Here is a 57,671-nt window from a genome sequence, read left to right on the forward strand (position 1 = left end):
CAGAAGAGTCCTTTTTTATATGGGAAAATCGTAGTAGATAAAATACTCGGAAATAACAAGACCAGCGAAGCATCTCTTAGTTAATAAAGGTATCTAATCAATGAATAAGATAGCTTTCTAGCAAGTTTTTTAATAAAAAATCCATTTTTTCTTCTGGAAATTTCACGCTGATATATATGATAAATGGAAACTATATGTTATAAATGTTAAGTAGGCATGATTTTTGCTTGTTTTATGGAATCTAAAATATATGAAATTATCTGTTGGGTTGAAAGTTGCGAATTCTTTATCGTTAACACCTCAATTGCAGCAGGCGATTCGTTTGTTACAGCTTTCTAGTTTAGAGCTTGAACAAGAAATTCAGATTCAACTAGATAGTAATCCTTTACTTGAAAAAATAGAAGAAGAGTCATTAACAGAAAGTCTGTCTACATTAGAAAGTAAAGAGTCAGATGATTTAACAACTGAATTAAATGCAAATCATTTGCCTGATGATTTACCAGTCGATACTGAATGGGATGATATTTATACTCATCAATCGACAGCTTTGGCGACCCCAGAATTTGAAGAGCGAGAGGATAATCGCCAAGTTCAATTATCATTAAAAGAACATATTTTAGAACAAGTTAATCTTCTGCATTTTTCTAAAATAGATCAATTAATTGCTTACTGTATTGTTGATGCATTAGATGACAAGGGATTCTTGGATGCTGAATTAGAGGAAATTATTTTAGCCTCACAGCAATTTTTGAATGAAATGGATATTGAAGAAGAGATAGAGGAAGATGAAGTTTTGGTTGTGTTAAAGCATATTCAAAGACTTGATCCCTTGGGAATTGGTTCGCGTAATTTAGCGGAATGTTTAAAAATACAGCTCGAATTTCTACCAAAAGATGTTGAATATTTAAATGAGGCAAAAAGCTTATTGCAATATTATGAGCTTTTGATAGCAAATGATTTAAATAAATTACTCAAACAAACGGGTTTAACGAAAGAGCAATTAAAGCTTGCAATCAATCTTTTAAAAACATTAAAACCTTATCCAGGTATGGACTTTGATAAGCAAGAATCAGACTATCAAATTCCAGATGTAGTGGTTTCTAAAAAAGATTTACATTGGCAGGTTCAACTAAATCCAGATGTGTTACCTAAATTAAGAATTAACTCTTTTTACTCTAGCATGATTCGTAGAGCAGATCAGAGTGAAGATAATTTATATTTGCGTAATCAAATGCTTGAGGCGAAAAACTTTATCAAAAGCATTGATGAACGGCATAAAACACTATTAAAAGTGGCATCTTGTATTGTGGAGCATCAGAAAGCTTTTTTGGAGATCGGTGCAGAAGCAATGAAACCATTGGTTCTTCGAGATGTTGCTGAAGAAGTAGAATTACATGAATCTACAGTTTCTCGTGTAACAACAAATAAGTATATGCTTACTCCACGTGGCCTTTTTGAGTTGAAATATTTTTTCTCTAGCCATGTAGGCACAACGGCTGGAGGTGAGGCTTCTTCTACTGCAATTCGTGCAATGATTAAAAAACTTGTAGCCAGTGAAAATCCCCGTAAACCTTTGTCAGATAATGTAATTGCTACATTATTGAAAGATGAGGGGATTGAAGTAGCAAGAAGGACTGTCGCAAAATATCGAGAATCGTTACATATTCCTTCATCGTCTGAAAGAAAAGTCTTGATCTGAATTTTGAAGTATGGCTATTCTAGAGATTCATTATGACGAAATAATGAAATTTTAATTTCACCAAGAGGAGGCGCTAAAATGGTTTAATTGCCCTAAATTTCTTTTTGATAGCATTAAATCTTTTTGGTTCTTCTTTAAATAACCTAAAAAAGGTGAGGGATAGAATTATGCAAATAACGATTCGTGGTCATCATTTGGCAATTACACCAGCTATAGAAGAAAATATTAAATCAAAGTTTAATCAATTAACGAAACACCTAGATCAGGTGAATAGTATGCAGATTAAATTAACGAAAGATCATCAAATTGATAAGCGCTCTCATAAGGGCAGTTCAAATCATGTTGCAGAGGCGATTGTAAGATTGCCGGGGATTGAGTTGTTTGCTCAGGCAACCGCTGATGATATGTATACTTCAATTAAAAAATTGACTGAAAAATTAAAAAGACAATTATTAAGATATCGAAAAATGCAATGTACTTATTCCCAAGTTACTGTTTCTGTTCAATAAGTTTTATTAATTTAAGAGAGGCTTGAAAGATAGCCTCTTTTTTATTGATAAAATATAAACACGTACTGAATTCTTGGAAAAAGTTATAGTAAAATACTCCGTTTTACCCCTTAGGTTGTGTCAGAGGTCTTTGCAATGAATAGTGAACAGCTCACTCAAATTTTAAAAGAAGCTTTCCCTGTAGCGGAAGTAGCGGTGAGCGGACAGGCTGGAAAATTTGACCTCCGTATTGTGGATGATCAATTTGAAGGTAAGCGTACAGTGGCTCGTCAACAATTAGTTTATGCACCATTAAATACTTATATTGCAAGTGGGGAAGTTCACGCGGTAACAATTCGTGCAATGACCAAAGATGAATGGCGTAAAGCAAGCCTTTTCGGAGCTTAAATATTAATGGATAAATTTTTAATCACGGGTGGTGTTAAGCTCGAAGGCGAAGTGCGCATTTCTGGTGCTAAAAATGCGGCTTTGCCCTTACTTGCTGCAACTATTCTTGCAGACTCTCCAATTACAATAACCAATGTTCCAAATCTTAAAGATGTGAATACTTTGGTAAAACTAATTGGTGGATTAGGGGTAACAATTGGCTATGAAAATGACACAGTAAAAGCAGATACCTCTACTTTAGATAATCAGTTTGCACCTTATGAGCTAGTGAAAACAATGCGTGCCTCAATTTTGGTTTTAGGACCATTATTAGCACGTTATGGTAATGCTAAAGTCTCTTTACCAGGTGGTTGTGCGATTGGTTCAAGACCTGTGGACCAGCATTTAAAAGCTCTAGAAGCTTTAGGTGCACATATTGAAGTTGAAAATGGTTATGTCCATGCTTCAGTTGATGGTCGCTTAAAAGGTGGTGAAGTTGTTTTTGATATGGTTACTGTTGGCGGTACCGAAAACATCTTAATGGCAGCAGCATTAGCAGATGGTGTTACGACTATTCGTAATGCAGCTCGTGAACCTGAGATCACGGACCTTGCGCAGATGTTAATTAAAATGGGCGCTAAGATCGAAGGTCTTGATACAGATACTCTGGTTGTAACCGGCGTAGAAAGTTTGCATGGCTGTGAATATGCTGTTGTTGCTGATCGCATTGAAACAGGTTCGTATTTAGCAGCTGCTGCAATTACGGGTGGACGCATAAAAACAACTCACACAGATCCAGCATTGCTTGAGTCTGTTTTGGATAAGTTTGAGGAAATGGGTGCTGAAGTCACTCGTGGTGATGACTGGATTGAACTTGATATGTTGGGCAAACGTCCTAAAGCTGTAAGTTTTAGAACTTTGCCACATCCAGAATTTCCAACTGATATGCAAGCACAACTGATGGCAGTAAATGTTATTGGCCGTGGATTCGCGACAATCTCTGAAACGATCTTTGAAAATCGTTTTATGCATGTTCCTGAATTGTCACGAATGGGCGCTAATATTCAAGTAGAAGGTCACGATGCTGTCGTAACCGGAGTTGAAACCTTACAGGCAGCGCCTGTTATGGCAACAGATTTACGTGCTTCATTCTCTTTGGTTCTGGCTGCTTTAGTTGCAGAGGGAGATACTTTAATTGATCGTATCTACCATATTGACCGTGGTTATGAACATGTCGAAGAGAAGCTTCAAGGTTTAGGTGCCAAAATTAAGCGAGTAATTTAATGAATGATGTAAGAAACGATGATCCTAATTTTGATGTGATGGGTAATTTTGATCATGGTTTGACCTTGGCATTAAGTAAAGGGCGTATTTTAAAAGAGACGTTACCTTTATTGGCTACAGCGGGTATTAATTTACTCGAAGATCCGGAAAAGTCTCGTAAACTAATTTTTCCTACTACGCATAAGCAAGTACGTATTTTAATTTTACGTGCATCTGATGTACCGACCTATGTAGAAAATGGCGCAGCAGATATAGGTGTAGCAGGTAAAGATGTGTTGATGGAACATGGTGCTCAGCATGTCTATGAGTTGCTTGACTTGCAAATTGCTAAATGTAAGTTAATGACAGCTGGTAAGGTAGGTATGGAGCATCCAAAGGGTCGTTTAAAAATTGCCACGAAATATGTCAATCTTACACGTCAATATTATGCAAGCTTAGGTGAACAGGTTGATGTTATTAAGCTCTATGGTTCTATGGAGTTAGCACCTTTAGTTGGTTTAGGTGATTACATTGTAGATGTGGTCGATACTGGTAATACTTTAAGAGCAAATGGTCTTGAGCCATTAGAAGAGATTTGCAAAGTGTCTTCTCGATTAATTGTAAATAAAGCCAGTTTTAAACGTAAACAAACTTTGTTAAATCCAATCATTTCACAGCTTGAGCAAGCTGTTCAATCGCGTTAAAAGCAATTTCCCATCATGCTTTTGCGATAGTTAAGCTAGATGATGCCCACAAGCGCGCAGAAAAAGAGTAAACTTACTTTTTCTTTTTCGCCTTGTGGGTAAATTGATGCGACGTTTATCGACTCAAGATCAGAACTTCAAACAGGTTTTTGCTGAGCTCTTAGCATTCGAAACCGTGAATGATCTTAATTTAGTGCAAACAGTAGATCAAATTATTGCTGATGTTCGTCAGCATGGTGATGATCATGTTTTAAAGCTTACTCAACAGTTCGATCGACATCCTGCGCATCAATTTTCAGATTTAGAATTATCTCAAGAACAACTAAAAACTGCTTTTGATAATTTAAGCCCAGAAATTCGTGATGCTCTAGAGTTGGCAGCAAAGCGTATTCGTACATTTCATGAAGCTCAGAAACAAGATAGCTGGACTTATATAGATGATTTGGGCAATACATTAGGGCAAAAAGTTACGCCTTTAGACCGTGTAGGTATTTATGTGCCAGGTGGTTTAGCTTCTTATCCATCTTCAGTTCTAATGAATGCTGTACCCGCTCATGTTGCGGGTGTACCTGAAATTATTATGGTTGTTCCAGCACCGAATGGTGAATTAAATCCGTTGGTTCTTGCCGCAGCTTATCTTGCAGGAGTCAGCCGAGTGTTTACCATTGGTGGGGCGCAGGCTGTAGCAGCTTTGGCTTATGGTACTCAGACAATTCCACCTGTAGATAAAATTACTGGTCCGGGGAATCGTTTTGTAGCAGCTGCTAAACGTGCTGTATTTGGCCAAGTCGGCATCGATATGATTGCTGGACCTTCTGAAATTTTAGTATATGCAGAAGGTGAGAATAATGCAGATTGGTTGGCTATGGATGTTTTATCACAAGCTGAACATGACACAGTTGCTCAAGCTATTTTTATAACGCCAGATGAAGCTTTGCTTAATGCAGTCGAGTTGGCAATTGAAAAGCATTTAAATGAATTGCCAAAGGCAGATATTGCGCGAACTTCAATTGAAAACCGTGGTGCTTTAGTGTTAGTCAAAGACTGTGCAGAAGCAATTGAGTTGATTAATCAAGTTGCACCAGAGCATTTGGAGCTGTGTCTAGATGATGCCGAAGCCATGAGCGAAGAGATTCGTCATGCTGGCGCTATTTTCATGGGACGTTATACACCCGAAGCAATCGGTGACTATTGCGCGGGTCCAAACCATGTATTGCCAACATCTGGAACTGCTCGTTTTTCTTCTCCGTTAGGCGTTTATGATTTCCAAAAACGTTCGAGCCTGATTATGTGTTCGAAAGATGGAGTTAAAACGTTAGCTAAAACAGCCGACATATTAGCTGTCCAAGAGAACTTAGATGCTCATGCACGCTCAGCTCGCTATCGTTATCAATAAGCTTATAAACCTTGTAGTTTTTTAATTATTACTCAGGGCTGATTTTCAGCCCTTTTTGAGATAAGACCATGACTTTATCTACAGCACAAATGCGCTTTTGGAGTCCAGAAGTTCGTGAATTAGAGCCGTATGTTCCGGGTGAACAGCCTAAAATTCAGAATTTATTGAAACTTAATACGAATGAAAATCCATATCCGCCATCGCCAAAAGTAGTTGCAGCAGTTCAAGCTGTTTTAACTCAGCAAGCTGATGCATTGCGTTTATATCCTGATCCAGATGCAACAGCTTTGAAGCAAGCAATTGCTAAACAACAGAATATTGAGGTATCTCAAGTTTTTGTTGGTAATGGTTCAGATGAAGTACTTGCTCATATTTTTAAAGCATTTTTTCTTCAAGACGAACCAATTCTTTATCCAGATATCACCTATAGTTTTTATCCAGTTTATAGTCAGTTCTTTGGAACAAAAACTAAAGAAATTCCACTCAATGAGAATTTCGAGATAAAAGTTAAGGACTATATACAACCAAATGGCGGGATTGTTATTACAAACCCTAATGCACCAACCAGTGTTGCAATGGGTTTGCCAGATATCGAGCAAATCTTAAAAGCAAATCCAGATCGGGTGGTGGTGATTGATGAGGCTTATGTAGATTTTGGAGCAGAATCCGCAGTAGGTCTTGTAAATCGCTATGAAAATCTTGTTGTTTGTCAAACAACCTCGAAATCTCGTTCATTAGCTGGTTTACGTGTTGGTTTTGCAATCGCTCAGCCACATTTAATCGCAGCGCTTGAAGCTGTCAAAAATAGTTTTAACTCATATCCTATTGACCGTTTTGCAATTGCAGCCGCGGTAGCTTCTTTTGAAGATCAGGCTTATTTTGAAGAACACTGTCAGAAAGTTATTTCTAGTCGTGAAAAGCTAGTAGATGACTTAACTGCTTTGGGCTTTAAAGTTTTACCTTCTAAAGCTAACTTTATTTTTGCTTCACACTCAGTCCATGATGCAGGCAAACTCGCACAGCAATTACGTGAACAAGGTATCATTGTGCGCTATTTCAATAAGCCTCGTATTAATCAGTTTTTGCGTATTACAGTGGGTACTGATGAGCAAAATATGCGTTTAGTACAAACATTAAAGCAAGATATTCTTTAAGTTTTAGTCTGCTGTGCTGTTCATCAAGTTCAGCATGGCAGAGATTTTATCAAGACTTTCTTGATATTCTGCTTCTGCATTTGAGGCAATGGTAATACCACCGCCAGCCCATAAAGAGAGCTGATTTTGATATTGTTGAAAGCTGCGGATAAGAATATTCCAGCGACCCGTTCCATCAAAATTGAAGTAACCTAATGTCCCGCAATAGGCACCTCTTGCTTCTTCTTCTAACTCTTCAATAATTTGCATTGCCCGAATTTTTGGGGCTCCTGTAATCGATCCCCCCGGTAAAGCAGAGAGCAACATTTGCATTGGATTAATATCATCTTTAAGCGTGGCAACAATCTCACTGACCATATGATGAACTTGATTAAAACTTTCAATCTCGAATAATTGAGTTGTTTTTACGGACCCTGTATTGGCATAAATGCTCAAATCATTACGTAATAAATCAACAATCATGACATTCTCTGCCTGATCTTTTTGCGAGTTTTTTAAAGTTTGTTTAGAAATAAAATCTTTTTCGGTATCCTCATATCGAGGCATGGTTCCCTTAATAGGTCGGGTCTTAATTTGTTTATTTTGATTGAATTCAATGAAAAGCTCAGGGGAGCAACTTAATAACTCAAATTGATCTAATTTTAAATAACCTGCATATGGGGCGTTGGTAAGATTCCATAAATCTTCAGCTTTATTTAATAAAGACCCTTTGAAATCAGCTTTAAATTCTTGGGTTAAATTAATTTGATAACAATCTCCAGCTTTAATATATTCCTGTATTTTATTAAAAGCCGAAAAATATTGTTCTTTAGACCATCTTGGCTGAATAGCAGTTTTTAGTTTAAATATATTTTGAGATTTATTTATATTAAAAGCCTCTAATTTTTTTTCAATATATTTGAATAGGTCTAAGGCATCTGCTTCATCACTAAAAAAATACCAATCATTATCTATATATTTTAAAAAAGAACGATATTGGCCTAAGAATAAAGATGGCTGTATATGAGTTTGAGCATTAATAAATTGATGTGCAGAAAAATCATAACTAATAAAACCGATATAGCCGCCGTTAAAACTTGTTATCGTTTTAATATTTTTATTTTCTTTTAAGTCTTTTTCTTTTAGCTGGATAAAATCTAATAATTGATTTGATATTGATATATTTTTATATTTATTAAAATTTTGACGCTGGAATAATAAGTTGTTTTTATTCTGAATAAGAAAGTATTGCTGAGGAAGAAAGCCAATAATAGGGTTGTAGTTGTCATTTAAATAAATGAGCCCAGTTAATCCTTGTAAATTTTTTAAAATCTCGGCAGCATTTTTACCATGTAATGAGATTTTTTTCTTTAACTGAGACATTTTTAAATAACAGAATAGTTAATGAGGGAAATATTAGTTTACTACAACTTGTGGATCATCAGGGAGAAGACTTAAAGGAGAGGTACTTTTTGCTGATAAAATAGTCGAATTTTAGTGTGGGATTAGAGTTATATTTGGAAGCTAAAAGCGAAATAAATCGAGTGTACCGTTTGTCGGGTAGTTGGCAAAAAATGCACAACACTAGTTGAACAAAAAGTAACGTAGATGTAATTTAGTAATTGCTAAGCAAAACTACTCAAGGATTGGAAGTTTCGGTTGCTATAAAAGAAAAATGCAACTTGAGACAATGAGAGTGGTTGAAGTCAAAAAATAAATGCTCTTGGGAGAGTGCTCAATGAAAATGTTCACTAAACTTGCTTTAGTTTCTTCTTTAGCTATCAGTGCAAATGCAATGGCAATGCAGTCAATGGACGATGCTGCACTAAGCGCTGCTACAGGTCAAGATGGTATTAACATCGGTATCGCTTTAGGTTCTGGCGGTGTTTCTATCGATAAATTATATCTACACGATAATGATGGTTTAGCATCATCAACTGGTATTACTGGTGCTTCAGGTACTGGTGGTGCAATCGCAATCAGCGGCGTTACTCTTACCCAAACAGGTACAGGTAATCTTTTAGATTTAGCAATTGATACAAATGGTGCTTCGGGCTCAAACGGTGCTTTTTTAAACGTTGCTGCGACAGTAGGTGCGGTTGATATTCATGTAGGTTCAATTGGTGTAGGTACTTCTGGTACTTTAAACCAAACAACTGCTGTACGTGGTATTACAGAAACAGCTCCAACTGAAATTATCTCTGGTTTAGATTTATCTTTAGGTCAGATTTCAGCGAATGTTCAGTTAGGTGCTACACCACAAGGTGCAATGATCAAAGTAAATTCGAGTTTAAAAGGTGGTTTAACACTATCTAACTTTGGTATTAATGACGCTGCTGGCGGCGGTAAAATTGTCCTAGATAAAGTAATGGTACGTGGTGCTGGTAATACAACTGGTGATTTAGACGTTAATGCGAATATTTCAGTTGTACCAACTGGCTTAAAAATCCAAAATAATAGTACTCAAGGCATGAATGTATATGCGCAAGGGATTCACCTAGGTGCTGCTGCTAATGCTTCAATTGGTGATTTAGAAATTCAAGGTTTAAATGTAGGTACTTCTACAATTACAATTTCTGGTCACTAATTTAAAAAGTTCAAAATAAAAAAAGCGCGTTTAATACGCGCTTTTTTTATTGAATGAAAATTTAAAATAATTTTATATATTTAATTTATATAATATTTTTATATGTGTAATAAGTATATTAAAAATACTGATGTTTAAGAATGAGAGTTAATTAACACTTTAATTAAAGTAGAACTATGCATTCATCAAAAAGATTAAAAAAAAGCTGTTTTTTACAAAAAAAAAAGGTATCTTCAACACACAGGGATGTAGAGCTATTGCTCTAAGAATAAAATGAATAAGGCCGGTTAGGCCACAATTTAGACCAAGTGCTTATGTTAGAGATAGTTTTAGGCTCAGCATTGATGTATTACTTTGCGACAGAAGCCTTCGAAATAGAAAAAAAGCCACCAGGAACTGTTTATTACACAGAGACTGCCGACTCACGTAATTTATCATTTCATCGAAATCACATTGAACCAGTCAAAATCAAACCTGCTGTAGAAGATCAATTTCGCGGAATTGTTCGGCAAGCATATGACTATAGCTGTGGTTCGGCTGCGCTTACCACTTTGTTAAATGGCTATGTCGGAACCAGTTTGACTGAGCAACAGACCATGAGCGGTTTGCTACAGTATGGCGAATATCAACGCATTATTGAGCGTCGAAGTTTCTCATTACTCGATATGAAACGCTTTGTCACAGCAATCGGTTTAGATAGTGGTGGTTATCGCGGTGAGTTCTCTGATTTAGTAAAACTTGGGCAACCTGCAATTGTTCCAATTTCTTATGCTGGTTTTAAACATTTTGTTGTATATAAAGCTTATAAAGATGGGCGAGTCTATGTGGCTGATCCTGCATTAGGCAATATCAGCTTTGATGAAAATCGCTTTAAAGAAATTTGGGATAATAATACTTTATTTGTTATTTCAGTCCCCGAATCTCAGCGTAAAGATCTATTGGCTTTAAAAGATGCAGATATGCGTCATGTAGAGGATGCAACCGTCAACAGATATGCTTTTGTTGACGTGCAATATCCGACATTTAATTATGATCGTTTAGCAAATAAAGCCTCAACCATGAGACGCGTATTAGATAACGATAATCACTCTGCAACCTATGGACTACCAATAGAAACCTATATGCGTCTTTATTACAAACGTAAATAGTCAAATTTTAATTTAGTAAAATAAATAAATTGGGTGGGAAAAAATATGAATAATCGATGGATAAAGATGAGTGTATTGGCCTTAAGTATGAGTGCCATTACAGGGACAATTTATGCTGAGGATCAAGTACAACAAGGACAAGTAGGCGGATCGAGCCAAGATGTAAATGCAGGTAGCACAGGAAGTTCTACACCTGTAGATACAACAAGCTCGAATACAGCCATAGCAGGAAGCACAGTACAGTCATCTGATACACCTGCAACGGACAATAGCACTGTACCCGCCAATGAGGGGGGGGCACATCAAGCTGCAACTGCATTACAGAAAAAAGAAGGTGATGCAAGTCAAGAGACGAATTTACAAGAAGTATTTACTTCAAATGAGCGGCAATATTCGTTAATTAAAAAAGGGGGCATTTCATCTTATTATGACCTCGATTACACATATTATCGTGATACACGAATTGATTTAGCTTTATCAGATAATTCATCTCAACTTAACCGTTTACGCGTCGAAGAAGATGCGAACCATACTTTAACAAATAGTTTTACGGTCCAATATGGAGTTTTGGACAACTTAACTTTATCGGCAACTCTTCCTTTTGTTGCAAAGTCTGAAATTATTCGTGATACGACTACTGCTGGGTTAGGGGATATTTCTCTTGGCGCTCGCTGGGAGCCCTTCCCCTTAAAACAAGGCCGATTACCATTGGTACTTTTTGGTAGTTTATCGTCTAAGACAGGTGATAGCCCATATGAAATTGGTTTAGATGAGCTATCAACAGGTAAAGGTTACTACTCAGCTGGCGTAGGTGCGAGTACTCGTAAATATATTGATCCAGTTGTTTTATTTGCTTCTGCTTCTGCCAATTATGGTTTTAAAGAAACAGGTTTGAATCAGGCGCGTGGTAGCGGGGCTAAGGGGCCAAGGATTTTAACTTCTTTTGATCCAGGCATTAGTGGCGGCTTCTCATTCGGTTTTGCTTACTCATTTAACTACGATGTTTCATTAACCATGTCGTATCAACAAAGCTTTAACATGAACGCTGAGTTTGAATTTAATAATGGAGATGAATCATATAAATCGCCAGACCAAAGTAGTGCAATGTTGTCTTTTGCTCTTGGTGTCCGTGTTTCACCTGAAACAATTGTTAATGGTACGGTAGGTATTGGTTTAACCGAAGATGCGCCAGATATTTCACTTGGCTTGTCATTCCCGTTAGATATTTTAGGTTTTACTAAAAAACAAAAATAAGGAGATATGCAGGTGAAATATCCTAAATTATGTCCTCTAACGGCGGCAATTGTTATCTCCGGTTTTTCTAGCTTTGCCAATGCTCAATTAGGACAAAACTTAGCTGTTGATATTCGTTCACTATCGATGGGGAATGCTGTAACGGCAGATCCGCCAGGGATTAGTGCAGTTCATTTTAACCCAGCAGCACTAGCGAAAATTGATGGGTTACAAACAGATGTACAAGGTATTCTTGCAAACTTTGATATCCAGCGTGAATTCTCAGCTCCTCCTGGGTACAACATTTTTGGCTATTCAGACGATCCTCTGGTTTGTAATGATGGACCAGAAATTTCTGCCAATATTTGTACAGATTTTAAAGATTCTGTACATGGTGATGTCGAGTATGCAAGCTTATATGTACCCATTCTTAAAAAAATGGTTGACTTGGGAGCGGGGTATCCACTCGTTGCGCCTACAGCAGGTATAGCCTATAAACCACCAGGCTCAAAAGTAACTTTTGCAACGGCAATGTATGCGCCTTTAGTAGCCGGTTTTGGAGCAGAAAATGGCAATCCTGGTAACTATATGGGACAACAGGTTGCTGTAGAGCGTATTACATATCTATCCCCATCTTTTGGTTATCAAGTAAATGATCATTTATCAATTGGTGCTTCGATTGGTATGTCGTATAACGCGATTGCTTTAAATACCGATTTACGTTTTCCTAATGAAATGATTGGTGTACTGCGTATGGTTGATGATGTGGTGTGTGCACCCTTCAAAGACAATAACGATATGATTACTGATCTGCTCTTATTGGGAATTTGTAATACGAAAGAAGGAATGAATCCATTTAATAAAATGGGTTCATTACAAGTTTCATTAGAACAATCATTAAGCCCTAGTTATAACTTGGGATTGCTTTGGGAGCCGACAGATGATTTTGGCTTTGGTATGGTATATCAAAGTGCTGCCAAGATGCGTCTCAAAGGCAAATACATGATTAATAATGCCAAAGCTCCTCAACAGTTGGTTCAGGGATTAAACTCATCGGCAACTGGGCAAATTTTAGCTGCGATTCTTGGACTACCAGGATATGTTCCTGATACTGAGTCTGGTTTAGTCGCGATGGATTTAGAATATCCTGCACATTTCCAGGCCGGTATTAAATACAAAATATTTCCAGATTTACAATTAAACTTTGATGTTGGATGGACTGATTATTCTGCCTGGGATAAGTTTAAATTTGAATTTGATAGACAGATTACATTATTAAAGATTGCTAAACTTCTATCGAATGATGTGACTGATAACTCTTTAGCATTGCCATTAAAGTTTACTTCACCATGGAGTTGGGGTATTGGTTTAGAGTATTCAGCAACTGATCGTTTGAAGTTACGAGCAGGTTATGAGCCGCGTGCTAGTTCTATTCCTAATGATAAACGTAATACTATGGTTCCGATCAATAATGCGCAATTATTCGGTTTGGGCGTAGGTTATCGTTTTGATACGGATACAGACTTAGATCTTTCTGTCGGTTTCTTACGTAGTCGTGACAATATTCCAGCTTGTAGTAGTACTCTATCGAATAAGTGTGGTGTCGATAATATCTTATTAAACCCTTATTCAGGTTTAGATGTAAAAACGAATACAAAAGTCACAGTACTTGGTTTGAGTTATAGAACAAAATGGTAAAACAGTATAAATGGATGTTTAGCCCTAGTTTCGCTATTTTAACCTTATGTGTTGCGATAGCGAATGTTTCTGTTTCTTATGCAGACGGATTTTATACGATTATAGGTCCCGATGGTCGTCCTATGATTGTGCCTAGTAGAAGAGTTGATCAGGAAAAACAGTCTCTCCCTAGCATAGACGTACAGTCCAAAAATCTGCCAGAGAAGACTGTAGCTTTGCCTGTTCAAAAACTTTCAAGGGAAAAAGAACAAACTACAGATTCCTCGAAAAAAGTAGAACAACAAACAGAAAAGAAACTAAATACTGCACCGACTGCACCGACTGCACCGACTGCACCGACTGCACCGACTGCACCGACTGCACCGACTGCACCGACTGCACCGACTGCACCGACTGCACCGACTGCACCGACTGCACCAAAAAAAACTCAAACTGCTACTGTTGCTGATAAAGAATTAAAAACATCTACGGAGAAAACTAAATCTTTCGAAGGTGAAAAGGTTCAACCAGTCGCTAATAATGAGTGGAAGAAAAAGCTTATTTTAGTACCGCCGCCAATAAAAAGCACATCACAGGCAGCTCCATCAGCCGTCTCTTCACAGGATAAATCTAAATTTACAACGATTGATAATATTGAATATGTAAATAATGAGTATCTCGAAGATCAAGAATTTAATCTTGAAGGTAAAAAGCGTTTTTATCTTATGCCTGACGGCTTAGGAAGAACTGAATCAATAGAACGTAAAAAAGGTGTGAGTCGATCAACTTTAGATCAGCTTTTTAATCGGCAGGTTAAAGATGAAGAGTCTACTGTGGTATTGGCTCCAACATATATGCGTTTATCTTCGCAAGAGTTAGAAGCAGCTTTTGAACAAGACAAATGTTTTATTAAAGGTTATAACAAACAAATTAAGACACTTAGTATAAATAAAGAAGTAAGTGTATGGCCTCGTAAGCCATTGAAAGAAAAATTTGAATATGAGGTTGTACAGTTAAACCCTTCTGTTCAGCATTTAAAACTTATGTCATTTGCTGCTAGTAATGAGAAGCCTCTTTATTACTGGCCTTTAGTCATCTTTTTAGATAATAAGGGTTGCATTTTAGAAGGAGTTAGTGGGTTTAAGAGTAAATCTTATCCTTCTACGATGTTACAACATTCATCAATTCAAGGTGTTTTAAAAGTACCACCTTCGGCACATTACATGATGATGACACCTTTATCTTCTGCAGTGGATGTTGCAGAAAAAGAGTTAACAAATCAGGGACAAATTCAAATTTCCGTATTACGTTAAAAATAAGTAGGGTATCTAATGAATAAAAAAGTTTTATGGCCTTTTGCACTAACCACATTAGCGATTATGCTAAATGGTTGTGGTGGCGGTAGTTCCAATATTAGTGAAGATCCGAATTCTGGTACTAATAACGGAAATTTATCTTCAGGTAGTTGTACGCCAACAACGAGCGACACTGGTGCAGAAGATACAACTTGTTTGCAATTCGCTTTAGATTATCCGATAGCTGGTATTAATTTCGATTGTAGTTCGGCAACAAATTTTCATTATGCGACTAAACTTTCAGGAAATGCGGTAATTGGATCGTGCAAAGTAGGAGATACAGCACGTTTTTATATTCAAAGTAAAGATAATAAAAAGGTTTTCTTAGGAAACGTTAATCTGGATACGATTGGGAAGTTTACTGCCGTGAATGGTAGGACTAAAGTGATCAATCCGATATATCTAAGAGTGGTGGATTTAGCAAGTGGTATTACAGGTAAAATTCCAGCAACATTAGATAAAAATGATGAAACAATTAAAGTAGCGATTGCTTTAATAAAAATCTTTCAAAGTATTGGTGTGGAAAATGATGATAACCTGATTGGGGATATACAACCCACCCAACTTACAGATACAAAGAAAGATCAGCTTACTAAAATTTCTCAGAGCATAACAGCTACAGAATTAAAAAATGGTGCGTATGCAAGTATTTTAAAACCTTGGTTAGATGTAGGACAAATCTCTGATGATGAAGCTTATAAGTTAGTGGTACAAACGACTAACTTAAGTAATGCTGGCATTTTTGAGTCATTCAATTTATTTACTAGTTCAAGTCCCATATTTCAAAACTATCAAGTTTTTTATGGGTGTAATAGAACTACACAGGAAGAATGTTTTAATAACACAATTAACTTAAGACATTCAGCAGATGAGTTTTATTTATTATCAGACCGACAAGGTTATACATTAGGATATGGGTTGCAGTGGAAGGGGAATGCTATTGCAATAAACAATCAAGTACAAAACCCTTATTTGTTAACCTCAAAAATTAAACCAGCTAGATTAAATGCAAATGCACAGAATGCCTGGTTAAATCCTATTAGCCGTGAGATTCAGCCAACTACTCCGCTTCGTTTTAGCGCCTCTGATAATCCGAATGAAGATTTACAGATTTATCAAGGTAAATTCTTTAATGATTATGGAGTGGCAGGGACAGAACCATTCTATAAATACTTAACAAAACTCAGTACAGGTAATCCGCAACATTATGGCTTCTGGCGTCAAAATGTTGATGGTGATAGCTACAATGGGATATTGAGTATTGTTAAAAGCAGTCCTATTAGTTATCTAGAGAGAAGGGTTTTCAAAACTTCTGGTAACGTAAAGGTGGGAGAGAATTATATTTTTCCTCTTTATGCGACTCTGACATTTAATTTTTCAGATAAGACGATTCAACCTGTAAATTTAGGTATTGTTATTGATGAACATGGGGATATTCGTACTGATATCAAACCTAATTCAATAACAAATGATATGTCAGGCCAATGTGCGACTGTGTCTGACACTAGTTTAGTGGATAGTAATGGCGTACAACAATATCGAATTGGTACTACAGCGGCGACAGTTGATGATCCTTCAAATAGCCAACAGTCTGTTTACGTTCGTATGATTTTATCTAATCCAAAATTTGAGAATATTGATGGTGCAATGGTTGGGGTAACTTTTGTAGGCGTTTCTCCGGGGCCTGCGAAATTGAATCTATTTAATTTATTGGCAAATAAGGTAGATAGTACGAGCATTGATTTCGATACTAATACTGTTTGGTTTAATCAACATGCGGCAGCTCAAGAAAGCTATAATACGCTTAAGGATGTGCCTGCTCCAACCGCTGCGGATAAAGCTTTGGCTCAACGTAAATTTGGTACAGTAACAATCAAACTAGCGGATCAATCTATTCCAGCTTGTAAAGCAATTAAAACTAAGTCTTAAAATATTAAACAAATAAAAAAGACCGCTAGGCGGTCTTTTTTATTATCTAATTGATTAACCCGTATGATCTAAACGCGTACCCAAAGTTTCAAGATGGGTTGGGAAAACTTGTTTTTTACGGTCTTCAAAATAATGTCTTAGTGTATGTTCAACACTAGGGAAGGCTAGCTCTCCCCATGGAATTTCATGCTCTTCAAACAGACGACTCTCAATGCTTTCTTCACCTGCACCAAAAATCCCATCTTTCAGCTGTGCTTTGAAAAGTACATAAATTTGACCAATACGTGGAATATTGTACATACAATAAAGTTGTTCTATTTCTATCTCGGCTTCTGCTTCTTCACGAGTTTCACGTGCTGCCCCTTGTTCCATGGTTTCGAACAATTCCATATAGCCAGCAGGCAAAGTCCATAAACCATAACGAGGTTCAATCGCACGACGACAGAGTAGTACTTTGTCTTCCCATAACGCTAAGGCACCGCATATTACTTTGGGGTTTTCATAATGAATATTTCCACAATGAGTACAAACACGGCGTACTTTATGATCACCTAAAGGAATTTTTTGTTCGGTTTTATGCCCACACGCTACACAGAAACTCATAATTATCATCGAGTATAGAGATGACTCAGCATAACTGAATTTTTAGACTTACGCATCAACTCTATTCCCTAAGTTTGATTTTCAGATATGATGCAAAGAGAGATAGAATAATAGGTGAATGGTATGGAAGAGCACTTGCTAACAAAAAAGTTACAGCAAAGATTGCGCTTTTCCACCCGCATACAAGAAGCACAAGCTGCAGTACTCATTGCCATTACTAATGAGAATAATCCAAAGGTACTGCTTACACGCCGTTCAATACATATGAACAACCATGCGGGGGAGGTTTCTTTTCCTGGTGGAAAGCGTGATCCTAGTGATACCAGCAATATTGTTGTAGCGTTAAGAGAAGCTCAGGAAGAGACAGCTTTAAATCCGTTTGATGTACAGTTGCTCGGCGATTTGCCAATGCAACGTGCAAGAAGTGGTTTGTCTGTAAAACCGATCGTTGGGCTTATTCCTCCAGAGGTGACTTTAATACCTCAGCCTACTGAAATTGATCGAATTTTTTTTGTGCCTTTGCAAGAATTAATCGATACAAGACCAATGCCTTATGAAGTGCGTTATGCTCATCAATCTTTATATTTTCCGAGTTTACAGATTGATAATGAAATTATTTGGGGTTTAACTGCTCGTATGTTGGTTGCTCTGTTTAAATATGGATTGGGTTATCAGAAAGATTGGCCATTTTTACTCAATTCACCAACATTTGGCATGCCAAAATTTTCTCATAAGAATAAATGATCAGGATTGATAAATTATGATGTATAGCTATCAAGGACAGCACCCAAAAGCCTTACATGAACCATGGGATGGTTGGGTTGCTCCAACAGCAACGCTGATTGGGCAAGTGGAATTAGGCCGTCAGGTCAGCATTTGGTTTGGAGCTGTAGTACGTGCCGATAACTGTGTAGTTCGAATTGGTGATTTCTCTAATATTCAAGAAAATTCTGTACTACATACCGATGCGGGCCTTGAATTGAACATTGGTGAATATGTCACGGTCGGACATAAAGTCATGCTGCATGGTTGTACGATTGGTGATAACAGCCTGATTGGTATGAACGCCGTAATTTTAAATCGGGCTGTGATTGGTAAAAACTGTATTATTGGTGCGAATGCCTTAATTCCTGAAGGAAAGGTGATTCCAGATAATTCAGTAGTGATGGGTTCACCTGGCAAAATTGTTAAAACTTTAGATGAAGATGGCACTGCAAAAATACGTTTGAGTGCATTGCATTATGCTGAGCACTTTAAGAACTATGCAGATTTAAAAGAATTCCACTTTTAACTCTTTTTTAGCAAAATATTTTTATGCCAAGCACAAGCTTGGCATTTTTATTTAGAAAGAGAACAACTCGCCTATCAGAGCCGAGTGGGGTATCATAACCCTCGTTTTTAATCTGATTTAATACTAAGGTTGTGCATGAAATTGCTGGCGTTGGAAACTGCAAATGAGCAGTGTTCTATCTCATTAGTCGATGAAACCCAAGAACTGTTTTTTCAACTCGATACGCGGGCGAAAGCACAAACCCAGACCATTTTGCCCATGATTGAGCAGGGGCTACAACAAACAGGTCTTGAGGTTGCTGGTCTGGATGCAATTGCCTTTAGCCGTGGGCCGGGTTCTTTTAGTGGCGTCCGAATTAATGCAGCTGTGACTCAGGCTTTGGCATGGTCACAAGATTTACCCGTTATTCCCGTTTCGAGTTTGCAAGCTTTAGCACAAGCAGCATACCGACTTGAAGGTTTGGAACAAGTGACTGCGGTTCTCGATGCGCGTATGAATGAAGTTTATATTGCAAGTTTTGTTCTCGATGAGCATGGAATCATGCAGTGTATTGATGAAGAAAAATTAATGGGCTATGAGCAAGCGGCTGCTTATGCAAAACATTGCTTAATTGGCTCGGGTGCGAAGCTCCTTCAAGCTGATGCAGAACATCAAACAATCACTGCAACTGCTCAAGACATTGCTTCTATTGCACGTGTTTATGCAGCGCAAAAGCAGTGGGTTGATGCTGAACATGCTTTACCAGTTTATTTACGTGATGATGCATGGAAAAAAATAGCAGATCAGGGTAAAGCAAAATAAAGGCACTACTCATGCACATATATTTTGAAGTAGATTTTCAAGAACAAGCACAGCACTACCAAGCTGTGCTTTGTTCTAGAGGTGTGACTGTAGAATTGCAGCCAGTTGAAAAGCTGAATGCACGTTTTTTGCGTTTAAATCCTGAGTTGGCACTTTGTGTAGATGAAAACGGGTTATGGCTATCTGCAAATGGCATGAAAATGCAGCCCGATTGGAAAGCCGAAATTTCCCGTTTAAAACGTGCAAGTCTTAAATCAGAAATGATTGCCCGTGCTTGTCAGCTTGGAGAGAAACCAGTTTTGGTCGATGCTACAGCTGGTTTAGGACATGATAGTTTACTCATGGCTTATCTGGGTGCACAAATACAGCTGGTTGAACGCCACCCAATTTTATTTACCTTACTTGAAGATGCAAAAGCACAAGCTGAGCAAGATAGCTTTTTAAGCCAGTTTATGGATCGGATCCAACTGATCTTTGCTGACTCAGCAAGTTATTTACAGCAGTTACAGCAAACAGCTCAAATGGTTGATGTAGTTTATCTAGACCCGATGTTCCCACAACGCGATCAGAATCATCAAGTAGTCAAAAAGCAAGCCCAAGTTAAAAAACAGATGCAGCTTTTACATCTACTTTTACCCGAGGATGGCGAAATGGATTTGGGGGATAATTTGCTGGTTTTGGCACAGAAAGTTGCTAAACGTGTAGTGGTTAAGCGACCACGCCATGCTATTTTTTTGGCAAATCAAGAGCCAGCTCATCAATGGCAAGGAGATGCTTGTCGTTTTGATGCGTATTTTCAGTAGGCTTATGTAAGGTTAGGTTTTATTGCTTGAATAATGCACAAATATATGTGATATAGTTCAAAAGCATGATTGCTAAAATTCTTAGCAGGCATACACTTAAGATGCCTGACAAAAACGAAATTTTTGAAAACCTTTTATGATTGATCTTAAACCCTCCATTAACTTTTGGCATGATTTTAAAAGCAACCAAATTGCCGGAATGTGGCTGTTTTTGGGATCAAGACGTTCTTTACAAATTGTACATCCCTCTATTCTCCAGCTCATTGTCTGGGGAATTTTAGGGGGATGTACTAACTCACTTTATAGCTGGCTTGTGGCTGGTCAAATCGGTGATTTTAATTCACAAGGTTTAATTGGTTATGCACTTTGGCCATTCATTGCCTTAATTGTTGGGATTTTCTTATCACAGCGCACCAACCAACCTCGCTTAATGCTAGTGCCTGCTTTACTTTGGTTGGTACTAGATACAAATATCTTATTAATTCAATGTTTAATTCAGTATTTGGGTTCTAACGGTTATCTCAACTTTATTCCCGATGCTATTTATAACGGAATTTTACCCAGCCTATTTGTAGCGTTGTTTGTGTGGCAAAGTTTAGCAGTAATTTGGGTTTTCTCGCGCGAACTCAAGTGGCCTTGGTGGGAACGTGCACTTGTCATGGTTGCGACTATTGCCACAATGGTGGTGTGGCAACTTTCCGTAAAAGATCAACCCATTTGGAAGGTCGAAGATTCGGCTCCAACATTTGCTGAAGATGCTTTTTACGCACAAAGTAAGCTACTGACTGACTCTTTAGAGAAAGTGCAATATGGTGAGCAGGCAAAAAGTCATTGGTATTTTTTAGGCGTGGCAGGTGATAGCTACCAAGACGTTTTTAAATCGGAAGTAGTCCGAATTAAAGAACAGTTTGATACACGCTTTGGTACTGTGGGTCGTTCGATGATGTTAGTCAATAATCCAGACACCCGTACAGAAATTCCAATTGCCTCTAAAACCAGTATCGAGTTAGCCCTACGCCGTATGGGTCAGCAAATGAACCGTGATAGTGATGTGTTATTTCTATATATGACTTCACACGGTGAACAGAACCACTTTGAAATTGAAAATGCGCCATTAGATCTAGGGCAGGTAGACCCTAAATGGTTGCGTGAAACACTTGATAAATCCGGTATTCGCTGGCGTGTGATTGTAATCTCAGCCTGTTATTCAGGTAGCTTTATTCCTGCTTTACAGTCTCCAGATACCTTAATTATTACTGCATCTGCTGCTGATAAAACTTCTTTTGGATGTAATAACGAAGCCGACTATACTTATTTTGGTCGGGCTTTCTTTGATTTAGCTATGCGAGAGCAATCTTCGATGAAAGACTCGTTTAGTACAGCTAAGCAAACGGTAACCAAATGGGAAGTAGCTCAAGGTGTAGAACCTTCAGAGCCTCAGTGGATGATTGGTAAAAATATGGAACTCATGCTACCTCAATTGGAAAAGTATCTATTTCCTCAGCAAAATACTGGTAGTGTAGATATTGCTCAAACAAAAACAGAGGCCAAAAACGATGCAACTCCTGCAAAAAAACCGCTGCTTTGAGGGTGAGCAGCGTATATACCAATTTGAATCTTCTTATTTAAAAGGTCCAGCTAAGTTTGGTGTGTATTTGCCACCAGCCGCTTTAGAAGGTAAACCTTGTTCAACCTTGTTTTATTTAGCAGGTTTAACGTGTACTGAAGAAACTTTTGCCATAAAAGCACATGCACAGCATATGGCAGCACAGTTAAGTTTAATACTGATTACACCGGACACTTCTCCTCGTGGAGAACAAGTCGCTGCAGGGGATCATTGGGATTTAGGTCAAGGCGCAGGTTTCTATATTAATGCAACGCAAGCGCCTTGGTCTGAGCATTATCAAATGGAAAGTTATTTAATTGATGAGTTATATCCACGGATTTTAAAAAGCTTTCCTGTAAACGCTCAACAAGTTGGTATCTTTGGGCACTCAATGGGTGGCCACGGTGCATTAACTTTAGCGTTTAAATATCCTGAGAAGTTTAAGTCGGTATCTGCTTTTGCTCCAATCTGTGCGCCCACTGAATGTGCATGGGGAGATAAAGCGTTTAGTCATTATTTAGGTGCAGACCGCGAAAGCTGGTTGGCTCATGATGCCACAGCTTTAGTCTCAAAAAATGGTGCAGTATTTGACGAAATTTTGGTTGATCAGGGATTGGATGACCAATTTTATGAACAACTTCACCCTGAAAAATTTAAGCAAGCATGTTTAAAAGCGGGACAGCCTTTAACTTTAAGACAACATGCTGGCTATGATCATGGCTATTACTTTATTCAAACCTTTATGGATGAGCATTTGCAGTTTCATGCAATCCAGTTAGAAAAGGTAAATGGCTAATTAGTGCTGCCATTCCACCTGAAATTCTTGTTGAGCCATACGGTTTAGATGATCAAGTACCACTTTTTCTAAGTGGTCGTGGTCATCTAATTGGCTATCAATAGCAACGTTTAACTGCTCTGTTACAGGTGCAAGCGTAATGGTTGCTGTAGGCATTAAGATTTTGAAATCTTGTTCTGTTTCTTGGACTTCAAATTTGTGTTTCCAATGATTAACTAGACGTTTTGCAATACGTTTACCATCGTTTGTTAATAGATGAGTTGTGCTTTTCATTATAAATCCTCACATTGGTTAAATGTACCTTAACAAATTCGTTTAGTACTTGGCATTCTATTGTTGCAACATTACGTTGCAAGTTTGAAATGTTGTCATTTGAGCAAGGAAGAGCGGCCCAAGTAGGTGGTTTTTTGTTATAATTTTAAGCCTCTCCTTAAATTTTTAGCCAGGTCATCCACCTATGTCCAAGCCTTATTTGATTGCTCCTTCTATTTTATCTGCTGACTTTGCTCGTTTAGGTGCGGATGTAGACAAAGTGTTAGCCGCGGGTGCAGATGTAGTGCATTTTGATGTAATGGATAATCACTATGTTCCAAATTTAACTTTTGGTGCTGGCATTTGTAAGGCTTTAAAAAATTATGGAATTAAAGCGCCTGTTGATGTGCATTTAATGGTATCTCCGGTTGACCGTATTATTGGAGATTTTTTGGAAGCTGGTGCTGATATTATTACGTTTCACCCAGAAGCCTCACATCACATTGACCGTTCACTACAACTGATTAAATCAGGTGGTGCTAAAGCTGGTCTCGTATTTAACCCTGCAACGCCATTACATTATTTAGATTATGTACTTGATAAAGTTGACCAAATTCTAATCATGAGTGTAAACCCCGGTTTTGGCGGGCAAAAGTTCATTCCAATGACATTAGAAAAATTGCGCGAAGCTCGTAAAATTATTGATGCGAGTGGCCGTAATATTCGTTTAGAAGTTGACGGTGGTGTTGGCCCTGCAAATATCCGTGAAATTGCAGAAGCGGGCGCAGATATGTTTGTCGCAGGTTCAGCCATTTTTGGTCAACCAGATTATAAAGTTGTAATTGATCAAATGCGTGCAGAGCTTGCGAAAGTAGGTAGTGTAGACGCTTAAAAAGTATGTTGAACCGAGAATAAGCTTGTGGATAACTTTGTTTATAACTGTATGGATAACTGTGTTGATAACCATATGGATAAGATGTTGGTAAAATAAACAAAATGAGATCAACTGCTTATTCTCTAGGCAGAATGTATGAAAAAAGAACGTTTTAGCGTTCTTTTTTTATGCGTGTTGGATATTTTATTATCTGGTTTTTTATTAAGCTTAACTAAAAAATAACCTGTGCAAAAAACGATATGGCTCTGTGTAAAAATCTTTTAGGCACATATAAGTATAAAACTGTAAAAGTGTCATGAAAAATAAAGCTAAATTTGGTTTAATAAGATTTTAGTAAGAGATTTAAACAATTAATGACGGTAAAAATTTTAGCGGTAGATATGGATGGGACTTTTCTCAATTCTAAAAAGCAGTACAACAAAGCACGTTTTTTAAAACAGTACGAACAACTCAAACAAAATAATATTCATTTTGTGGTTGCCAGTGGTAACCAACTCGCAAAGCTTGTTACCTACTTTCCAGAAATTAGTCATGAAATTGCTTTTATTGCAGAAAATGGCGCACATGTTGTAGATGAAGGACAAGAAATAGCTTTTGCTCATTTAAGTCAGCAACAATTTATTGAGACTTTAAAGGCGATTGATTCAACCTATACATCTAAAATGGTGATCTGTGGAAAACAGAGTGCTTATGTACATACGAGTATGCAAGCCGAGGACTATGCCAAAGTCGCTCGATATTTTGAAAAACTAACAGTTATTGATGACTTTTATGCACTAGATGACTTGGTGTGCAAAATTACTTTTATTGCTCAGAAAAACGAAAGTTTTACTATTTTTCAAGATCTTCAGCAGCAAAGTTTTGTGGCAGATAAAGTATTAGTTCCTGTTTCAAGTGGTTTTGACTTTATCGATCTTATTCTTCCAGATCAGCATAAAGCACATGGTTTGAAGCTACTATTAGAAAAATGGCAAATTGAACCTGATCAAGTGGTTGCGATTGGCGATAACAATAATGATATCCAGATGATCAAAGCTGCGGGTTATGGCTTTGCGGTTGAAAATGCAGTAGAAGCTTTAAAAGCAGTAGCGCCTTATGCGGCTGCAAGTAATGAACAAGAAGGTGCATTGCAGGTAATTGATTTAGTGCTTCAGCATCAACCACCATTTGTTTAATTAATTTAAAACAAACAGTTAAGATGGGAAATTGTATCTGTTTTAAAACTTGGTTATGCTAGTGCATCTAAGATTTATAAATTGCATAAGGCAATAAACGATAATGGCCCTACAACACTTACGCAAGTATGCTTGGTTTGTGTTCCTAATGACTTTGGTCATTGGGTGGAGTGGTGTGTCTATTGCTCAGACGCCTATGCAGCATGATCTTCACACTATGCCATGTCATAGTGAAAAAAACTCGCATAAGAATATGCATGTTCAAGCAGATGATCAGACTGTATGTCACCAAACCATGACTCAGTCTGATCATTCGCACGGTGAGCATTGTAAGGACTGTAACCCCGTACATTGTCAAATCGTGAATCTGGCATTGCAACAAGCAGTCCCAGATGTTGAATCACAATTTATTCCCATATCATCTCAATTTAGCAGTATTTATCAGGCTCAGCATTTAGCCGGATACTGGCAAGAAATTTTACGTCCTCCTAAAGCTTAATCCTTTCTTACTTATTTTTTTAGTTCAAAGGATTACAGCAATGTCTCATAAAACAATTAGCAGCTTAGTCGCTGTATTTGGGCTATTGGTTTCACCATGGTCCCTCGCGGCAATTAAGGAATATCACCTTAATATTAATGAACAACAGGTAAATATTACTGGTCAACCGTTAAAGCGAATTACAGTAAATGGAAAATTTACAGCACCACTCCTTGAGTTCGAAGAAGGGGATGATGCAGTTATTCATGTGCATAACCAATTAAAAAATCAGGATACGTCTTTGCACTGGCATGGTTTGTTATTGCCGGGGTTAATGGATGGTGTACCGGGTTTTAATAATTTCAAAGGAATTGCTCCAAACGGAGATTTTGTTTACCGCTTTAAGGTGAAACAAAATGGCACTTATTGGTATCACGCCCATAGTAAAGGCCAAGAGCAAGATGGTTTATATGGCCCGCTCGTGATTTATCCACAAGGGAAAATACCCGTAGCTGCACATGAAAAAACTGACCGTGATTATGTTGTGATGCTTTCAGATTTTCATAATTCTTCTAGCGATAGCATTATGAAGAATTTGAAAAAATCTGCTGAGTATTATCAAAATCGCCGTGAAACCGTATCTGATGTCTGGAAGCAAGTTAAAGCGCAAGGCTTAAAAGCAACTTGGCAAGATCGTTCGATGTGGAACCAAATGCGGATGTTAAAAACCGATATGTCTGATGTGACGGGTTATACCTTCTTAGTCAACGGTAAGACACCGCAGCAAAACTGGACAGGTGATTTTAAGGCGGGAGATAAAGTCCGACTACGTTTCATTAACGCCTCTGCCATGTCATTTTTTGATGTCAGAATTCCAAATTTGAAAATGACAGTTGTGAGTGCAGATGGGCAGCCAGTAAAACCTGTTGCGATTGATGAGTTTCGTATTGGCACAGCCGAAACCTACGATGTGATTGTTGAACCTAAACAAGCAAATTATCAGATTGAGGCTGAGTCAATTGACCGTAGCGGCTTTGCTATCGGTACTTTGCATGATGAAAATACTCAGGCGGTTGGTCCAATTCAAATGCCACAGCCACGCCCGCGATCTTTATTGACCATGGATGATATGGGCATGAGTCATGGTGATGGAGCGAGTGATGAACATGCTGGCCATCAAATGAACATGCAACATGACATGTCGACCATGCCTGAAATGAAAAAAGAGACAAGTCATGCCAATCATGATCATGCAATGATGAACATGGACCATGGCATGAAAGACATGTCATCTGACAAAAATGATCATTCCATGATGCAAATGAAGCACGACATGTCAGCGATGCCTGAAATGAAACACGATATGCAGCCAAAGCCATCTAGTGAGCATGATCACGCTATGATGAATATGAATCATGAGATGCCTGCTCAACCTAAAACTACAGTTAAAAAAGATGAGCCGGTGTATGGCTGGGCAAATGCTTCAACACCAGTCGGTATGAAAGCATTGCAGTATAGTGATTTGCAGTCTTTAACACCTCAGCCAGACACACGTGCCCCAGAGAGAGAACTCGTTATTCGTTTAGGCGGAAACATGGAGCGTTATATCTGGACCATTAATGGTAAGAAATTTAGTGAAGCTGCACCATTGCAAGTTAAATATGGTGAACGTATTCGCTTGAAGTTTGTGAATGACAGCATGATGGCCCATCCAATGCATTTACATGGCATGTTTATGCAATTGGAAAATGGTCAGCAAGCTGAAAACTTACCCAATAAACATACTGTTATTGTTCCACCAGGAAAGACTGTTACTGCGTTATTGACAGCCGATGCATTAGGAGAATGGGCAATTCATTGTCATCTGCTCTATCACATGAGTGCAGGGATGATGAATAAGTTGATTGTGGCTCAAGTGAATGATGGAGCAGTAGATGCATCTCAAGCACCTGTTCAATCTGAAAATGAGAAAGGAGCTAGTCATGCACATCACTAAGTTATTTTCTCAAATGATATGTTGCGGTGTTTTCTCTGGTGTATCGGTTGTTACTTTTGCCCAAGAACCCTTAACGCATGATCATTTACGCGAACATGGCGGTCAGGTTTATCAGGCGACTACGATTGATACGGGCTGGACTCAAAATGAAGAAGGAGAAGGCAGTTTTTCTTCTGAATTAGAAAGTTGGGTGGGAACTGATGAAAACAAACTGTTCATTAAAGCTTATGTTGAAAAGGCCGAGTCCGAAGATGCTAATTACGGTGGCTCATTACTTTACAGCCGAAATGTAGCTGATTATTGGGATGTACAGGCTGGGGTAAATTACGAGCGTTTACAGCGGAAAGACCAAAAGCAAGATCGCTGGGCTGGTGTAGTTGGTTTACATGGCATGGCACCTTACTTTTTTGAAACCGATGCCTATCTGTATGCAGGTGAAGACCAGCTATGGAAGCTAAGCCTAGAAACGGAAAGAGACTTACTCTTTACTCAAAAGTTGATTGGTAAACCTTATTTAAAAGCAGATGTTATTTTGCAAGATGAATCTCGCTATGCCAGTAAAACAGGTATATCGAGTTTACAAGCTGGTTTTCAAACCCGTTATGAAATAAACAAAAAGGTAATGCCATTTGTTGATTTCGGTTATGGCTATGAAAAAGGTTTAAAACAGACGGCTTGGCAAACTGGAACCGACTCTGAACATGGTTGGTATTATGGAGCAGGGTTAACACTTAAATTCTAATTGCAGAACAAAAAGTAAGCTTAACGACATGCCATTGGTTTATACTAATGGCATTGTTTTTTGTGTCAGTTATGGTGCACAGATGGCTTTAGAAAAACAAGAGAATCAAATAAATGCAAATAAAAATTGCTCAAATTGTGGGTGTACAAGTGAAGTCGCACCTCAAAAAGATATGGGTGCAAGTCAGCTCGTCTCTAAAAAGAGTCAATGGGTAAGCTATTATCATATTCCCAAAATGGACTGTGCCGCAGAAGAGCAGATGGTACGGATGGCATTAGCCTCTTACGCTGATGATATTCAAGAACTCTATTTTGATTTGCCTGCCCGTCATTTAGCGGTTTATCACAGTGCTCAGGCTGAAATGTTAACCCAAAGCTTACAGCGCTTAGGCTTGGGCGCAGAATTGCAGCAGACGCAACCTCATTATGATTACGTCGAAAAACCTAAAAAAGTACGAAGTAACACTTCTACAAGTGCATCGCAAAAACAGGTTTTACAGTGGTTGTTACTGATTAATGGGGTCATGTTCGTCATTGAATTTATGGCAGGCATCATTGCATCATCGACAGGGTTAATCGCCGATTCACTCGATATGTTCGCAGACGCTGCAATCTATGGTATTGCCTTATTTGTGGTAGGTAAAAATCTTAATGCTCAATTAAAGGCTGCACATCTTTCTGGTTGGTTTCAGTTCGGTTTAGCCATGATTGTTTTAATTGATGTGCTACGCCGTTTTGTATATGGCAGTGAACCTGTTTCAATTCTTATGATTTTAATTGGCGGGTTAGCACTTGCTGCCAATATTACTTGTCTTTATTTAATGAGTGATCATAAAAATAGTGGAGCACACATGAAGGCGAGTTATATCTTTTCTGCAAATGATGTCATCGTAAACTTAGGTGTCATTGTCGCGGGAATATTGGTTGCCATTACAGGTTCTCCTTATCCTGATTTAATGATTGGATTAATCATTGTTTTGTTTGTCTTAAATGGCGCACGAAAAATTTTACAGTTAAAAAACGAATAATATTTTCTAAGACAGGCAAGCTTTAGATAGGGTTTGCCTTCATTTTTTATTTTAAAGTAAACTGAGCCCTCACATAAAGGAGGAACGACCTCCCCCATATTGGGTAATCATGTCGGGACGACCTGACACTATAAAAATTAGTGAATGTTATGGCTTGGGCTATTTTAATTTTAGCAGGTGTATTTGAAATCATTTGGGCATATTCTATGAAAATGTCCGAAGGTTTTACACGTTTAACCCCTAGTGTTATTACCGTAGTTTTTATGATTTTGAGCGTAATTCTACTTTCAATTTCAATGAAAACTTTACCCCTTGGCACTGCCTATACGGTTTGGACAGGAATTGGCGCAATCGGGTCATTTCTAGTCGGTATTTTCTTTCTTCATGAGCCTGTTGGCGCTATGCGAATGATTGCCGCTGTATTGATTGTGTCAGGTTTGGTTTTAATGAAAATTTCATCGCCGTCCTAAGAGAATAAAACTATGTTGCTGTCTTATAAGTATATCAATTCGCCTGTTGGGCAATTAAAACTGGTTGCGAATGAAAATGCTTTGGTGGCAATACTCTGGGACAATGAAAATCCAAAACGTATTCGACTGGCCGAGCTGGTCGAACAACTTGAGCATCCAGTTCTATTAAAGACCGAACAACAATTAAAAGAATATTTTGAAGGTAAACGCCGTGAGTTTACATTACCACTAGATTTCGAAGGAACCGCATTTCAAAAGCAGGTCTGGTCTGCTTTACTGACCATACCTTATGGTGAAACAAAAAGTTATAAAGATATTGCTGTTCAAATTGGCAATGAAAAAGCGGTGAGAGCAGTTGGCGCTGCAAATGGCAAAAACCCGATTTCAATTATTGCACCTTGTCATCGAGTCATTGGTGCGGGCGGTGCCCTAGTTGGTTTTGCAGGTGGGCTTGATAAGAAAGATATTTTATTAAAACTAGAGCAACAATGAGCCTTTTTTGCGCTCGATTTTTTTAGACTTTTCTACTAAGCTGTCCACTATGATATTTCATGAAGAAGGTGCTTCATTGCATCCCTTTTTTGAAATATTAATCTTATTCATAACAAACTCTGGATGTTCTAAAATGGCTGTCGGTGACGTAACAATGCCACAAATGCATGTGGTAAAAGGTGTAAAAATTGGCTCAACAGAAGCATATGTACGTTACCCAAACCGACGAGATTTAGTCATTTTTGAGTTTGCAGAAGGTTCAAATGTTGCAGGTGTATTTACCCAAAATGCATTTTGTGCTGCACCTGTTCATGTCTCTAAAGCCCATCTTACCCAAGATAATCCTCGCTATTTAGTGATTAATACGGGTAATGCTAATGCAGGTACTGGACCTACAGGCTTGAAAAATGCTCAAGATACTTGCGCAAAATTAGCTGAGATTGCTGGGGTAAATAGCTCAGAAATTTTACCATTTTCTACAGGTGTGATTGGCGAACAGCTTCCAATGGAACGTTTACTCGCTGGACTTCGACCTGCATTAAACACTTTGCAAGAGGCTGCTTGGTATGATGCAGCATCTGGCATTATGACCACAGATACAGTACCAAAAGGCGCATCTGAACAATTTGAGCTTGATGGCATTACTTACACCATGACAGGTATTAGTAAAGGCGCTGGCATGATTCGTCCAAACATGGCAACCATGCTGAGCTTTGTAGCTACAGACGCACCTATTAGCCGTGATTTAGTACAAAGCTTATTAAAGACAACAGTTGAGCATTCATTTAACCGTATTACGATTGATGGCGATACCTCAACCAATGACTCTTGTATTTTTGTGGCAACAGGTCAGGCAGGTGGAGCTGAAATTACTTCAATTAACGATGCACGATATGCTCAAGTGTTAGAAGTACTGGCTCGTGTTATGAATCGTTTAGCACAGTTAATTGTACGTGATGGCGAAGGTGCAACGAAGTTTATTACTGTTGCTTTAGAAGGCGGTGGCAACACTCAAGAATGTTGTGATATTGCTTATAGTATTGCTCATTCGCCGTTAGTAAAAACCGCGCTTTTCGCATCTGACCCGAACTGGGGCCGTATTTTGGCGGCAATTGGTTATGCTGGAGTGAAAGACTTAGACGTATCTAAAATTCAGGTATGGCTAGATGATGTACAAATCTGTAAGGATGGTGGAGCTGCCGAGGACTATACCGAAGAGGCGGGTGCGCGTGTTATGGCACAAACAGAAATTACCATTCGAGTTGATTTAGGACGCGGTCAAGCCAAAGACACGGTATATACCTGTGACTTATCTTACGACTATGTCAAAATTAATGCTGATTACCGTTCTTAAATATCAGTTATAATCAAGCCTCGACAAAGAGGCTTTTTTATTAGCCCCATCTTTTGATATTAAATGATTCAAGTTAGTAAATCATTTAAGCAGTAACGTTATATGCGAGCAGGTATGCCAGCATGAAGGATAGAGAAGACGTTTTATGAGTGATGCGACTTTAATTGCCAACGATGCAAAAAACATTGTACAAGCGCATTTAGACCGTTTAGGTGAGCCAAAAGACAACCGCTTAAGTGAAGAAGCAAAACAACAAAAGTTTGCTCAGATCGAAGCAGAGCTCAAAAAACGTGATGCTGTCCTTGTTGCTCATTACTATTGCGACCCTGAAGTACAGGAACTTGCCGAAAAGACAGGCGGGTGTGTTTCTGACTCTTTAGAAATGGCCCGTTTCGGACGAGATCATGCCGCCTCTACACTGGTTGTGGCAGGTGTTAAATTTATGGGAGAAACAGCAAAAATCCTGTCTCCTGAAAAAACAATTTTAATGCCGACACTCGAAGCGACTTGTTCACTCGATTTAGGTTGTCCGGTTGATGAGTTCACTGCCTTTTGTGATCAGCACCCTGACTACACCGTAGTTGTTTATGCCAACACATCGGCTGCTGTTAAAGCACGAGCAGATTGGGTGGTGACTTCAAGCTGTGCAGTCGAAATTGTTGAGCACCTAGATAGCTTAGGCGAAAAAATTATTTGGGCACCAGATCAGCACTTAGGTCGCTATATTCAAAAGAAAACTGGTGCAGATATGTTGCTTTGGGATGGTGCATGTATTGTGCATGAAGAATTCCGTGCACGCGGTATTGCCAACATGAAAGCATTGTACCCAGATGCGGCTGTATTGGTACATCCTGAGTCGCCAGAATCGGTTGTAGACATTGCAGATGCTGTAGGTAGTACTTCTCAATTGATTAAAGCTGCACAGACTTTGCCAAATGAAAGACTTATCGTGGCAACTGACCGTGGTATTTTCTACAAAATGCAGCAAGCTGTACCAAATAAGATTTTAGTTGAGGCGCCAACAGCAGGTGAGGGTGCAACTTGTCGTTCATGTGCACACTGTCCGTGGATGGCAATGAATGAACTCGATGGAATTTTAGAAGTTTTACAAAAGGGCGATCAGGAAATACACGTCGAACCAGCGCTTGCTGAACGTGCCAAAATGCCTTTAGATCGAATGTTAGCCTTTAGTGCATCGTTAAAGCGTTAAAAAACCTCAAAATGCTTGTTAAATATACATTTGATAAGGATTTTTAACTTTTTTTGACAATAGGTGTTGACGTCTGAGGGCGTCGCGCCTAGAATGCACACCGTACCGCACGATGTGCGATACAGAAAAAGCTGAGATAGATCGGAGCATAGCACAGCCTGGTAGTGCACCTGGTTTGGGACCAGGGGGTCGTAGGTTCGAATCCTACTGCTCCGACCACTTAAAATAATATTTTAAGATCGGCGAAGTATCGCATGATAAGCATCATCGGTTAAGCGCCTGTAGCTCAGTTGGATAGAGCATCCGCCTTCTAAGCGGATGGTCACAGGTTCGAATCCTGTCAGGCGCGCCACTCGGTAGCTTGGTACATAGAACTATTTGATGGTGGATGTAGCTCAGTTGGTAGAGCCCTGGATTGTGATTCCAGTTGTCGCGGGTTCGAATCCCGTCATTCACCCCAATTTCGGAGCATAGCACAGCCTGGTAGTGCACCTGGTTTGGGACCAGGGGGTCGTAGGTTCGAATCCTACTGCTCCGACCATATTCTTGATTTTTAAAGAAAATCAGATATTAAAAACCCACTAAATTAAATCTCATAGTAAATATTACCCATACAACACCACGTGTTTATGCGTACATATATCTCACTAAAGCATTCCCAAATCATTCCCATCAAAAAAATGATTTGAGTATGAAAATCATGCAAAACCCCATATATTAAGCACCAACAAAAAATAATTAGGTTATGAAGTTTTTGAAGTAATAAAGTAATATTTTAAAATAAAACATTTATATTCAATAGATTATCCTATTTCCAAAATGTAAGATTGATGTAATAACCACGTAATTTATTTCTGTACAAATAAGTGTTTTTCAATCTAATTCCTATTTAATAAAATCAATGACTTATAAAATATTACTTTACTTATTACAAGAAATTACACTTTTATGTAATCTAATTTATCATTAATTATTAATAACTTAACTTCTGTTATTACTTTATTACTTCAAATCGATTTTAGAAACTAGAAAAGCACGTTTTTATGTTCTTAAAAAATGATATCGGGTAAGATTTTAACTAGGGCTATTTCTGGTAGAGAAATCTTATGCAAACTGAATTTGATCAATACAAAAGTTTTTTATTGCAGAGAGAAGAACTTTCCAAAACAAATAGATTAGCTCCTTGGTCAGATTACTTTGGAAACCCAATTTTTGAAAATGACTTAATTCAACACCCATCTGGTGAAATTGGTTTAGTTATATTTTTACAGTCAGAATATGAGCCATTAAACCAATGGCGTGTGAAATATAATGACAATGTTTTATCTAGACTTTGTTTGCAAATAGGTGATAAAGGACAAGCCATTGTAGTTGGTCATCCGTTAGAACACATAGAAATCATTCAAACTGTAGTACTGTAGTAATATGCAGTATCCGATTTCTCCATTTTTCTTCTCAATAGCCTAAGGTTTACAGGTTCTCAGCTTTTATCCAATAGTGTATATGATTGCAGTGAAATTGCTCCCTTTAGAGGAACCGCAGGCGCGCGGGTGACTGCGCTGGAGCCAGTAGCCTGCAATATAGATGATAATTATTCTCATTTAAGCGAGGGTTGCTAAAATCCCATAAAAAAAGCCAGCTAATGCTGGCTTTCTTGTTTCTAAACGATTATGTGACGTTTTTTAAATCATATTCCTTAAATCTAATGATCTCATCACCAGCCCACTCATTGAGCTGCTGCATGCGTGACTGGAGAGGAACAATTTCATTTTGATAAAACACTTCTGCTGCATCTTTAATTGATCCAAAACCTCCAGTATTGTTAGGAACAATACCCATGAGTTGTGGAGGTATGCGAAGTGCTGCCAAAGTATCATCACGGGTGATAGATTTAATATTTGTGAAGTCATCTTTTGCTGCAATTTCGGAAACAGGCAAGATCTGGATACCATCCTTTTTTCCACCAGGTGCATAATAAAATAAATTACGGAAGTTGCCTGGTCCTTTACTATCCTTTAGTGCCTGACGTAAGGCTGTAATATCATTCGGATCCTGTGCTGCATCATTCACATATAAGATGAACCCAGCATGAGATCCATTGTTGTAGTATTTACGACGGAATAATGTCGCCGATTCATTGAGCCATGCGCTTTGTAAAGCAGATATGTATTCAGGTGCTCCATAAATTTCCTGATCAATGTCTGTTTCTCGAATGTGACAAACCCGATTATAAAACTCAAATTCTTGATAGCCTTTATGGTCATCACAAAGTAAAAAGAACTGATCTGAATATTCACCACGACGCATATATTTTGCTAAAGCTGGTTTATATTGAATTACACTTCCGAGTCGTGATTTGATTTCTTCTAAGTAGGTATTGCCACACCAAACATAATCCAATGCGACTTGTTCAAATGCTTTTCGATTCAACTTTGCATGTGGAATAAAAAGGTTAGCCAGAAAATTACGTTTAAAAATAATTCCGCTATTTAAATATGGTGTCGATTTATATGATTTGGCTAAGCCATTCATACTAACCTGTGGTTCATACCATCGGCCATTAAACCAAGATTCCATGTAATCTGATAATTCATTTCCATTAAGTACTGGAACTGCATCACCAAAAGTAAAGGCCATTGATTCTTGTTTATTAGTTGATTTGCTCTGAAAAACTGGTAGTTGGCTTTTTGCAAAACTGACTAAACTTTTTGCTGTCGATAGGGGATTCATTAATAGATCTCCATGAAAGATTGATTCATTTGTGTTTGGCCTTCAAGTGGTTCGTTATAAAGTGCATGCATGAGAGACCAAGCTAGATCCGCATGTCCGATTTCTTCAGAGCGTCCAGCTGTAAATGTCATTTGGCGCTGACTTGCTGTAAGAGTTTTTTTAATGCTCATTAAGGATTGAGAAAGGTCAGTCCAGCCTGCGTCATACTCCAAACGACCATTTCTGATTACATCCATTGTTTTAAGCACAAGCTTTGTTTTGACTTCTGGTGAATAGCTGAACTCGGTGACATTTGGGAAAAATTGCTTAACTAATTGAGATACACCTGTTCCCATACCTGTTATATCAATGCCGATATAAGTCACGTAATAACGTAGTGTTGTCTGGCGAATCATCTCAGCTTGATTTTTAAAATCCATTCCCCGAAATTGGATTCTTTCAAGTACTCGAAATTTTCCACCAGGAACAGGGGAGGGAGCAACAACTACTAAGCCAGCACTATCACCGCTTTCGGCTGGGTCATACCCAATCCAGACTGGGTTATTTCCATAAGGTCGACTATGGAATGGTTTGTAGTCATCGGCCCAAACCTCCCATGAGTCAATCATGCAAGGTTGAAGCATTGCTAATGGAAAAATAGATGCGCCATCATCAATAAACTGGCACATCAACAGGTTTGCAAATTCTTCAGGTGAATATTCGAATCGCAATTCTTCAATATCGAATAAATCACACCCGCCATTTTCAGCATCTAATATCGTAACGATTTGACGCCACATGCGGTCTTCACATAAACGACCATTCTTTAGTGAATCATGAGATACATCGATATCCAGTCTTTGGTCTTTCGGTCGACCACGGTTATTACGTGTTCCAGTCCAGAATGTATATGCTTCATGTGCCATCGTCGAAGGCGTTGAAAAATAGGTTTTACGCCATTTTTTATGCAAAGCCATTGCTGATGCGACTTTGTTTAACTCATTGAAGCCAAACGTCCAGAAGAACTCATCAAAATAAAAGTTACCGTGGTGACCTTGGGCCGTTCTGTAGTTTGTACCTAAAAATGATAGTGAAGCCTGATTATTATCTGGGAGTACGATTGGATCTCCGACCAACTCAACTCCGCATGCCTCATAAGCAAAACCCTTGATATATTCTTTGAAAATATGGGCCTGAGCTTTTGACGCAGATAAGAAAATTTGATTACGGCCAGTTTTGACTGCATCGACTAATGCTTCGCGGGCAAAGTACCATGTCGCACCGATCTGACGACTTTTTAAGATTACTCGAGTACGTTGATTGCCTGCTTTATACCAATCGCGTTGATAGTCAAATAAGCTATCTTCAAAAGCAGATATAAGTTGTTCAACTTGTTCTTCAGTAAACTGATTATTTTCTTTTTTCTTCTTGGGTGCTGCATTACGCTTGGCAATATTGGGATTAAGATCCGCTTCATTACCACCATCTTTATAGCGTTCAATTCGGGCAAATTCTTTATAGTTTTTAAATAATTCGCCTAATTCTTTATAGTCACCACTCGATTTTTTGTTCTTTAGAGTGAGTGTCATTAAACGAACTGTTAATGCCTCTTCCACACGACTTTCTGATCGTGTTTTATCCCACTCTTCTCTGGTTTTCCAAGCCTGAACTGTACGTTCATTTTCGTCTAGCGCTTCAGCTATATCGACAATTTTCCAGCCAAGCCAAAAGAGAAACTTGGCTTTTAATTTGTTATCGAGAATCAGCTCTAGATTAGCTAATTGTGATAATTCATTCATGTTTTACGGATTGATTTAATTTCATCCGCAAACGATGGCAGGCAAGTTCGCTTTTATCAGTCATGGCAATTTGTATGTCAGTTATATACAAGCATGCTCAATTGCTACACATAACTAATATTGCCCATTCTGCACCTATTGAAATTGCCCAAAAAACCTTGCAACAGGTACAGCAGAATGACTGATAAAACACAGCCGAAAAAATTTAAATCGAAATGGTTTCGAGTTGCCGTGGCTGGTGACACTACAGATGGTCGTGAAATTCAATCTGAATGGATCATCCAAATGGCGCAAACTTACAATCTGAATACTTATGGTGCTCGTATCAATTTAGAGCACATTAAGGGCGTTTCTCCAGATGGCATTTTTGGTGCTTATGGTGATGTGATCTCGCTTAAATCCGAAAAAGTTACCATTAACGGTGAACAGAAAGATGCGTTGTTTGCTCAGATCCAACCAAATGAAAATTTGATTGCTCTCAACCAGAAAAATCAAAAAATTTACACGTCTATCGAAGTCGATGAAAATTTTGCAAAAACTGGCCAAGCCTATCTAGTAGGTCTTGCGGTTACTGATAGTCCTGCATCGCTTGGTACTGAAATGCTCTCATTTGCTGCTGGAGCAACTGAAAACCCACTTAAAGCGAAGAAATTACGTCCTGAAAATTTATTCAGTGCAGCACAAGAAACAAAACTCGAATTTAAAGAAGTTAAAGAGTCATTTGCCAGTGACTTGGTGAATAAAGTTAAGAACTTATTTAAAACCCAAGAACAGCAACAACAGCAGACTCAAGAAAACTTTAGTCAAAACGAACAAGCCATTCTTGAAATTGCACAACAGACAGCAAATCAGGGTGCTGAATTTTCCGAGTTCAAGAATAAATATGAGCAGCTTGAGTCTGATTTTAACCAGCTAAAAAACAAGCTGGATCAAGAGCCTCAAGGACAACCACGTCCTCCATCGACCGGCAGTAAATATTCAGAAGAAATCGGCGAAATCGACTGTTAATTCAATCGGTTCGAGCAATCCATTAATTCATATTTAGAGTAAACAAAATGCGTAATGAAACACGTGCTAAATACAATAAGGTTATGGTTGAGTTAGCTAAACTCAATAATGTTGAAGACGTTTCAAAGAAATTCACTGTCTCGCCTTCAGTTCAGCAAAAGCTTGAAGATCGTATTCAGCAATCTTCTGAATTCTTGAAAAAAATTAATATTCACTTAGTGCCTGAACAATCAGCTGAAGCTATTGGACTTGGAATCAATCGTCCTATCGCATCACGTACAAATACTAATACGAAAGATCGTCAGCCAGTTGATCCAACTGGTCTTGATAATCGTGTTTATTTCTGCCGTAAAACGGATTTTGATACAGCAATTAAATATCAAAAACTGGACCAATGGGCAAAATTCAAAGATTTTTATCCACGATTCCGTGGTGTGATCGTAAAACGTCAAGCACTTGACCGAATCATGATTGGATTTAATGGTACCAGTATTGCAGTTGATACTGACATTGTTGCTAATCCAAAACTCCAAGATGTCAATAAAGGCTGGCTGCAAAAAATGCGCGAAGAAAATGAATCGCGTGTGATGAAATCAGGTGCTGTACAAAACAAAATTACTATCGGAAAAACGGGTGACTACAAAAACCTAGATGCACTTGTAATGAATATCGTTGATGAAATGATCGACGAAGTTCATCAAGAGAATCCAGATCTTGTCGTATTGTGTAACCGAAAAACTGTTTCGGATAAGTACTTCCCACTGGTAAACAAAGATCAGGAAAACTCCGAAAAACTTGCAGCAGATATAATTATCTCTCAAAAGCGTATGGGTAACCTTCCAGTTTACTCAGTACCGTTTTTCCCTGAAGGCATCATTCTTGTAACGACCTTCGATAACTTATCGATTTATGTTCAAGAAAGTTCACGTCGTCGCACAGTCATTGATAATCCAAAACGTGATCAAATCGAAAACTTCGAATCATCGAATGAAGATTATTACATCGAAGATCTTGGTCTTGCTTGTATGGCTGAAAATATCGAAATTCTGCCGGAGTAATTCTTCATGAACTTGGCTCGAAAGCATTTCCAACAGCATCAGGCCATATCCGCAGCTGAAACAGCTGCGGAGTTCGGTACCATGCAAAATACAAACGCCTATGAGCAGCAACTTTTGCAGCTCAACAGTGATAAAAATCGTCTCAAAAATATTCAGTCAAAACAAAATAAAATCGAACTGAAACGCCAGTTACTTCCAAATTATAAGCCATATGTTGAAGGCATTTTAGAAGTGAAGCCTGGTGTTCAAGATGCAGTTATCACTGAGATTTTAGTTTGGGCAATTGATATCGGTGAATATGAATTTGCACTCAATATTGCTGAATATGTTCTTGAACATGGCTTGAAGCTACCAGATCGTTTTGAGCGTTCTGAAGCATGCTTTATTACTGAAGATATTGCTGATGAATTTTTAAAAACTCTTAAAACCGATGTTGCGGTAGATATCACTGTATTAGAGCGTTTAGAGCAGTTAATTACAGATGAATCATTGGTTCAGTCCAAGCGTGATATGCCTGATGAAGTTAAAGCCAAGCTTTACTTGGCATTAGGTAAAACTGAAATGCGTTTTGTCTCTGGTGAAGAGTTAGTTGATCTTGTGCATGCCACCCGTGCTCGTGATTTCTTAGACCAGGCTTGCAAGCTCGATGACAAATGTGGCGGTCGTACTGATCTAAACAAAATGACAAAGCTAGCCAGTAAATTGAGTGCAATCTTTAATAAAGAAGAACCTCAACCCTCTGAACAATCTACACAACCAGAAGCCACTAATATTTTATTAAGCGAAAACCCAGTGGTTAATGAAACAGAACAACCAGAAGTCACCAACGTTTTGTTAAATCAAAATGGAACGCCAGTGGTTGATAACCACGGTAGTTTGGTACCGACATCTGAATAAGTGCCCCGCACCGCACTGGAGTGCAATGGTCGTGATCTTCACATCACAGTAAATCTTCAACGAGCCATTGCCCCTCCCAGTGCACTATGAAGGAGATCTACATGGGATTTGTCGCAAATGGTGCCGTTACACCAAGCAATATCATTATTTCCAGTGGCACATTCTTTCCTGATATTTCTCTAGATGAAATACGAAGTGTTGTTCGTATCGACGGATCCATCACCGATGTACGTTTAAGACAAGTTATCCGCGAAGAAATCATTGATGTAAATCGGCTGCTTGCAAGCCTTGTGATGAAAGCCGAAAAACTGGTGGATTTAGCTGTTAATCAGATTGACGGTAAACCAGATACTGAAGTTCTTTACCTGTCAGCTGTCTCTAATGGGGTGGCTGCAAAAGTAAATGAAAACTATCGAAATTATGACAGCACTAACTCAGGTGTAAAAAAATCTGAAGTAACTGAATGTTCAGTTGAAGATTATCGTCGTAATAAGCAATGGGCAATTCAGCAGCTTAAAGGTGAAAACCACAGCATAGTTGAGTTGATATGAGCAAAACCATTACAGCAATTCAGAACGATACCGTCGATTCAATATGCTGGCGATATTACGGACGTAGTTCAGGCGTGGTTGAAAAAGTGCTTGAAGCGAATCCCAATCTAGCTGATATCGGTGTTTTTCTACCAATTGGCACTTCAGTGATTCTTCCTGATATCGATACACCACAACAAATTAAACAAACTGTCCAACTGTGGGATTAATAATGCCAGAACCAACTACAACAGCAGCTGTAACAGCAGTATCAATTAGCGCAGCTTCATTACTCCCATTCGTAAATGGTAATGCTTTACTTGGGGCGGTTTTCGGAGCAGCTCTTTTTGCAACAACGAAAAAAGATTTAAAACCTTTACAACGCCTTTCAACAATGATTATTGCTGTGGGTTTTGGATATTTGTTAGCACCGGAAGTGACTACCCGAACGTTCATTACTAATGATGCTACAGCAGGGATGATTGCTTCTATTTTTTCATTACCGATTATTTTAAAAATTATGGTTTGGGTGGATCAATCTAGCCTAACTGACATCTGGAATAAATTTCGTGGAGGAGGTAAGTCATGATCGAAATTATGTTTCAACTGATTGCTCTTATTGCATACCTGATCTGTGGCCTACGAATCATTTGTTTTGATGCTGAAGGTCTTCGTCATCGTCATGGCTTTTCAATTTTAGCCACGATACTTATTGCAGCTTTTATTGGCCAGTCAATTCACATCCTGTTTTTTAAAGATCCAGTCACTTTATGGGATGCAATTTTTGCAGTACTTCTGGCCGTCCTTATTTGCCGTGCGAAAGGTAATGTCGCAAAACTTATCTGGAGTACAACATGATTTTAAAATTCGGCTCTAAAGGTAATGATGTCATTACATTGCAGAAGCAGTTGAAAAAGCTCGGTTTAAAAGGCGTTAAGGGAAAAGAGCTTTCAATAGATGGTGATTTTGGTGCATCTACTGAATTTGCTGTAATGACATTCCAAAAGCAAAAAAACTTAGTAGCAGATGGCAAAGTAGGGGACAAAACAAGAGCAGCTCTATTTGACCAAGATACATCTAAATTTCTTAAAGATAGTGACTATAAAAAAGCAGCTGAGCGTTTGAAAGTTTCGGAACTTACCATTCGTGTTTTTGGTGCAGTTGAAGGCAGGGGAGTTGGTTTTCTTAGTAATGGTAAACCTAAAATCCTGTTTGAACGTCACCGTATGTATGCATATTTAAGACTGAAAAAAGGAACCGCTTTCGCTGACAAAATGGCTGCTGAACGCCCCAATATTGTTAACCGAAAAACTGGTGGATATCAGGGTAATGAAGCTGAATATGTTCGTTTGGAACAGGCAAAACAAATCGATGTTGATAGTGCTTTGATGTCGACGAGTTGGGGGCAATTTCAAGTTATGGGTGAAAACTGGAAACAGTTAGGTTATGCATCTGTACAAGAATTTGTTGAACAACAGTTTGCTAGTGAGTCTTATCAACTAGAAGCTTTTATCCGTTTCATTGAATGGAAAACAGGAACTTTTGATAAGAAAAAAGTCACTTTGATTGATGCGCTGCGAGCAGAAAACTGGGATATTGTTTTCACACTTTATAATGGCGCAAATTATAAAAAACTTGGGTATCAGGCGAAATTCCAAAAAGAATACGATCATTTAGAACCTATCTATGGTGGGATCAAAGCAGCATGAAGAAACCACAAAGTTTAAGAGCTCATTTACTAGCTGCTATCCCTGAACTATGTCGTGATCCAGATCGCATTCTTATTTTTGTTGATGAGGGTGCGGTGCGGAGTACGATGGCAAACGGCTTATCATTTGAATATGTCTATACACTGACCATGATTCTGACAGATTATGCTGGCGATCTTGCTGCAGTTAGTATTCCTGTGCTCGACTGGGTTCGAGTCAACCAATCTGAACTAATGGCCAATCTAGATAAAGTTAAATCTGGCATTAAGTTTGAAGCTGAAATTTTGGCAAACGATAAAGTAGATTTGGCAATCCAAATGCCATTAACTGAGCGTGTTATCGTTAAACAAACTAGTGAAGGCCTTAGCGTCGATTATCCTGACGAGCCACAATATCATAAAGCTGAAGAATCTAAACAAGTTACATTGTTTGATAAAGATGGTACCGAGCTTGCGTCTTGGATATCAAGAGATCCACAGCAAGAGTATTTTTTATAAATGGCTGAGCTTGAATTTCTTTCCGAGCATCTTAATGCGCTATTAACAACATTAAGTGATCCTGAACGTCGTAAATTTGCAATGATGATTGCTCGAAAAGTTCGTGCAAGCCAAAGCCAGAGAATTACACGTCAACAAAATCCTGATGGAAGTTCTTATATCCCTAGAAAAAATTTAAGAAATAAAAAGGGCCAAATTAAAAGAAAGATGTTCATGAAGTTGAAAACAGCAAAATTCATGAAAATAGAAAAAATCCCTGATGGAGTGACTATTGGTTTTGATCAACGAGTATCAAGGCTTGCCAGAATTCACCAGGACGGCTTGGTCGATAATTTAAAATATAACGGTCGGACATTTAAGGTCAGATATGCTCAACGAATCTTACTTGGATTTACTGATTCTGAAGTTGAAATCATAGAAAATGATGTTTTAAAACTCTTCGATTCAAAATAAAACCACTTGTATATAACTGACATACAAACCAAACCAAATGCATTAAACCTTTAGCTGCATAACGATTGCAGCATGAATGCAGAAACCATCCGTCGTCTTGAAAATACGATCCGTTTAGGCCGTATCAAGACCGTAACACCGTCTAGTCCTTTTCATACAGTTACAGTCAATTTAGGTGACATCGTAACTAAAGAGCTACGTCTATTAAATTTGAGAGCTGGAAAAGACTCCACTCATGATTTACCAAGTAAAGACGAAGAATGCATTGTACTTAGTCCTTGTGGGGTCATTGAGCTTGGCATTGTCGTCGTTGGTTTAAATAACGAAGACTTTCCTACGCCATCACAAGATCCAGATATTAAATTACGGATGTTTGAAGATGGTGCCGTCATTAGTTACGACACTAAAAACCATTCTTTACAAGCTATCTTGCCAGCCAATGCAACCGCCATACTGACTGCACCAGGTGGTTTAACTGTTAATGGGAATACAACCATTAATGGAAATCTCATCACCAATGGTGACTCTACAACAAATGGAAATGTTCAAACCAATGGCAGCACAGCCATGACGGGGAATAACACCGTTGGTGGAAGTCAGTTAGTGCAAGGGTCAAGTCATTCACGTGGGGACTTTAGTACTGAAGGTGATGTGAAAGCAGGATCGGTTTCAACCCTGCATCATAAACATCCTGGTGATAGTGGCGGTACCACAGGAGAGCCAATTCCATGATGTCCAGAAAAACGGGTTTATTAATCACAGAAATAGAAAGTATTAAGCAATCGATTGAAGACATCGTTACCACGCCAATTGGAAGCAGAGTAATGCGACGGGAGTATGGTTCTATCGTTCCATCTTTAATTGATCAACCCATGAGTGATGTTATTAAAGTGAAACTTTACAGCGCAATCTATACGCCAGTATCACGTTGGGAAGAACGAATCAGTATCGAAAGTTTAAAAGTTAGCGAGGTCTTTGCTGGTGGTATGCAACTCGATTTAGAAGCAGTTCATACCCTTACTGGCCAGTCTCTTAATTTAAATATTCCACTGTTAATGGGATCATCATTATGAGTGTTGACTTTAACCAACTTACTCCCCCAAAAGCGGTGGAAGAACTCGATTTTGAAGCTCTTTTCGATGAACGAAAAGAAGCCCTCATTGCACTTTGGCCAAGCAACCAACAAAACCAAATTCGTAAAACATTAGAACGTGAAAGTGAGCCTTTGACAAAGCTTTTGCAAGAAAATGTATATCGTGAAATCTTGCTTCGTTCAAAGCTAAATGCTCAATATCATGCTGTACTTTTAGCATATGCGACTGATACTGATCTTGATGTCAAAGTTGCAGATTATGGTATTCAACGTTTAATTGTATCCCCTGAAGATTTAAGTACAACACCACCAACACCCGCAGTTTATGAAAGAGATGAGGAACTTCGCTATCGTGCAAGTAAAGCTTTTGATGCTTTATCCGTTGCGGGTCCGACGTCAGCATATGAATTTCATTCCCTTAGTGCTGATGGTCGTGTAGCCGATACTTATGCGTTTTCACCATCGCCTGCCCAGGCACTCATTACCATTTTACAGCGTAACTCCGAAAATGGTGCCGCTACACCTGAACTGTGCCAAAAAGTTTACGAGTATGTTTCAGGTGAAAAACTACGCCCAACTGCCGACCGTGTGACAGTTCAATCAGCTGGCATTATTGAATATCAAATTCAAGCAGTACTTCATCACAATAATTTGCCTGAAACTGATCCAATTCTTGAAGAAGCAATTGCCAACATCAATGCATTTATCAACTCACCAAAACGAATTGGTCAAAGTATTTATCTGTCAGCCATTTTTAAACAGTTACATGTTTCAGGCGTTGAACGTGTTGAATTGATCAGTCCCTCTGCAGATGTGTTAGTTACCGCATTTGAAGCGTCATTTTGTTCTGGTGTTGATATCACTATTTCGGAGGGCTAATGAAAAACTTACTCCCTCCAAACAGTACAGAGCTTGAACGCAAAGTTGCTGAAGAACTTGGCAATAACTCAAACCTGCCTGCAAATTTACGCAGCCTTGTCACTCTGAATGATGTACCAAGTCAGTTTTTACCGCATTTGGCTTGGGAAAATAGTGTTGACCGTTGGCAACAAGATTGGCCGAAAGAAGTCAAAAAACAGCAGATCAAGGCAAGTTTTGAAGTTCACAAGTACAAAGGCACGAATTATGCCCTTCGTAAAATTGTCGAAGCGTTTGGATATAGCGTCACAATTTATGAGTGGTGGCAAGAAGTACCGATGAGTGAACCAGGTACTTTCCAAATCGCAATCGATACCAACAACCAATCATTAACAGAACAAGGGCTAAATACTTTACTTCAGCTCATCGATGACGCACGCCCACTGACGCGCCATTGCAAACATATTCAAATCAATGTCACTCCAAGCTACGCACAAATTTATGCCTTGGCTGGATGTTACAGCGGTGACGACACCACAATTTTTCCAGAAGTCCAAGATGCTGTGATAACTGCAGCACTGATATGGGCTTTCTATGAACAAACAGAAACAGAAGTCTATCCATTCGGAGCTCATTTATGAGTTACTACACCAAAATTACGAAAGCAGGTTTAGCAGCCATTACCGCTGCAATGAACAACAATTCAAAAGTACCGATTACTTATATGGCTTTTGGCGATGGTAATGGTTATATTCCTGAACCAGTCGAAAATGCAACATCATTGGTCAATGAAGTCTATCGTGCTGGGTTGAATAAAGTTGAAGTTCATAACAAGAACCCAAACTGGTTAGTCTGCGAAGCAATTATTCCATCTGCAATTGGTGGATTTAATATTCGTGAAGTTGCTTTATATGACAATACAGGCAATATAATGTTGGCAATCGCTAGCTATCCACCAACTTATAAACCGAGTGTTGAAGAAGGTGCTGCTAAAATTCAAATTATCCGCATTGTTATACAAGTTGATAACTCTGGAAGTTTTGAATTAATCGTGGATCCTGATGTTGTATTAGCGACACGAAAGGAAGTCGATGACATAAAAAATATTGTCAGTTTAAACTCTTTGAATATTTCAGACCTTAGAACAACAAAAGGAAATAAAAATAAGCAAAGAATTACAACTTCAGAATATTTTGAAGGAACAGGTAAAGGTGGAGCTGATTATTATTGGGACTCTGGATCAAATCTTGAGGACAATGGTTTCTCTGTTATTCAAGTTAATAATATTTCAACTGGGCGTTGGATATTAGATTATAAGAACAGAGAGATATCAGCAATGTGTGCAGGTGTCCTGAATAATGAATCAAATTCATCTTCAACACAACTTCAACAAGTTATTGATTTTGTCAGTATGAATGGTGGAGGAAAAGTTACTCTGCCAGCTATTACTATATCTGCCAATATTAAGTTAAAATCCAATGTTACACTTGAAGGAAGTATATTGGCAGGTACTTTATTTACCCCAGCAACGAAAATAATTTCGAATGACTCTACGCAAGTAATCCAAGTAACAGAACCTGGGGCGCGTTTAAAATTAATTGAAATGGATGGTAGGAATAATCTTGGAGTTCAACGCGCTTCTTATGGCTTGGCTATTTCAGCAGGAAATTTTAAAGCATGGGGTATTAAATCGAGTTACGCACGTTATGATTCTCTTTATATTAATAATGGTGCTGAAGATATAGAAATTGAATATGCAATCCTTGAATATGCTAGTCGTAATATCATGTCAGTTGTTGGTGGTTCAAAAATAAAAATAAAGAACTCAGTATTAACTGAGGACGCAGACATTTTACCTGGACTTTATCTCTTAGATGTTGAACCAGTTACACCATCCTATGCCTATGGTTTGGTTTTTGAAAATGTAATAATGAATAAAGTTAAAGAAACATCGAACAGTTCGGTTATTTTAAAGCATACCGTTTCACCTAATGGATATGCTGATATAACTTTTAAGTATTGTTCATTTTTAGGTTATTCAAATATAAGAATTAATAGTGATAATTTTAAGGGATTGTATTTATACTATAATATTTTTGAAGGTCCTGTTTTTGCTGGGGTTTCTACATCACTTTGTAAAATTATAGAAGGTGAAGCCATTGGTAATATTTTTAATAAAATAAGCTCAATGGGATCTTTTTTCTCTTATCAAACAGATTTCGGTGGTGATTTTCTATTTAAAAAGAATACTTTTAATATAACCCCATCACAAAATTCAATCTCAAATGCATCATGGGGTGAGAATACTTTTACCAATCTGATACCTATTGAACCTGTAGATAGAACATTGCTAGGTGAAAATAAAAGAAAAAATATTGAGCTTCAAAGCAATCTTGCCAACGCTTTCTTCGTTTCTCAAATTAGAAAGGTTTCCTTAACACCAGAATATAAGGATGTTTTGACTATTAACAACAGAAGTACAACGCATATTACAATTGCCGCAACAGATGCGACTGAAGCAGCAGGTGCTAAAGCATTTGTTGAATTAATAGCATCTTCAGATTTAACAAATATTGAAGTTATATCTGTAGAGAAGTTAAACCACAATTTGTATGGCATAGACTTTTTATGGGAAGGAAAGACTTTAAAACTTAAATGCCGTTCTTCCGCAGCAGAAAGTTTTGTAATTAAAGCTGATGTATATGCAGATAATCAAAATTTCAAAAAAGTAAACTGGCTGATTTAATTTGTAAAAACCCACTTAATACAAGCCCATACACTTTAGCTTTACTAAGACCCATGCAAGCCTGTTTGTTGAATTAAAACCTCAATTAACAGGCTTTTTTATTCGGCACTTACCACTATGTAAAAACCATTTTCACAGAATAAAAAACCACGTTTAAATCGTGGTTTGTATTTCCATTCATCATTTGTATATAACTCATATACAAACCTTAAAACATGACTTAAAAACTCCAATTTGTAAGCCTGTGATCTGAAAACTAACCAGATTACAGGCTATTTTTATGGCTCAAGACTATCACCACGGTGTCAGAGTTTTAGAACTCAATGATGGCACTCGACCAATACGAACTGTATCAAGTTCTGTCGTTGGTATGGTATGTACTGCATCCGATGCAGATGCAACCAAATTTCCTTTAAATACACCAGTATTACTCACAAATGTTCAAGCTGCTTTAGACAAAGCAGGGGATCAAGGTACGTTGGCTCGTTCGCTTCAAGCAATTGCAGATCAAACCAATCCTGCAACTGTAGTCGTGCGTGTAGAACAAAAAGCCGATGCTGCTGAACAAACTTCCGAAATTATCGGTGGTTCAGTCAACGGTAAATACACTGGTATGAAAGCCTTACTTGCTGCTGAAGCACAGCTAGGTGTGAAACCACGGATCTTAGGTATTCCTGGTCTTGATAAATCTGCCGTTTCAGTTGCTCTAGTTGCATTAGCGCAAAAACTACGTGGATTTGCTTATCTCTCTGCAAATGGCTGTGAAACAAAAGAAGAAGCTCAAGCGTACCGTCAAACTTTTGGTGCACGTGAAGCAATGCTTATCTGGCCTGATTTCTTAGGTTGGGATACAGCGACTAATGCAACCACAACTTTTGAAGCGACTGCTCGAGCACTTGGCCTACGAGCAAAAATCGATAATGAAACAGGTTGGCATAAATCGCTTTCTAACGTTGCTGTCAATGGTGTGACAGGCATTAGCAAAGATGTGTATTGGCAGTTGCAAGATCCTGAAACGGATGCTGGCTATCTAAACCAAAATGACATTACGACTCTCATCCAACGTGATGGCTTCCGTTTTTGGGGTTCACGTACTTGTTCTGACGATCCTCTTTTCGCATTTGAGAACTACACGCGTACTGCACAAATCCTTGCAGATACCATGGCGGAAGGGCACATGTGGGCGGCTGATTTACCACTTACACCTGGTCTGGCCAAAGACATTATTGAAGGCATTAACGCCAAAATGCGTGAAATGACTCAAAGCAATTATTTACTCGGTGGTGAGTGTTGGTTAGATCCAGTTATCAATACAAAAGAAGTCCTCAAGTCTGGCAAGTTCTATATTGACTACGACTACACACCTGTTCCACCACTTGAAAACTTAGTGTTACGACAACGCATTACAGACCGCTACTTGGTCGACTTTGCTTCACGTGTAACCGCTGGATAAGGACTAGATCATGGCTATACCAAGCAAATTAAAACTCTCTAACCTTTATAACGAAGGTAATTCATATCTTGGCCAAACTGGTGAAGTCACGTTACCAAAACTAGGCCGTAAATTCGAAAACTGGCGAGGCGGTGGCTTAAATGGCAACGTTAAGGTCGATTTAGGTCTTAGTGATGATGCGATTGAGATGACATGGAAGCTTGGTGGTATCGATAAACTTGTTTTACAACAGTTTGGTGCTGCCACCATTGGTGCAATCGGTTTACGTTTTGCTGGTTCATATCAGCGTGATGATACGGGTGAAGATACTGCAGTCGAAATCGTAGTCCGTGGCCGTCATGAAGAAATCGACTTTGGTAATGCAAAAGCTGGTGATGATACTGAAACAACAGTCAAAACAATTTGGTCTTATTACAAGCTCACTATCGATGGTGAAGTTGTTATCGAAATTGATATCCCTGGTGTTAAAGAAATGGTTAACGGTGTGGATATGCTCGAAAAGCACCGTGCCAACATCGGATTAATTTAACTTTCCATCCCTCTGTTCATGTCCCGTGAGCAGAGGTTTTTTTATATATTTTTTGGAGCGTCACTATGAAAACTTTAGAGCAAGTAGAAAACACTGCAACTATTAATCCTGACATTCAGACAGTAGATCTGGAAAAACCACTCATGATGGGTAGTTTAGAAATTTCATCACTAGAGATCCGTAAACCAAATGTTCCGGCATTGCAGGGTGCAAAAATTGCAGACCTTCTACAAGGTGATGTAACTGCTATTTGTGCCGTACTTCCACGTATTTGTACACCTGAGCTAACTAAATCTCAGATTAATCAGCTAGAACCCTCTGATCTGGCTCAAATTGGTGGAGTGATCGTACTTTTTTTGCAACCGAAATCGACGCGTGTTCAAGTATTACGCCAACAGTAGACGATGCAATAGCAAATATTGCGGTGGTCTTTCATTGGCCACCCCAAGCCTTTATAGATATGTCAATCAGTCAACTGATGCAATGGCATCAAAAAGCCATTGATCGTAATGGAAATGATGCCGAATGAAACCCTTAAAACTTGAAGTCCTGTTTGGATCAAAAGATAGTTTAAGTCCAGCTCTCAAGTTAATGATTGGAAGTAGCAATGCTGCTTCCAAAGCATTAAAAAATACTCGTGATGAATTAAAACGACTTAATGACCAACAAAAGCAACTCGATTCATTTAAAAAGCTCAAAGAGGACGTTAAACAAGCCTCTACTGAACTAGAACGTAATAAAAAAATAGTACAGTCATTACGTGAGCAATTAGCAGTTAATCCTGATGCAAAATTGACAAAAGAGTTAAAAAAGGCTGAAACGCAAGTTAAGCAATTGGCTAAAGTCGTGACTGAAGGTCGTCCACGTCTTATTGAGCTAAGAAATGAACTAAACAATGCTGGTTTAAAGTCAAAAAACTTTGCTGAACAGCAGCAAGAATTAAAAGAAAAAATTAATGCAGCCAATACATCGATCGACAGCCAAAAAAATAAACTGGAAAATCTGAACCGCTTCCAAAAATCACATAGCAATATGTCGGGTAATGTGCGGACCGCAGCCATGTATGGTGCTGGCATGGCCGCAACTGGTACAGCTGCCTTATATCAAATGCGTAAACCAATTGATGAATCCAAACGTGTAGATGTGGAAGAAAACCGTATTGCATCATTAGGCTTTGGGAAAAAAGCCACAGATGAAGCGATTCAATACGGTAAGGCAATGAAAACTTTTGGTACCAGTACGCTTGATAACTTAACCTTGGTCCGTGATGGTGTCACAGCTTTTGGTGATGTACATCATGCTCAATGGGTAGCTCCAACACTGGCCAAAATGAAATTTGCAAATGAAGCCATGTACGGTGATCACGGTGTAGAAAATGAAAAAAAATTCATGGATATGCTTAAAGTCATTGAAATGCGTAATGGTCTAAAGAGCAAAGCATCCTTTCAGGAACAAGCCAATATTATTCAGCAAGTGATTACAGCCACAGGTGGACGTGTGCAAGCTGAAGAATGGCTCAATGTAATCAAGACGGGTGGTATTGCTGCAAAAGGCATGGAAAACAAAGCCTTCTATTACAAAATGGAACCATTAGTTCAGGAAATGGGTGGACATCGTGTCGGTACATCCATGATGTCGGCTTATCAGAATTTATACCAGGGCAGAACTACGCAACGAGCAGCTGCTAATCTCGATAAATTTGGTCTTATCGGTGACTATTCAAAAGTTAAGCATAACAAGACTGGAGATTTATCTTATTTAGATATTGGTGCGATTAAAGGTGCAGATCTCTTTAAAAAAGATCAATTCGCTTGGATGGAGCAAGTTTTGGTACCGGCACTGAATGCCAGAGGCATAACTAAAGAAGGGGACGTTATCGATGCGATTGGTAGTGTCTTCAGTAACCGTACTGCTTCAAACTTATTTGCTCAGATGTATATGCAACGTGATCAGATCCATAAAAATGCCAAGCTGAATGAAGGTGCATTCAATATTGATCAGCTCAATACACAGGCTCAAGGCACAACATCTGGTAAAGAATTAGAAGCAAGAGCAAAACTTAACGATGCATATTTACAGTTTGGCCAGACTATTTTACCGATCTATACCCAAGCATTAGTGATGGCAACAAATGCGATGCAAGGTTTTACCGGGTGGATGCAACAGAACCCGACTTTGGCAAAAGCACTAGGTACTGGTCTTTTGTTGATAGCTGGAGGTTTAGTCGCTATTGGCGGTTTACTTCTTGTTTTCTCACCACTCATTTTAAGCATGTTAAGTCTGCGGCTCATGATGGTGACACTGGGTGTGCAAGGTAGTGCATTAAGTTTTGCATTCCGATTACTCCTTTCTCCATTTTCATTATTACGAGGAGCTATTACTGGAGTAGGTTCAGCATTAATGTGGCTTGGTCGCCTAGCGATGGCTCATCCTCTTTTGGCCTTAATTACTGCAGTCGCGTTCGGTGTTTATTTGATTTATAAAAATTGGGACACTGTCGGTCCTTACTTCCAAAAAGTCTGGGCCATGATTAAAGGGTTCTTTCAAAGTGGTATTGGCAATATCTCAGCAACTATTTTGAATTGGTCACCACTTGGCCTGTTCTATTCTGCATTTGCTGCTGTGATGAATTGGTTCGGTTTTGAGTTACCAACAAAATTCTCTACATTTGGTGCAAATATTATTAATGGCTTGATCAACGGTATCAAATCACATTTCCCGAAATTAAAAGAGATCTGGAATACCGTTGCAGATTACATGCCTGATTGGTTGAAACAACGAATGGTTATCCGAAGTCCTAGTCGTGTGATGGCTGGTCTAGGTGGTCATATTGTTGGTGGTATTGGAATGGGTTTAACTCAGGCCTTTCCAGAGTTAAAGAACAAATATAATCAAGTTCTCAATTTGTTCACCAATAAAACCCAGTCACCTATTATGGATCAGATTGATATTGCTGCTCCAGTCATTTCAAAAATACAAACCGCACCAAATTTAACTTCAAGCCGACAGTCTTCATTAGCTGTGGCTGGAGACACATACACCATCCATATTCATGCTGCACCAGGACAACTTGTTCAGGATCTTGAACGTCAAATTGAACAAGTTGTTATGCGTTTACAACGCGACAAATTGTCACGTGTACGGACAATCATGGCAGACCAGGAGTAAATCACATGATGATGATATTGGGCATGTTCCCGTTTAGCATCCCGACTGCGGTTTACCAGCAGTTACAGCGCAGTACCAATTGGCGGCATCCAAGTAATTCACGGGTTGGTGATATGCCAGCCTATCAGTTTGTCGGTAGGGGGGAAGATACAATTTCTTTAGAGGGAAGTATTGTGCCGGAGTTTGGCTCTCAGATGAGTATCACGGCTTTACGTGCCATGGGTGATACAGGTAAAAACTTTCCGCTTATTGCAGGAACAGGTAAAGTTTTTGGGCTTTATCACATTGATGATTTACAAGAAACACAAACTTATTTTTTTAAAGATGGCACCCCACGCAAAATTGAGTTTAGTTTAAAACTGACTCAAGGACAGAAACCAGGAACTCTAATCGGTAATGCTGCAGGCAAATTAATAGGCTTATTATGACCCTTATTTCCGTAATAAATTCGGTTGTTGATGATGTACTGCAGGCGAGTTCTGTCCCAATTTATAGACTTGTTGTTGATGGCGTGGATATCTCATCAAAGGTCAACAATCGCTTAGGGCAAATGCGTATTGAAAACAAACGTGGTTTTGAAGTTGATACGCTTGATTTAACGCTGTCCGATCATGATGGTTTGCTTGAAATCCCAAGTAAGGGTGCAGTCATTCAAGCATGGCTTGGCTGGCAGCACTCTGGACTAGTTTATAAAGGTAGCTACATTGTTAAAGAAGTTGAGCATGGCGGAGCACCAGACACACTTCGCATCCGTGCGACCAGCGCAGATATGAAAAAGTCATTAAAGCAAAAAAAGGAACGTAGCTTTGATGATATTGCTTTGGGAGATCTTATTAGAAAGATAGCAATCGAACATGATCTTAATGACCAAGTATCTGAAGAACTGGCCAAACATAAAATTATTCATATCGATCAAAATGAATCAGACGCAAATTTACTGACTCGTTTGGCAGATGAGCACGATGCTATAGCTACCATCAAAAATGGTACCTTACTCTTTATGCCAAAAGGCCAGAGCCAGACCATTTCTGGCCAAGATTTACCTACCAAACTTTTGACCAGGACTATGGGCGATGAACATCGTTATAGCTATAGCGATGGAGGTGAAGAAGTCACAGCAATTCGTGCTTTTTATTATGATGAGAAGATGGCCAAAAAACTTGAAGTCATTGTCGGCGATCAATCTAACGAGAATATAAAAGAACTACGTCATATTCATCGTGATAAACAAACTGCAACTTTAGCTGCAAGAGCCAAACTTAATCACTTTAAACGAACAGCCGAAACGCTCACATATAAGCTGGCCAAGGGGATACCAGATCTTGTCCCGGAGCAGACTTTTTTATTTATTGGGATCAAAGAACAAATTGACGAAATTTATTGGCTTGGAACAACCATCACCGATACGTTAGACAGCTCCAGTGGTTATACCACTGATCTTCAGCTTGAAGTTTTTTTCCCAGATGCTGACGATGTATCTGAGTTATTTGAAGACCAATTTGTCTCAGAGAAAGATAAAAAATGGACTGGAGTCGTCGTTTATTATCAAGAGGGAGATAAGGCCGTTAAGCTCACAAAAGGGGATCAAGCAACCCCTAAACACTTCTCTTATCTTTATCTGACTAAAGCTGGAGCGCAGCAGCGGCTTGATCGTGAATACGCGTTATTAGACCTTGAAACAGGTAAATTTACAGCGCATAACGAACTAGATCAGAAACCTTATACTGGCTTGAAAACCCAATACACGGTCGGAAAAAATAAAACTCCACGTCAGTGGGTAACCTTGGGTGATCAATCAAATCCAAAAGTGATTGATCGAGTCTTTCATAGTAAAGCTGCTGCCGAGAAACGATTAAAGCGCGAGTTACCGCGCCTTAATGCTAAAAAAGATATGCTTGAGCAAGTCAAAATAGATCAAAAGTTATAAATGATCAACTCATTGCCATTATGCTCTTCATGAGCTGCTTTAGAGTTCACAGACCAATTAATTTTACGATGTGTCATTTGATAGTCCTTAAAGAGTTCTCTCACTTCAGGCACATCGTTTAAGCTTAAAATGAACTTCCCTTTAATCTTATCTAGCTTGTCTTTTAAAGTATAAAAATCCTCTTTGGACCAAATGCCTTTGCCATAAACATTTTCGCAATCCCAATAGGGTGGATCTAGATAAAACAATGTGTCAGGACCATCTAAGCGATTGATGACATAGTCATAAGACCGATTTTCAATGACTACATTTAACAACCGTTCATGAATAGACAGTAAATGGTCCCGTAGACGTTCACCTAGACGTACACGATTAACTCTATCTTTTGAATACGTGAAAGAGCCATCTAATTGGCAGCCAAAGGAAGAGCGTATTAAATAATAAAATTTAACTGCCCTTTGAATATCAGTGAGACCAGATTGATCACGTTTAAAATCGTCAAATTGGGACCGCGAAAATAACAACAATTCAAATTCAGCAATAAAGGCATTAAAGTGAAACTTCAAAATCCGATATAAATTAATCAGATCGTTATTAATGTCATTAATAACTTCAAAAGTAGAAGGGGTTTTTTTAAAAAGAACCCAGCCAGCTCCTCCAAAGACTTCAACATAAGTTTTATGTTCTGGAAGCATTTCAATGATGGTTCTAGCTAGTTGTGATTTACCGCCAAGCCAACCACTGAAACTATGGCCACTAGGATTGTATTGTGGTGAGAGGTTTTGTGTCATGAATCTTACCTGATTGTGTTTGATGCTCTGGGCATTCAGGTAAGGCACTCTGGGTGCTCTGGAATGTATTTAATGTTTTACAGCGAGGGCATTTAATCTCAACGTGATCAAACCCCTTTGTTTTAGCCAATAATTTAAAACAACATTGGCATTTTAAATTTTGCATATATTTTTCTGCATTAGAAAAACTAACTAAATACTATAAAAAATATAGAAAAAGAACAAATATTTGTTCTTTTAATTTAAAATATATATAAATATGTTCTTAGGATGTGCCGAATGAATTCACCCAATAACTACAACACTATTAACAAGAACAATTCCCGTCCACAAATAATCTGCCCACACTGTAAAAGTAACAATTTGAAGATCAGATCAAGTGAACAAAGGCATCCGTTACTTAAAGATGTTTGGCTCACATGCCCGAACTTATTTTGCGGATTTACTTGTGGGGGCCATATTGAAATTACTCATACTATTTCACCAAGTGCAGCACCAGATCCGAAGATTCATATACCTACTTTATTAGAGTTAAAAGCAACAAATGATGATAATTGGGAAGAAAATGATGTGTAAATATTTAAATATAGTATTGCTAAGCGTTGTGTTATTGGGATGTTCTTCTTCTAATGATGCAATTAAGGCATTAAAAGCAAATGGATTTACGGACATTCAAACTGATGGTCATGCTTTTTTTGCTTGTAGTAAAGACGATACATTTTCCACAAAATTTATAGCTAAAAATAAAGATGGCCAGAAAGTTAAAGGTACTGTTTGCAGTGGTTGGCTGAAGGGAGCGACTATTCGTTATGATTAATGTCACACCTGACCATCCGATTGCCCATGATGCCTATGAAGCATTGAAAAATCTTAAATGCGATTATGTGAATATCATTGCCCATACCTATCAAAAGACAGCACATGAAGAAGGTTTTTTTATTGCCGGTATTTATCCAAATACAGTTGAAGCTGGCTTTAATCGCTTAGACTGGTTAGCTGAATATGAGCAGCTGCAGGAAGAAAAAAATTTAACTGGAGCTGACATGAAATGAAAAGAGTCCAGCATCTAACTCCCATTTTAAATATTGTCTTTAAGGGCAATATTTTCTATGTAAGCCGAGTTAATGGCCGTGAACTTATTTGGCTAAATCGTTGTGCAGAAATGCTACCTGAGTTGTATTGGGACTTTTCTTTAGACTTTCCTTTTAATCCCAAAAGTATCCATAAAGTAAAGAACAGAAAACTTCGCAGAGCTTGCTATCAGTCATTTGCACTGTATAAAAAAACATTTAAACCAGGATCAACCAAAAAACTAAAAATTTTCAAATATGAATGGCCATCATTAGATAAATGGAAAGCTTCAATGCTGGAGGCAACTGAGACGGCTGCTAAAAGGTTTAGTGACACAGCAGATGCAATGTCTTACGCATTTAATTCATTAGAAAAATTTAGGACT

At 38.4% G+C, this 57,671-nt stretch carries 63 protein-coding genes and 4 tRNA genes (1 of these 67 running past the window's edge); 60 read left to right on the forward strand and 7 right to left on the reverse strand.

Annotated features, from left to right (window positions below; translation table 11 throughout):
* Window positions 1-250 precede the first annotated feature (250 nt).
* The 7 genes from FY048_RS17360 to hisC all read left to right on the forward strand — a co-directional run bounded on the left by FY048_RS17360 (window position 251) and on the right by hisC (window position 7,091).
* A complete protein-coding gene (locus tag FY048_RS17360) occupies window positions 251-1,699 on the forward strand; it encodes an RNA polymerase factor sigma-54 (RefSeq protein ID WP_446091961.1) in 1,449 nt (482 codons plus the stop codon).
* Between the two features lie 167 nt (window positions 1,700-1,866).
* Window positions 1,867-2,208 (forward strand): ribosome hibernation-promoting factor, HPF/YfiA family, encoded by a 342-nt coding sequence (hpf, locus tag FY048_RS17365; RefSeq protein ID WP_111856410.1) that lies wholly within the window; start codon window positions 1,867-1,869, stop codon window positions 2,206-2,208.
* A gap of 135 nt (window positions 2,209-2,343) precedes the next feature.
* The gene (gene ibaG / locus FY048_RS17370) at window positions 2,344-2,595 is read left to right on the forward strand and encodes a BolA family iron metabolism protein IbaG (RefSeq protein ID WP_004794487.1); all 252 of its coding nucleotides are present in this window, start codon (window positions 2,344-2,346) and stop codon (window positions 2,593-2,595) included.
* Window positions 2,596-2,601: 6 nt separating this feature from the next.
* Window positions 2,602-3,858 carry a UDP-N-acetylglucosamine 1-carboxyvinyltransferase gene (gene murA / locus FY048_RS17375; protein WP_016139192.1) on the forward strand — a complete coding sequence of 419 codons (1,257 nt, stop codon included), beginning with the start codon at window positions 2,602-2,604 and terminating at the stop codon, window positions 3,856-3,858.
* Window positions 3,858-4,541, forward strand: coding sequence for an ATP phosphoribosyltransferase (gene hisG, locus FY048_RS17380; protein ID WP_003655841.1), 684 nt, complete (start codon window positions 3,858-3,860; stop codon window positions 4,539-4,541). The genes murA and hisG overlap by 1 nt, the downstream gene beginning before the upstream one ends.
* Window positions 4,542-4,647: 106 nt before the next feature.
* Complete coding sequence (hisD, locus tag FY048_RS17385) at window positions 4,648-5,937, forward strand: histidinol dehydrogenase (RefSeq protein ID WP_446091962.1); 1,290 nt, start codon at window positions 4,648-4,650, stop codon at window positions 5,935-5,937.
* Between the two features lie 68 nt (window positions 5,938-6,005).
* Window positions 6,006-7,091: a histidinol-phosphate transaminase gene (gene hisC, locus FY048_RS17390; protein WP_446091963.1), complete on the forward strand. Its 1,086-nt coding sequence runs from the start codon at window positions 6,006-6,008 to the stop codon at window positions 7,089-7,091.
* 3 nt (window positions 7,092-7,094) lie between these two features.
* Here the strand turns inward: hisC and FY048_RS17395 are convergent, their stop codons facing one another.
* The gene (locus tag FY048_RS17395; RefSeq protein ID WP_446091964.1) at window positions 7,095-8,453 is read right to left on the reverse strand and encodes an anthranilate synthase component I family protein; all 1,359 of its coding nucleotides are present in this window, start codon (window positions 8,451-8,453) and stop codon (window positions 7,095-7,097) included.
* Window positions 8,454-8,808: 355 nt separating this feature from the next.
* Here FY048_RS17395 and filA point away from each other — a divergent pair, with 355 nt between their 5' ends.
* From filA to filF, 6 genes are all read left to right on the forward strand, one after another.
* Entirely contained in the window at window positions 8,809-9,657 is an 849-nt protein-coding gene (gene filA / locus FY048_RS17400; protein ID WP_446091965.1) for a putative pilus system protein FilA, read from the forward strand.
* Between the two features lie 314 nt (window positions 9,658-9,971).
* Complete coding sequence (gene filB / locus FY048_RS17405; RefSeq protein WP_016802052.1) at window positions 9,972-10,805, forward strand: putative pilus system C39 family peptidase FilB; 834 nt, start codon at window positions 9,972-9,974, stop codon at window positions 10,803-10,805.
* Between the two features lie 45 nt (window positions 10,806-10,850).
* A complete protein-coding gene (filC, locus tag FY048_RS17410; protein ID WP_446091966.1) occupies window positions 10,851-12,059 on the forward strand; it encodes a putative pilus system protein FilC in 1,209 nt (402 codons plus the stop codon).
* Window positions 12,060-12,071: 12 nt separating this feature from the next.
* Window positions 12,072-13,736, forward strand: a complete 1,665-nt coding sequence (gene filD, locus FY048_RS17415; RefSeq protein WP_016139187.1) for a putative pilus system OmpP1/FadL family transporter FilD — start codon at window positions 12,072-12,074, stop codon at window positions 13,734-13,736.
* Window positions 13,730-15,028 (forward strand): putative pilus assembly protein FilE, encoded by a 1,299-nt coding sequence (gene filE, locus FY048_RS17420; protein WP_446091967.1) that lies wholly within the window; start codon window positions 13,730-13,732, stop codon window positions 15,026-15,028. Before filD ends, filE begins: the two co-directional genes overlap by 7 nt.
* An 18-nt stretch (window positions 15,029-15,046) precedes the next feature.
* Window positions 15,047-16,999 carry a putative pilus system protein FilF gene (gene filF, locus FY048_RS17425; RefSeq protein WP_446091968.1) on the forward strand — a complete coding sequence of 651 codons (1,953 nt, stop codon included), beginning with the start codon at window positions 15,047-15,049 and terminating at the stop codon, window positions 16,997-16,999.
* A gap of 54 nt (window positions 17,000-17,053) precedes the next feature.
* Here the strand turns inward: filF and FY048_RS17430 are convergent, their stop codons facing one another.
* On the reverse strand, window positions 17,054-17,602 hold the full coding sequence (locus FY048_RS17430) for an NUDIX hydrolase (RefSeq protein WP_002115876.1): 549 nt from the start codon (window positions 17,600-17,602) through the stop codon (window positions 17,054-17,056).
* A 114-nt stretch (window positions 17,603-17,716) separates the two neighbouring features.
* Here FY048_RS17430 and FY048_RS17435 point away from each other — a divergent pair, with 114 nt between their 5' ends.
* The 6 genes from FY048_RS17435 to fghA all read left to right on the forward strand — a co-directional run bounded on the left by FY048_RS17435 (window position 17,717) and on the right by fghA (window position 22,899).
* Window positions 17,717-18,346, forward strand: coding sequence for a CoA pyrophosphatase (locus FY048_RS17435; protein ID WP_336170481.1), 630 nt, complete (start codon window positions 17,717-17,719; stop codon window positions 18,344-18,346).
* Between the two features lie 19 nt (window positions 18,347-18,365).
* On the forward strand, window positions 18,366-18,893 hold the full coding sequence (locus FY048_RS17440) for a gamma carbonic anhydrase family protein (RefSeq protein WP_446092018.1): 528 nt from the start codon (window positions 18,366-18,368) through the stop codon (window positions 18,891-18,893).
* 135 nt (window positions 18,894-19,028) lie between these two features.
* Window positions 19,029-19,694, forward strand: a complete 666-nt coding sequence (tsaB, locus tag FY048_RS17445) for a tRNA (adenosine(37)-N6)-threonylcarbamoyltransferase complex dimerization subunit type 1 TsaB (protein WP_198078294.1) — start codon at window positions 19,029-19,031, stop codon at window positions 19,692-19,694.
* Between the two features lie 11 nt (window positions 19,695-19,705).
* Window positions 19,706-20,497, forward strand: coding sequence for a class I SAM-dependent methyltransferase (locus FY048_RS17450; RefSeq protein WP_446091969.1), 792 nt, complete (start codon window positions 19,706-19,708; stop codon window positions 20,495-20,497).
* A gap of 136 nt (window positions 20,498-20,633) precedes the next feature.
* Window positions 20,634-22,085, forward strand: coding sequence for a C13 family peptidase (locus FY048_RS17455; RefSeq protein WP_446091970.1), 1,452 nt, complete (start codon window positions 20,634-20,636; stop codon window positions 22,083-22,085).
* Window positions 22,054-22,899 (forward strand): S-formylglutathione hydrolase, encoded by an 846-nt coding sequence (gene fghA / locus FY048_RS17460; protein ID WP_446091971.1) that lies wholly within the window; start codon window positions 22,054-22,056, stop codon window positions 22,897-22,899. The genes FY048_RS17455 and fghA overlap by 32 nt, the downstream gene beginning before the upstream one ends.
* Here fghA and FY048_RS17465 read toward each other — a convergent pair whose 3' ends face one another.
* Window positions 22,900-23,172 (reverse strand): DUF2218 domain-containing protein, encoded by a 273-nt coding sequence (locus FY048_RS17465; protein ID WP_446091972.1) that lies wholly within the window; start codon window positions 23,170-23,172, stop codon window positions 22,900-22,902.
* Between the two features lie 184 nt (window positions 23,173-23,356).
* Here FY048_RS17465 and rpe point away from each other — a divergent pair, with 184 nt between their 5' ends.
* The 15 genes from rpe (at window position 23,357) to FY048_RS17540 (ending at window position 34,411) form a co-directional block, all read left to right on the forward strand.
* Complete coding sequence (gene rpe / locus FY048_RS17470) at window positions 23,357-24,043, forward strand: ribulose-phosphate 3-epimerase (RefSeq protein WP_446091973.1); 687 nt, start codon at window positions 23,357-23,359, stop codon at window positions 24,041-24,043.
* A gap of 356 nt (window positions 24,044-24,399) precedes the next feature.
* Window positions 24,400-25,221 carry a Cof-type HAD-IIB family hydrolase gene (locus FY048_RS17475; RefSeq protein WP_446091974.1) on the forward strand — a complete coding sequence of 274 codons (822 nt, stop codon included), beginning with the start codon at window positions 24,400-24,402 and terminating at the stop codon, window positions 25,219-25,221.
* A 103-nt stretch (window positions 25,222-25,324) separates the two neighbouring features.
* The gene (locus tag FY048_RS17480; RefSeq protein ID WP_075431232.1) at window positions 25,325-25,720 is read left to right on the forward strand and encodes a hypothetical protein; all 396 of its coding nucleotides are present in this window, start codon (window positions 25,325-25,327) and stop codon (window positions 25,718-25,720) included.
* Window positions 25,721-25,760: 40 nt separating this feature from the next.
* Window positions 25,761-27,695 carry a copper resistance system multicopper oxidase gene (locus tag FY048_RS17485; protein ID WP_446091975.1) on the forward strand — a complete coding sequence of 645 codons (1,935 nt, stop codon included), beginning with the start codon at window positions 25,761-25,763 and terminating at the stop codon, window positions 27,693-27,695.
* Entirely contained in the window at window positions 27,682-28,437 is a 756-nt protein-coding gene (locus FY048_RS17490; protein WP_446091976.1) for a copper resistance protein B, read from the forward strand. Before FY048_RS17485 ends, FY048_RS17490 begins: the two co-directional genes overlap by 14 nt.
* A gap of 28 nt (window positions 28,438-28,465) precedes the next feature.
* Window positions 28,466-29,464 (forward strand): cation transporter, encoded by a 999-nt coding sequence (locus tag FY048_RS17495; RefSeq protein WP_446091977.1) that lies wholly within the window; start codon window positions 28,466-28,468, stop codon window positions 29,462-29,464.
* A 149-nt stretch (window positions 29,465-29,613) separates the two neighbouring features.
* Window positions 29,614-29,934 carry a DMT family transporter gene (locus tag FY048_RS17500; protein WP_004794435.1) on the forward strand — a complete coding sequence of 107 codons (321 nt, stop codon included), beginning with the start codon at window positions 29,614-29,616 and terminating at the stop codon, window positions 29,932-29,934.
* A gap of 12 nt (window positions 29,935-29,946) precedes the next feature.
* Window positions 29,947-30,426: a methylated-DNA--[protein]-cysteine S-methyltransferase gene (locus FY048_RS17505; RefSeq protein ID WP_446091978.1), complete on the forward strand. Its 480-nt coding sequence runs from the start codon at window positions 29,947-29,949 to the stop codon at window positions 30,424-30,426.
* A gap of 133 nt (window positions 30,427-30,559) precedes the next feature.
* Entirely contained in the window at window positions 30,560-31,780 is a 1,221-nt protein-coding gene (argJ, locus tag FY048_RS17510) for a bifunctional glutamate N-acetyltransferase/amino-acid acetyltransferase ArgJ (protein WP_446091979.1), read from the forward strand.
* A gap of 145 nt (window positions 31,781-31,925) precedes the next feature.
* Window positions 31,926-32,990 carry a quinolinate synthase NadA gene (gene nadA / locus FY048_RS17515; protein ID WP_005042977.1) on the forward strand — a complete coding sequence of 355 codons (1,065 nt, stop codon included), beginning with the start codon at window positions 31,926-31,928 and terminating at the stop codon, window positions 32,988-32,990.
* 142 nt (window positions 32,991-33,132) lie between these two features.
* Window positions 33,133-33,209, forward strand: a tRNA-Pro gene (locus FY048_RS17520).
* A gap of 56 nt (window positions 33,210-33,265) precedes the next feature.
* Window positions 33,266-33,342: transfer RNA gene (locus FY048_RS17525), tRNA-Arg, on the forward strand.
* Between the two features lie 32 nt (window positions 33,343-33,374).
* A tRNA-His gene (locus FY048_RS17530) sits at window positions 33,375-33,450 on the forward strand.
* Between the two features lie 4 nt (window positions 33,451-33,454).
* Window positions 33,455-33,531: transfer RNA gene (locus tag FY048_RS17535), tRNA-Pro, on the forward strand.
* 565 nt (window positions 33,532-34,096) lie between these two features.
* Window positions 34,097-34,411, forward strand: a complete 315-nt coding sequence (locus FY048_RS17540; protein ID WP_446091980.1) for a hypothetical protein — start codon at window positions 34,097-34,099, stop codon at window positions 34,409-34,411.
* A gap of 247 nt (window positions 34,412-34,658) precedes the next feature.
* Here the strand turns inward: FY048_RS17540 and FY048_RS17545 are convergent, their stop codons facing one another.
* Entirely contained in the window at window positions 34,659-35,720 is a 1,062-nt protein-coding gene (locus FY048_RS17545; RefSeq protein WP_446091981.1) for a phage portal protein, read from the reverse strand.
* Window positions 35,720-37,498, reverse strand: a complete 1,779-nt coding sequence (locus tag FY048_RS17550; protein ID WP_446091982.1) for a terminase large subunit domain-containing protein — start codon at window positions 37,496-37,498, stop codon at window positions 35,720-35,722. The genes FY048_RS17545 and FY048_RS17550 overlap by 1 nt, the downstream gene beginning before the upstream one ends.
* A gap of 177 nt (window positions 37,499-37,675) precedes the next feature.
* On the opposite strand from FY048_RS17550, the gene FY048_RS17555 reads away from it, so the two are divergent.
* From FY048_RS17555 to FY048_RS17660, 22 genes are all read left to right on the forward strand, one after another.
* Window positions 37,676-38,506, forward strand: a complete 831-nt coding sequence (locus FY048_RS17555) for a GPO family capsid scaffolding protein (protein WP_446091983.1) — start codon at window positions 37,676-37,678, stop codon at window positions 38,504-38,506.
* A 47-nt stretch (window positions 38,507-38,553) separates the two neighbouring features.
* Window positions 38,554-39,564 carry a phage major capsid protein, P2 family gene (locus tag FY048_RS17560; protein WP_446091984.1) on the forward strand — a complete coding sequence of 337 codons (1,011 nt, stop codon included), beginning with the start codon at window positions 38,554-38,556 and terminating at the stop codon, window positions 39,562-39,564.
* 6 nt (window positions 39,565-39,570) lie between these two features.
* Entirely contained in the window at window positions 39,571-40,461 is an 891-nt protein-coding gene (gene gpM, locus FY048_RS17565; RefSeq protein ID WP_446091985.1) for a phage terminase small subunit, read from the forward strand.
* A 101-nt stretch (window positions 40,462-40,562) separates the two neighbouring features.
* Entirely contained in the window at window positions 40,563-41,012 is a 450-nt protein-coding gene (locus tag FY048_RS17570; RefSeq protein WP_446091986.1) for a head completion/stabilization protein, read from the forward strand.
* Entirely contained in the window at window positions 41,009-41,221 is a 213-nt protein-coding gene (locus FY048_RS17575; RefSeq protein WP_005048954.1) for a tail protein X, read from the forward strand. The genes FY048_RS17570 and FY048_RS17575 overlap by 4 nt, the downstream gene beginning before the upstream one ends.
* A 2-nt stretch (window positions 41,222-41,223) precedes the next feature.
* Entirely contained in the window at window positions 41,224-41,580 is a 357-nt protein-coding gene (locus FY048_RS17580) for a putative holin (protein WP_005048951.1), read from the forward strand.
* Window positions 41,577-41,849, forward strand: coding sequence for a phage holin family protein (locus FY048_RS17585; protein ID WP_004842378.1), 273 nt, complete (start codon window positions 41,577-41,579; stop codon window positions 41,847-41,849). The genes FY048_RS17580 and FY048_RS17585 overlap by 4 nt, the downstream gene beginning before the upstream one ends.
* On the forward strand, window positions 41,846-42,700 hold the full coding sequence (locus tag FY048_RS17590) for an N-acetylmuramidase domain-containing protein (protein ID WP_446091987.1): 855 nt from the start codon (window positions 41,846-41,848) through the stop codon (window positions 42,698-42,700). The genes FY048_RS17585 and FY048_RS17590 overlap by 4 nt, the downstream gene beginning before the upstream one ends.
* Entirely contained in the window at window positions 42,697-43,197 is a 501-nt protein-coding gene (locus tag FY048_RS17595; RefSeq protein WP_446091988.1) for a phage tail protein, read from the forward strand. Before FY048_RS17590 ends, FY048_RS17595 begins: the two co-directional genes overlap by 4 nt.
* Window positions 43,198-43,650, forward strand: a complete 453-nt coding sequence (locus FY048_RS17600) for a phage virion morphogenesis protein (protein WP_446091989.1) — start codon at window positions 43,198-43,200, stop codon at window positions 43,648-43,650.
* A gap of 72 nt (window positions 43,651-43,722) precedes the next feature.
* Window positions 43,723-44,382: a phage baseplate assembly protein V gene (locus FY048_RS17605; RefSeq protein WP_446091990.1), complete on the forward strand. Its 660-nt coding sequence runs from the start codon at window positions 43,723-43,725 to the stop codon at window positions 44,380-44,382.
* A complete protein-coding gene (locus FY048_RS17610; RefSeq protein WP_446091991.1) occupies window positions 44,379-44,723 on the forward strand; it encodes a GPW/gp25 family protein in 345 nt (114 codons plus the stop codon). Before FY048_RS17605 ends, FY048_RS17610 begins: the two co-directional genes overlap by 4 nt.
* A complete protein-coding gene (locus tag FY048_RS17615; RefSeq protein WP_446091992.1) occupies window positions 44,720-45,622 on the forward strand; it encodes a baseplate J/gp47 family protein in 903 nt (300 codons plus the stop codon). The genes FY048_RS17610 and FY048_RS17615 overlap by 4 nt, the downstream gene beginning before the upstream one ends.
* A complete protein-coding gene (locus FY048_RS17620) occupies window positions 45,622-46,242 on the forward strand; it encodes a phage tail protein I (protein ID WP_446091993.1) in 621 nt (206 codons plus the stop codon). The genes FY048_RS17615 and FY048_RS17620 overlap by 1 nt, the downstream gene beginning before the upstream one ends.
* Complete coding sequence (locus FY048_RS17625; RefSeq protein WP_446091994.1) at window positions 46,239-48,347, forward strand: phage tail-collar fiber domain-containing protein; 2,109 nt, start codon at window positions 46,239-46,241, stop codon at window positions 48,345-48,347. The genes FY048_RS17620 and FY048_RS17625 overlap by 4 nt, the downstream gene beginning before the upstream one ends.
* Before the next feature lie 280 nt (window positions 48,348-48,627).
* Window positions 48,628-49,800, forward strand: coding sequence for a phage tail sheath protein (locus tag FY048_RS17630; RefSeq protein ID WP_446091995.1), 1,173 nt, complete (start codon window positions 48,628-48,630; stop codon window positions 49,798-49,800).
* 10 nt (window positions 49,801-49,810) lie between these two features.
* Window positions 49,811-50,329, forward strand: a complete 519-nt coding sequence (locus tag FY048_RS17635) for a phage major tail tube protein (RefSeq protein ID WP_446091996.1) — start codon at window positions 49,811-49,813, stop codon at window positions 50,327-50,329.
* A gap of 65 nt (window positions 50,330-50,394) precedes the next feature.
* Window positions 50,395-50,730, forward strand: coding sequence for a phage tail assembly protein (locus tag FY048_RS17640; RefSeq protein ID WP_446091997.1), 336 nt, complete (start codon window positions 50,395-50,397; stop codon window positions 50,728-50,730).
* 17 nt (window positions 50,731-50,747) lie between these two features.
* A complete protein-coding gene (locus FY048_RS17645; RefSeq protein ID WP_276202362.1) occupies window positions 50,748-50,858 on the forward strand; it encodes a GpE family phage tail protein in 111 nt (36 codons plus the stop codon).
* Entirely contained in the window at window positions 50,855-53,497 is a 2,643-nt protein-coding gene (locus tag FY048_RS17650; protein WP_446091998.1) for a phage tail tape measure protein, read from the forward strand. Before FY048_RS17645 ends, FY048_RS17650 begins: the two co-directional genes overlap by 4 nt.
* Window positions 53,498-53,502: 5 nt before the next feature.
* Window positions 53,503-53,925 carry a phage tail protein gene (locus tag FY048_RS17655; RefSeq protein ID WP_446091999.1) on the forward strand — a complete coding sequence of 141 codons (423 nt, stop codon included), beginning with the start codon at window positions 53,503-53,505 and terminating at the stop codon, window positions 53,923-53,925.
* Window positions 53,926-54,008: 83 nt separating this feature from the next.
* Window positions 54,009-55,424: a contractile injection system protein, VgrG/Pvc8 family gene (locus FY048_RS17660; RefSeq protein ID WP_446092000.1), complete on the forward strand. Its 1,416-nt coding sequence runs from the start codon at window positions 54,009-54,011 to the stop codon at window positions 55,422-55,424.
* Here FY048_RS17660 and FY048_RS17665 read toward each other — a convergent pair.
* Both FY048_RS17665 and FY048_RS17670 read right to left on the reverse strand, forming a co-directional pair.
* Entirely contained in the window at window positions 55,412-56,215 is an 804-nt protein-coding gene (locus FY048_RS17665; RefSeq protein ID WP_446092001.1) for a DNA adenine methylase, read from the reverse strand. The genes FY048_RS17660 and FY048_RS17665 overlap by 13 nt on opposite strands.
* Window positions 56,181-56,381, reverse strand: coding sequence for a Com family DNA-binding transcriptional regulator (locus tag FY048_RS17670; RefSeq protein ID WP_446092002.1), 201 nt, complete (start codon window positions 56,379-56,381; stop codon window positions 56,181-56,183). The genes FY048_RS17665 and FY048_RS17670 overlap by 35 nt, the downstream gene beginning before the upstream one ends.
* Window positions 56,382-56,494: 113 nt before the next feature.
* Here FY048_RS17670 and FY048_RS17675 point away from each other — a divergent pair, with 113 nt between their 5' ends.
* The 4 genes in view from FY048_RS17675 to FY048_RS17690 are tightly spaced (each overlapping or abutting the next) and all read left to right on the forward strand, a layout consistent with a single transcriptional unit that may run on beyond the window.
* Window positions 56,495-56,791, forward strand: a complete 297-nt coding sequence (locus FY048_RS17675; protein WP_446092003.1) for an ogr/Delta-like zinc finger family protein — start codon at window positions 56,495-56,497, stop codon at window positions 56,789-56,791.
* Window positions 56,781-57,032: a hypothetical protein gene (locus FY048_RS17680; protein WP_446092004.1), complete on the forward strand. Its 252-nt coding sequence runs from the start codon at window positions 56,781-56,783 to the stop codon at window positions 57,030-57,032. Before FY048_RS17675 ends, FY048_RS17680 begins: the two co-directional genes overlap by 11 nt.
* Window positions 57,025-57,267, forward strand: a complete 243-nt coding sequence (locus FY048_RS17685) for a hypothetical protein (protein ID WP_446092005.1) — start codon at window positions 57,025-57,027, stop codon at window positions 57,265-57,267. The genes FY048_RS17680 and FY048_RS17685 overlap by 8 nt, the downstream gene beginning before the upstream one ends.
* Window positions 57,264-57,671, forward strand: partial view of a hypothetical protein gene (locus FY048_RS17690; RefSeq protein ID WP_446092006.1) — the 5' portion only. It continues 42 nt past the right edge of the window; only the first 408 of its 450 coding nucleotides appear in the window; its start codon is at window positions 57,264-57,266; its stop codon lies beyond the right edge, outside the window. Before FY048_RS17685 ends, FY048_RS17690 begins: the two co-directional genes overlap by 4 nt.

This window comes from Acinetobacter sp. 1124_18A, from assembly GCF_052824995.1.

Coding starts and splice junctions, on each gene's coding strand:
- tsaB (WP_198078294.1), top strand. CDS start 19,029: ATGAAATTGCTGGCGTTGGAAACTGCAAATGAGCAGTGTTCTATCTCA.
- FY048_RS17575 (WP_005048954.1), top strand. CDS start 41,009: ATGAGCAAAACCATTACAGCAATTCAGAACGATACCGTCGATTCAATA.
- FY048_RS17630 (WP_446091995.1), top strand. CDS start 48,628: ATGGCTCAAGACTATCACCACGGTGTCAGAGTTTTAGAACTCAATGAT.
- FY048_RS17610 (WP_446091991.1), top strand. CDS start 44,379: ATGATGTCCAGAAAAACGGGTTTATTAATCACAGAAATAGAAAGTATT.
- FY048_RS17670 (WP_446092002.1), bottom strand. CDS start 56,381: ATGCAAAATTTAAAATGCCAATGTTGTTTTAAATTATTGGCTAAAACA.
- FY048_RS17615 (WP_446091992.1), top strand. CDS start 44,720: ATGAGTGTTGACTTTAACCAACTTACTCCCCCAAAAGCGGTGGAAGAA.
- FY048_RS17680 (WP_446092004.1), top strand. CDS start 56,781: ATGATGTGTAAATATTTAAATATAGTATTGCTAAGCGTTGTGTTATTG.
- ibaG (WP_004794487.1), top strand. CDS start 2,344: ATGAATAGTGAACAGCTCACTCAAATTTTAAAAGAAGCTTTCCCTGTA.
- rpe (WP_446091973.1), top strand. CDS start 23,357: ATGTCCAAGCCTTATTTGATTGCTCCTTCTATTTTATCTGCTGACTTT.
- FY048_RS17545 (WP_446091981.1), bottom strand. CDS start 35,720: ATGAATCCCCTATCGACAGCAAAAAGTTTAGTCAGTTTTGCAAAAAGC.
- FY048_RS17495 (WP_446091977.1), top strand. CDS start 28,466: ATGCCATTGGTTTATACTAATGGCATTGTTTTTTGTGTCAGTTATGGT.
- fghA (WP_446091971.1), top strand. CDS start 22,054: ATGCAACTCCTGCAAAAAAACCGCTGCTTTGAGGGTGAGCAGCGTATA.
- FY048_RS17550 (WP_446091982.1), bottom strand. CDS start 37,498: ATGAATGAATTATCACAATTAGCTAATCTAGAGCTGATTCTCGATAAC.
- FY048_RS17650 (WP_446091998.1), top strand. CDS start 50,855: ATGAAACCCTTAAAACTTGAAGTCCTGTTTGGATCAAAAGATAGTTTA.
- argJ (WP_446091979.1), top strand. CDS start 30,560: ATGGCTGTCGGTGACGTAACAATGCCACAAATGCATGTGGTAAAAGGT.
- FY048_RS17570 (WP_446091986.1), top strand. CDS start 40,563: ATGGGATTTGTCGCAAATGGTGCCGTTACACCAAGCAATATCATTATT.
- hisD (WP_446091962.1), top strand. CDS start 4,648: ATGCGACGTTTATCGACTCAAGATCAGAACTTCAAACAGGTTTTTGCT.
- FY048_RS17590 (WP_446091987.1), top strand. CDS start 41,846: ATGATTTTAAAATTCGGCTCTAAAGGTAATGATGTCATTACATTGCAG.
- FY048_RS17540 (WP_446091980.1), top strand. CDS start 34,097: ATGCAAACTGAATTTGATCAATACAAAAGTTTTTTATTGCAGAGAGAA.
- FY048_RS17490 (WP_446091976.1), top strand. CDS start 27,682: ATGCACATCACTAAGTTATTTTCTCAAATGATATGTTGCGGTGTTTTC.
- hisC (WP_446091963.1), top strand. CDS start 6,006: ATGACTTTATCTACAGCACAAATGCGCTTTTGGAGTCCAGAAGTTCGT.
- filB (WP_016802052.1), top strand. CDS start 9,972: ATGTTAGAGATAGTTTTAGGCTCAGCATTGATGTATTACTTTGCGACA.
- FY048_RS17585 (WP_004842378.1), top strand. CDS start 41,577: ATGATCGAAATTATGTTTCAACTGATTGCTCTTATTGCATACCTGATC.
- FY048_RS17360 (WP_446091961.1), top strand. CDS start 251: ATGAAATTATCTGTTGGGTTGAAAGTTGCGAATTCTTTATCGTTAACA.
- FY048_RS17450 (WP_446091969.1), top strand. CDS start 19,706: ATGCACATATATTTTGAAGTAGATTTTCAAGAACAAGCACAGCACTAC.
- filA (WP_446091965.1), top strand. CDS start 8,809: ATGAAAATGTTCACTAAACTTGCTTTAGTTTCTTCTTTAGCTATCAGT.
- FY048_RS17455 (WP_446091970.1), top strand. CDS start 20,634: ATGATTGATCTTAAACCCTCCATTAACTTTTGGCATGATTTTAAAAGC.
- nadA (WP_005042977.1), top strand. CDS start 31,926: ATGAGTGATGCGACTTTAATTGCCAACGATGCAAAAAACATTGTACAA.
- gpM (WP_446091985.1), top strand. CDS start 39,571: ATGAACTTGGCTCGAAAGCATTTCCAACAGCATCAGGCCATATCCGCA.
- FY048_RS17440 (WP_446092018.1), top strand. CDS start 18,366: ATGTATAGCTATCAAGGACAGCACCCAAAAGCCTTACATGAACCATGG.
- FY048_RS17480 (WP_075431232.1), top strand. CDS start 25,325: ATGGCCCTACAACACTTACGCAAGTATGCTTGGTTTGTGTTCCTAATG.
- hisG (WP_003655841.1), top strand. CDS start 3,858: ATGAATGATGTAAGAAACGATGATCCTAATTTTGATGTGATGGGTAAT.
- FY048_RS17485 (WP_446091975.1), top strand. CDS start 25,761: ATGTCTCATAAAACAATTAGCAGCTTAGTCGCTGTATTTGGGCTATTG.
- FY048_RS17560 (WP_446091984.1), top strand. CDS start 38,554: ATGCGTAATGAAACACGTGCTAAATACAATAAGGTTATGGTTGAGTTA.
- filF (WP_446091968.1), top strand. CDS start 15,047: ATGAATAAAAAAGTTTTATGGCCTTTTGCACTAACCACATTAGCGATT.
- FY048_RS17395 (WP_446091964.1), bottom strand. CDS start 8,453: ATGTCTCAGTTAAAGAAAAAAATCTCATTACATGGTAAAAATGCTGCC.
- FY048_RS17675 (WP_446092003.1), top strand. CDS start 56,495: ATGAATTCACCCAATAACTACAACACTATTAACAAGAACAATTCCCGT.
- FY048_RS17475 (WP_446091974.1), top strand. CDS start 24,400: ATGACGGTAAAAATTTTAGCGGTAGATATGGATGGGACTTTTCTCAAT.
- FY048_RS17600 (WP_446091989.1), top strand. CDS start 43,198: ATGGCTGAGCTTGAATTTCTTTCCGAGCATCTTAATGCGCTATTAACA.
- FY048_RS17580 (WP_005048951.1), top strand. CDS start 41,224: ATGCCAGAACCAACTACAACAGCAGCTGTAACAGCAGTATCAATTAGC.
- FY048_RS17655 (WP_446091999.1), top strand. CDS start 53,503: ATGATGATGATATTGGGCATGTTCCCGTTTAGCATCCCGACTGCGGTT.
- filC (WP_446091966.1), top strand. CDS start 10,851: ATGAATAATCGATGGATAAAGATGAGTGTATTGGCCTTAAGTATGAGT.
- FY048_RS17665 (WP_446092001.1), bottom strand. CDS start 56,215: ATGACACAAAACCTCTCACCACAATACAATCCTAGTGGCCATAGTTTC.
- FY048_RS17605 (WP_446091990.1), top strand. CDS start 43,723: ATGAATGCAGAAACCATCCGTCGTCTTGAAAATACGATCCGTTTAGGC.
- FY048_RS17620 (WP_446091993.1), top strand. CDS start 45,622: ATGAAAAACTTACTCCCTCCAAACAGTACAGAGCTTGAACGCAAAGTT.
- FY048_RS17465 (WP_446091972.1), bottom strand. CDS start 23,172: ATGAAAAGCACAACTCATCTATTAACAAACGATGGTAAACGTATTGCA.
- FY048_RS17595 (WP_446091988.1), top strand. CDS start 42,697: ATGAAGAAACCACAAAGTTTAAGAGCTCATTTACTAGCTGCTATCCCT.
- hpf (WP_111856410.1), top strand. CDS start 1,867: ATGCAAATAACGATTCGTGGTCATCATTTGGCAATTACACCAGCTATA.
- FY048_RS17625 (WP_446091994.1), top strand. CDS start 46,239: ATGAGTTACTACACCAAAATTACGAAAGCAGGTTTAGCAGCCATTACC.
- FY048_RS17505 (WP_446091978.1), top strand. CDS start 29,947: ATGTTGCTGTCTTATAAGTATATCAATTCGCCTGTTGGGCAATTAAAA.
- FY048_RS17500 (WP_004794435.1), top strand. CDS start 29,614: ATGGCTTGGGCTATTTTAATTTTAGCAGGTGTATTTGAAATCATTTGG.
- murA (WP_016139192.1), top strand. CDS start 2,602: ATGGATAAATTTTTAATCACGGGTGGTGTTAAGCTCGAAGGCGAAGTG.
- FY048_RS17640 (WP_446091997.1), top strand. CDS start 50,395: ATGAAAACTTTAGAGCAAGTAGAAAACACTGCAACTATTAATCCTGAC.
- FY048_RS17430 (WP_002115876.1), bottom strand. CDS start 17,602: ATGAGTTTCTGTGTAGCGTGTGGGCATAAAACCGAACAAAAAATTCCT.
- FY048_RS17555 (WP_446091983.1), top strand. CDS start 37,676: ATGACTGATAAAACACAGCCGAAAAAATTTAAATCGAAATGGTTTCGA.
- FY048_RS17685 (WP_446092005.1), top strand. CDS start 57,025: ATGATTAATGTCACACCTGACCATCCGATTGCCCATGATGCCTATGAA.
- filE (WP_446091967.1), top strand. CDS start 13,730: ATGGTAAAACAGTATAAATGGATGTTTAGCCCTAGTTTCGCTATTTTA.
- FY048_RS17635 (WP_446091996.1), top strand. CDS start 49,811: ATGGCTATACCAAGCAAATTAAAACTCTCTAACCTTTATAACGAAGGT.